The sequence below is a fragment of the Spirulina subsalsa FACHB-351 genome (assembly GCF_026130165.1).
In the GTDB taxonomy this organism is placed as follows: Bacteria; Cyanobacteriota; Cyanobacteriia; order Cyanobacteriales; family Spirulinaceae; genus Spirulina_A; species Spirulina_A subsalsa_A.
Genome location: NZ_JAIHOM010000018.1, coordinates 1 through 47,209, shown reverse-complemented (window position 1 = coordinate 47,209; position 47,209 = coordinate 1). Strand labels below are relative to the sequence as shown.

Here is a 47,209-nt window from a genome sequence, read left to right as displayed (position 1 = left end):
TCCACTACTATCAAAACTTAAACGAGCATTATTGAAAACCTGCACAAAATCCTGAGCATTAACGCTTAAAATTCCCCCTTGACCACTGCCAGAAGTCGTAGCAGAAACCTGTCCTCCTGTATCTAAAGTAAACTGCCGCGTATTAATCCCTAACTGACCTGCATCTCGCGTTCCACGACTATCAAAACGGACGGCACCATTATTAAAAACTTGGAAATTATTAGCATTTACCGTTAAACGTCCTCCATCCCCCGTATCAGTGGTAATGGCTGAAATAATCCCGCTATTTTTGACCTGTACATTAGAGACATTAATATTTAACTGACCCGCATTCCCTGCTTGCTGAGATTCAAAAATTAACCGACTGGCTAACCCATTATTACTCTGTCCAGAAACCGTTAAATTTTGACTATTGACATTCAATGAACCTGCATTACCTTGACTAATGGTTGAGGCTGAAATTTCGCCGCCATTTAAGATTTCAATTAAAGGAGATTGGATGGTAAAATTACCCGCATTCCCACCGCCAAAGGTATCGGCCGATAAGGAACTACGACTTAATCCATCGGGTGATGTTCCGATGACGCGCAGGAATTCTAATGCGTTAATCGTAACATTTCCTGCCTGTCCTAAACCTGATGTAGAAGCATAGATACTCGCCCCTTCTTCAATAGTTAAGCGACGAGTGAACACTGATAAGTTACCTGCATTTCCTGAATTAGTTGCTCCTAAAAATAAACCACTAAAACTCTCATTATTTCCGGTTAACTGGAGTCCATTAGCGGCATTAATGACCATATCTCCCCCCCTGCCCGTCCCTTGACTAAAGGCTGAAACTAATGAGCCATTTTTTGCGTTAAAATTTTGACTATTGATGACTAAATTTCCCGCGTTGCCTGTTCCGCCAAAAGTATTGACAAAGATAAAACCTCGGTCTAAATCGATAGTATTGGCAATGTTAAGTAAAATTGTCCCAGCATGACCTGAATTGTTGGTATTATTATACAAACCTGAACCATTAACTATTCTCAAATTTTGAGCGTCTATGTTTAAAATAGCACCCCGACCAGAACTACGAGTCCCAGCTAAGAGTTCTGATTGGTTATTTAGGATGACATCCTGACCCGCTTTAACGGTCAAATTTCCGGCATTACCTGCTCCAAAGGTGTTGCTATTCACTAGGGCATTATTGAGGGTAATATTCCCTAAAATTGCTTCAAGGGTGATGTTGCCTGAGTTAAGTCCTGTGGAGGAAGATTGCAGATTCTGATTGACGGTTAAATTATTATTGGCTCTAATGTTAATATCACCCCCTCGTCCAGCTTGGGAGGTGGTGCTTAACGTTCCCTGGACTGATAGATTACCCTGACTTTTTAAGTTAATACTACCTGCATTTTCTTGCAGTGAACTGGAATTAAAGGAGTTGCTAATATTCAGTTCTGCTCCTTCTAAGTTAATCAATCCTCCATTCCCATTGATGGAGTTTGTATTAATGGGTTGAGTTACTTGGAGCAAGTTTTTAGCGACGGCATGGACGATTCCAGCATTGCCAACTGTGGAAGCTGTATTAATGAGTCCATTGAGGTTAATGTTTTGGCGAGAGTTGATAAAAACATCTCCCCCATTGCCCACTGCGCTACTGGTGTTAATTGTCCCTCCATTTAACAGGGTGATGTCTCCTTGTAAGTTAGGGTTAGGTCGATAATCATTCGTGAGTAGCACTAAACTATCGGGAGTATTAATGGTAATTTCACCGATATTAATTTCTGCGTTGGTTGCTGTGGGAAAAGCAAAGCCATCAAGTGTTATCCAATTAGCTCCTGTAAGGCCCGGAATTCCGATAAATTGGGTATCCATTCCTGCCCGAATATCTAAGGTGGCGCGATTTGTTCCATCGACTTGAACCGTTGTCCCATCTGAGAGGGTAATGGTGCTTAAGTTGGGGGTGGTGATGGGATTAATGGTGTTGCCCGTGGCATCGGGTCCGGTGATGGTCACGCTGGCAATATTAACCCGACCTCCGGCTAAAATATGGAGGGATGTTCCGATATATTCGTTGATTAAAACATCGCCTAATGAGTAGACAATAGGATCATTGGGACTGTGTAAATCTCCGGGGGTTTGATCTAGGTTTTCGACGCGAAAACTGCCCCCACTCCAGTAGTGTGCATCTCCTAGGACGGGGTTGGCACTGCGTAAGATCATATCCTGACCTGAAAATAAACCACTGTCGGGATGGTTGAGGGCAAAAATATCTAAGTTTTCGTTTCCTTGAAGGGTTAATTTGCCGTCGGCAATGGCGATGAAAGGGTGGGTTAAAGTGTCTCTAATTTTAAGGGTATTGAGGGCTTTTAGAGTTAAATCTTGACCGGCATGGAGTTGTCCTTGAATATCGAGTTTTGGGGCGGCAAGGGTGAGGTTTTCGCCGACGGATAAAATGCCGCGACTGGTGATGATGCCTTGGGGGTTATCTCCATACTGTAATCCGGGTTGAAGATTGACGGTTAAAAGGGGTGCGGGTTGAGGATTAGTGGCACTGAATTCTAATCCATTGCCGAAGGATAAACGATGGGCGGTGGTGGCTAAAAATGAGCCGTTAATGTCGAGTTGAGCGTTGGGACCAAAGATAATACCGTTGGGATTGAGGAGGAAAAGGTTGGCGTTGCCGTCTACGCCAAGGGTGCCTAATATGTTGCTGGGATTGGTTCCGGTGACGCGGCTGAAAATGTTGGTGATTCCGGTGGGGTTGTGGAAATAAACGCGCTGGCTGTCGTTGATGTTGAATTCGAGGAAACTATGAAAGAGGTTGACTCCTCGGATGGCTCCTCCGTCAATTTGCTCGGCGAGTTGTCCGTTGATGGGAGTTGGGGGGGTGAGGGTGGTGTTTTCTTCTCCTAGGGTGGTGTCTGGGATGATTTGCGCCAGACTGGGGGGGGTGAGGGTGAGTAGACAGAGAGTTGTGCCTAAGCTGACTAGGGGTTTGAGAGGGGACATGATCTTTTCTGGGGGTGATGCTTTGCTTTAACTCTCTGACAAAATGCGGGATTTTGATGCAAAGGCGATCGCATTTTTACAAAAGTTAGCCCCTCAGCTATCACTTCACGGACAATTGAACCTCAACTTGTAAATTGGTAAAACGGCTCGCTTGCTCACTGGCAGAACCATCCAGACGAATTGTGACCTCCACTACCCGAGCGTCAATGTTACTACTAGGGTCAGTGTTGACTACGTTTTGAGCTTGGATTTTTGCCCCAATTTGGGTCACGCTTCCGGTGAGACTTTCTGGCAGGGCTGGGCTGGTAATGGTGGCCTTTTGCCCGACGCGGATGGCTTGAATGTCGCTTTGATACACTTCGGCAATGGCGACCATTTGGGCGGTTTGCCCCAGTTCAATAATTCCCTCGGGAGCGACTACTTCCCCGGCGTGGGTGTAAATATCTAACACAACTCCCCCCCGAGGCGATCGCACATAAATCTGATCTAAGTTGGCTTGGGCTTGCTGCACAAGGGCTTGAGCGCGTTGGATTTGGGCCTGGGCTAGTTGAACATCCACCGTGCGCACCTCCGCCAGTTGCTCTAGAGTTGCCCTAGCCCGTTGCAGTTCGGGGGCTTGGGTGGTTTGTAGGCGAGACAGTTCAGCCCGAGCGGTTTCGAGGCGACGCTGGGCGGTGTCTCGGGCGAGTTGTTTCCGTTCTTGGTCAAGGGCGGCAATGGCCCCATCGTCATACAAAGTCCGATAACGGCTTAATTCTGCCTCGGCGTTGTCTAACTCGGCCTGTCGTTCCGCCACAATGGACTGCTGGGCGGTGATTTGGGCTTGCCGTTCCGCCGTGATGCGCTCAATTTCGGCCTCTTGGGCGGTGAGGGTGCCTGCTTTCGCCCCGGCTTGAATTTGGGCGAGTTGGGCCTGGGCAATCTTAACCTCGCTTTGGGCTTGTTCTAAGGCCGCTTCTAAGCGCTCTCGACCATCTAAGACGGCAATAATTTGACCGGGGATGATGGAATCTCCTAGACCTACCCGCAACTCGGCTAGGCGACGTTCTTGGCTCGCTGTGGGGGCGTGAATTTGAATGGCCGAGCCTTCCGGTTCTAATCGTCCCAAGGCTGTCACCGTGGTTCGTTCGACGGTTGACACGGGGAGGGCGTTACTATCGGCGGTTTGCCAAGGTTGTCGCCAATATAGCACCCCACCCCCTAGGACCAGTAGGAGAACCACAAATAGCCCATATTGCCAGGGTAAGGCTTGAGGAGAGACTAGGGTGAGGAGGGGAAGGGTGGGGGATTTCATCGGGCAATCTCCAAGGAAGGGGGAAGCCAAAAAACTAAACGGTTTAGTTCTTACTTTTAAACTAAACGGTTTAGTATAGTATTGTCAAGTTTTTAGGAGCTTTTACCCATGACAGCTGCTTCCTCCTGCTCAAGTGATAAACGGGATGCGATTTTAGAGGGTGCGATCGCCGAATTTTTAAAACAAGGCTATGCGGCCGCTAGTATGGATCGGATAGCCAGCACAGCCGGAGTGTCCAAAGCCACAATCTACAGCCATTTTCAAAGTAAAGACCGCCTTTTTATTGCCATAGTCGATCGCTTAGTTTTGAGCAAATTCGCCGACCTTTTAGCCCCGGAACAAGTGACCCAACACTTGAACGATCCCCCAGAACAACTGCTGCGTCATCTAGCCAGCACCATGTTACAAGTTCCCCGCCAAGACCCGGAATATGTAGGGTTTATCCGCATAGTGATCGCCGAATCCGAACGCTTTCCCGACCTCGCTCAAACCTTCTTACGGGAATTACCCGCCATTGCCCTAGAATCCCTCAGCCACTACTTCACCCACTGTCCCCATCTCGCTCTCCCGGACCCCGAAGCCACCGCCCGGATTTTTCTAGGTGCGATCGCCCACTACATCATCACCCAGTACGTCCTCTATGGAGCCGACATCCTCCCCTTGACCGAAACCCGGCTAATTGATACGCTCATTGCCATGATCACCGCATCGGGGGCAAAACCATTATGACCACCACCCAATTCTACACTTGGCAATCCTACCCCTGCGCCTACGATTGCCACCATCCCCCCACCGCCCCCCCTCAAGGATCCCCCCTCCTGCTCATCCACCCCATCGGTGTCGGACTCTCTCGCCAGTTTTGGCAACGCTTCCTCAACACTTGGTATCAACAAGGCCACCGCCAAACAATATATAACCCCGACCTCCTCGGCTGCGGAGAAAGTGCCATGCCTCGCCTCGCCTACCACCCCGACGATTGGGCAGCACAACTAGAGTATTTTGTCAAGACCGTCATTCAAGAACCCGTGGTCATAGTCGCCCAAGGCGCCCTAGCCCCCGTCGCCCTTGCCTGTGTAGCCCGCTTTCCCGACCTGATCCGGGGGATGGTTTGGTCTGGCCCCCCCGCTTGGCGCTTAATCACCACCCCCACCCCATCCCGTCAGCAGAACATCGCTTGGAATCTCTTTGATACCCCCTTGGGAGCGGCCTTTTATCGTTATGCTCGCCGAGAGGCCTTTTTACGCTCCTTTTCTCAACGGCAACTCTTCGCTCAAGAGGCCGATATTGATCAAGAATGGTTAGAGCAACTCCATCAAGGGTCACGGGATCTCAACAGTCGTCACGCCGTGTTCTCCTTCCTGTCTGGGTTTTGGCGGCAGGACTACGGAAAAGCGATCGCCTCCATCCCCTGTCCCACCCTTGTCTTATTTGGGGAAGAAGCCTCCAGCGTCACCCGAGGCTATGTAGAAAATGCCGACCAACGCCTTGCCGCTTACTTAGACCACCTCCCCCAAGGCCAAGGCCGCAAAATCCCCGGTCGCAACGTTCTCCCCTACGAATCAACCGCCGTTTTTGTTGAGGTCGTAGGTGACTTCATTAAAAACATTAAAAACCTATAGATCAGCTTGAAACCGGGTTTCTTGCACCCACTTGTTTCCGACTACAGCCTCCCTGAAACCCGGTTTCTTTCCCCTTTCTAAAAATTCCCTAAACCTCCACCTTAAGCCCCCTTGTAGCCAAATCTAACAACTGCATAGGATGGAACACCGGAATATTATGCCCTCTTAACCCCAAATGTTTGAGAATTTGTAACGAACAACCGGGATTAGAAGACGCAATTAATTCCGCCCCCGTATTAACTAAATTCTCCACCTTTTGCTGTCCCAACTCATCCCCCACCTCCGGCTGCAAAATATTATAAACCCCTGCACTGCCACAACAGAGCGCCGCGTCTAAGGGTTCTCTTAATGTAACTTGGGGGATTTGTTGCAACAATTGACGGGGTTGTAGACTAATCTTTTGCCCATGTAAAAGATGGCAAGCATCTTGATAAACCAGCACTAATTCTCGGTCACTCAAGGGAGAAAGGGGAGCCGTTAGCCCCACTTCCGCTAAAAATTCATTGACATCTTTAACTTGTGCTGAAAAGGCTTTAGCCTTATCTCGATAGTTAGGGTCATCCTTTAAAATATGCCCGTATTCCTTCAACGTATGACCACAACCTGCCGCATTAATAATAATGGCATCAACCCCGGTTTCTGCAAAGCTATCAATCATTTGCCGGGCTAGCGCTTGAGCTTGTTCTTCTTGACCTTGATGAGCAGGTAAGGCTGCACAACAGCCCTGAGTTTGGGGAATCACCACCTCACAACCATTAGCCGTTAAAACCCGTACCGTCGCCTCATTTACGGGGGAGAAAAAGAGCCGTTGCACACAGCCTAAAATCATCCCCACACGATAGCGTTTTTCTCCTTGAGCGGGAATAATATCAGGTAGATTATTCCCCCAGATATTTTGTAAGGTAATGTGGGGGAGAATAGATTCCATTGCCGCCCATCGGGGGAGGATTTTTTGTAGGAGTCCTGTGCGACGGATGAGTTTTTGTAATCCGAGGGACTGATAAAGCCACAGGAAAAGGAGTAAAGGGCGTAAACGATTGGGATAGGGGAATAGATTAAAGATAATACTGCGAAAAATGCGATCGCCCCAACTCCGGGGAACATTGCGCTCCACTTGGGGACGAGTAGCACTAATCAGTTGATCATACTTCACCCCAGACGGACAAGTGCTAACACAAGCCAAACAGCCCAAACAACTGTCAAAATGTTGACTGGTTACAGGACTCAGAGCAGCTTCCCCCTCATTAATCGCATCCATCAGGTAGATACGCCCCCGGGGGGAGTCTGTTTCCGTACCCAGAACGCGATAACTGGGACAGGTAGAGAGGCAAAAGCCACAGTGAACGCAACTATCAATCAAGTCCGGTTTCGGAGCGTCTTTAGAGTCAAACCCTTGAACGGGTGGAGTTTCTAACGGAGTTTTTAAAAAAGTGTCTGAACTGGGCATTCTTAGGAGACAATAATGGCTTTGTTGGCCAATCATAGCAAATTGTCCGGGGGCTAACTTCTAGCGCAAGGGAGATCATTATTTCTTCAATCAGACAATTTGTAGGTTGGTTGTAGGTTGGGTGCAGCGGAGCGCGAAACCCAACAATTTGAACAATTTGTAGGTTGGGTGCAGCCACAGCGAAACCCAACAAAACAGCTATTCCTTCTAACCCACCTTACACCGAATTACTGTGAGCAGCAATTTTATCTAAAAATTCCTGAGTTAAACGATTAAACGCTTTAGAACCTGCCGTATTAGGCATAGCCACCACAGCAGGGGTGAACGTATCCACCGCTTTAGCCACATTGACATCTAAAGGAATCCGGTTTTTGAACACTTTATCACTAGAAAAATCCTGTTCAATGCGTTGAATAACTTGCCCATAATAACGGCCACTAAACAACCCCCCAGAGAGAATAAATACAATCCCCAATAGATTTAAATTCAAAGGGGGATTAAACTGTTCCTTTAATTTTCTAATCCGTCTTTCTAATAACTGAATCCCCACTAACGATAAAGGTTCAGGACGGGCAGGTAACAGATAAAACTGACTACTCACAATTCCACTGCGGGTCAGCAAATTATAACCCGGTGCGCAGTCTAATAAAATAAAATCATAACGTTCCTGCACAGATTCAATAATATTTTTAATTAAAACTTGCTCAAAATGAAACCAAATATCACTAAATTTTTTCCCCTCTTTTTCTGCTTGTTTTGCTAAAGTTTCTGCCACTGTATATTCATCATAAAGTTCAATATCTCCCGGCAATAAATCTAAGCCTGAAATTCCACAAACAGACTCTAAAATCATGTCTTCTGCGGAAAATTTGCGGGAAATATAGGGACGAATTACTTTGTCAATTAAATAGCTTAACGTTCGTCTCGCTTTACGAAGACGGGCGAACTCATGGGGAGGAATAACGCTTAAAGTAGCACTGATTTGAGAGTCTAAATCAAGAACTAATACCCGTTTTTGGTAGTCTCTCGCTAAACAAGTGGCTAAATTAATGGTTAAGGTTGTTTTGCCCACACCACCTTTCATGTTAATGGTCGTTAAGACTAAGCCCATGTAAAACGTCCTCGTAGGTTTTGATTCACTGCTTGCTCATTTTATCGCAAAATCAACAAATTTTGTGAGATAATTTTACAAAGATTTTTTAAAGAAATGATGAAATTTACACCCTTAGCTTTTAAGGGTTTTACTCAGCTTCTGTAAAAATTCTCGGGCAAAGCGTTTATAGGCAATTGCACCGGATGCTTTCGGGTTATTAATCACCACAGGCTGAAAATCATCTACGGCTTGAGCAACGGCAACATTAAGAGGAATTTCGACTTGAAATATTTTGTCTTCTCCGAATTCTTGCCCTAACCGTTTTTTCACTTTTTGTTCCATCGTAGTGACAGGGCCTCTAGCGGTGTAAATAATGCCCACCAGTTTAATTTTACTTCGGTTTTCCTGTTGCAGGTGTTTAATTCGACTGTGGAGTAACCCAATCCCGACCACGGAGAGGGGTTCTGCTTTAGCGGGAACAATATAAAAGTGACTGGCTAATAATGCACTGCGAGTGATTAAATTATCGGCTGGGGGGAAGTCAAGCAAAATAAAATCATATTGTTTGATAATGGGTTTCAGGATGGAACGAATGAGGTTAAATTCAACGTTACTCCATGTTTTCTCAAAGGTTTGTTGATGGAACTGGGACTTATTGTGAATCAGAGCGGAGAGGAGAAAATCATCACACAATTCTACATCTCCCGCGAGGATATCGAGTCCTTTCACTTGACAAATATCTGGATAAATGACCTGTTGGATGGTGATGGGGGGGTGTTCTTCCGTTTGAATAGTTTGATTAATCAGGGTGCGCAGGGTGCGTCTTTCTTTCTTCAAGGTGGCAAAGTAAAGAGGAGCCATCAGGCTGAGAGTGGCGTTGATTTGGGTGTCGAGGTCCACAATTAAGACCCGTTTCTTGAAGTCGCGAGCAATGCACGTCCCTAGATTGACGGTGACGGTGGTTTTGCCGACTCCTCCTTTCATATTCACTACGGAGACTATATAACCCATCCTCTGTTCCTATGCTTAACCTCTCCCATGATAGTCCGAAAGTTTACCCTTTGGAATCGCTGAGTGCTGCATTACAGACTTTGGGGTTGACAAGAAGGAGATTGTGTGGGTTGACGGCTTAATATTTCTCTTTTTGAAAAGATAAAAAGTTGAGGCTTCAGATCATTTCCATTGGTAAATATTTTAAATTGATTGGTGGTTACTATTGGTGATTGGTTTTATAATTGTTTTATGGGGAAATTTATACGCTGACTAAACAAGGAAAGTTGAAGATACATAGCTTAATATTATTTTAAGCTTCAATGGGATCGAATCCCTTGTTTTTCTCATACAATACCTAAAACTTTAATGATTTGTTTTCCTAACCTATGGGGTAGACCAATGAACTCAATTGGTCAAGTTAATTAAACTATCAAGTTGAGGGACAGTGCTTAGACTTTAGTTACCGTTTCGCTCGACCTTGTTTTGCTTTCTTGTTTTGCTTTGTTGAGTAAGATTGTGAGGGAATCTGAGGTGAAAATCTGAACGAAAAATGTTCTAGTTTTCAGTTGAAGAACTGTGTAATATATCCAACCTAAAATGATGAACTAAAAATTGATGTTTTTAGCGTTTTATGTTGGTTGAATTAGCTTGTTCAGATTGACCCAAAATTTGACCGAATCGTGGGCATCCACTCAGGAGATTGTCATGAAGAGCTTAAAGATTGGAACTCGTTTAAATTTGGGTTTTAGTATTATGCTGTTGGCGTTGTTGGGGACAAATGTGTATTTGGTGAGTACCATGAATCGTCTTGCCGCACTAACAAATCGTTTGTATAAACATCCTTTTACGGTTAGCACATCGGTCTTAGAGGTGGAGGTGGGGGTGGTTAAAATTCATCGCTCAATGCGGGATGTTATTTTATCCCGTAATGCGACTGAATTAAATAGTGCGGTGCAAGTAATTGATCAATATGAACGGGAAGTTTATGCGGCTTTTGATCTGCTAGCGGAACGTTTTTTAGGGGATGTTAATCAAGTGTATCGGGCAAGGGATGAGTTTGCGAAGTGGAAGCCGATTCGGGATCAAGCGATTCGTTTGATGGAACAAAATCAACAAGAGGCTGCCCTTAATTTAGTGAAAAACCAAGCGTTACAACAGGTTAATGAAGTGATGGGAGAAGTGGTTAGTATTCGGAGTTTTGCGGAGAATAAGGCTGTAGAATTTGTGACCAATGCGGAACAGGCTCGACAAAATGCGTTCGCGAGTACGTTAGTGGTGATGAGTGTGACGTTAATTGTGATGATTTATTTAGCGGTTGTTTTAACTCGTTCGATTACGATTCCGTTACGGGAGGCGATCGCACTCAACCAAAAAATCGCTGAAGGGGAGTTATCTGTAGAGATTCACCCGGATAGTAACGATGAAATTGGGCAGTTGTTAGGGTCGATGCAGGATATGGTAATGCAACTGAAACAGGTGGTCTTGCTGGTCCGAAAATCTTCCGATGGGGTGACATTGGGGAGTCAAAATTTGAGTAATTCTGCCTTAGAATTATCTCGGGGAGCCATTGAGCAAGCGACAGCAACAGAACAAGCGGCTAATTCCATTCAAGATATAACCCTAAAAATCAACCAAAATTCCCAAAATGCCAATCAAACCAATGCCATTGTGGGGAAAGTGGTACAGGATGCCCAAGGAACAGGCAAAACCGTAGAAGAAACGGCCATCGCGATGAAAGCCATTGTGCAGAAAATTAAGGTGATTGAAGATATTGCCTTGCAAACCAATATGTTAGCGTTGAATGCGGCCATTGAGGCGACGAGGGCGCAGGAAGCGGGGGGCGGATTTGGGATTGTGGCGGCGGAAGTGCGGAAATTGGCGGAATTAAGCCGGGTGGCGGCGGTGGAAATTAATCAGTTGGCGGCTTCTAGTGTGGCGATTTCTGAGAAGGCGGGGATGATGTTAATGCAGCTAATTCCTGATATTCAGGAAACGGCGGTATTCATCCAACAGATTAGTGCTGCGAGTTCAGAACAAGCGCAAAATACGACCCAAATTAATCAGGCGATTCGGCAGTTAGAACAAGCCACTCAACAAAATAGCGCGGTATCTACGGATTTATCGATGATGGCGCAGAATTTGGCAACTCAAGCGGTGGAGTTACAAAAAGCGATCGCCTTTTTCCGAGTTGATCTCCCGAGTTCCCCTATCCGGGATACTGTGATTCCCGATAGGATTCCGGCAAGGCTGACAATTTAAGCTTGTGGGCCTGGTGTCAAGCCCTAGGTGGATGTCTCCGTTGCTGAAACCAATCCTGTAACAGATGGCGACTGTCTTCAGCGAGAATGCCCCCTAGGACTTGTAACCGATGATTAGAGGCCGGACTGTCGGGCAAATTAAGCACTGTGCGCACGGTGCCAGTTTTAGGATCATCTACTCCATAAACTAATAACCCCAGTCGAGCGAGAATAATTGCCCCAGTACACATGATGCAGGGTTCTAGGGTGACATAGAGGGTACAGTCGGATAAACGCCAATCCTTCAAGGTGGCGCTGGCCTGACGAAGGGCTAAAATTTCCGCGTGGGCCGTAGGATCTTGATCTCGTTCTTTGCGATTCCCAGCTTGGGCCAGACAGTCTCCTTGAGCATTCACGACTACCGCCCCCACAGGAATCTCCCCGGCCGCTCCTGCCTCCTGCGCTAAGATAAGAGCGCGACGCATCCAATACAGATGGCGTTCATAAGTGGTTGGGTTTAGCATCTCCCGGATGGCGCTTTTTTTCATTAATCGTTCATGACTAGACAGTGGCAACAGAACATTATCGCTTGGGGGGGGGTTATTGCCCTCCTCACGTCTCCGGTGTTGATTCCACTCCCCATCGGGGCGGCGGGATTGGGGGAAATTCGCCAACGAGGGCGGTTAGTGGTGGGGGTGAATGAAAATGTCCGCCCTTTGGCGTTTCGCGATGAAAATGGGGAATTGCAAGGCTTAGAAATTGATCTCGCTCGTCAGTTAGCCCAAGAGTTATTAGGGAGTCGGGAGGCGGTAGTGTTTAAGGCGGTGAATAATCGCGATCGCCTACCTGTATTATTAGCGGGTGAGGTGGATCTCACCATTGCCCGACTCACGGCGACTCCCTCCCGTTCCCGCTTGGTTAATTTTAGCCGTCATTACTATCTCGATGGCACGACTTTTATCACCCGTAACCCCCAGATTCAGCGTTTGGGGGACTTAGTGGGGGCTAAAATCGCCGTATTAGAACAGTCGAGTACCATCGCCGTAGTGCGTCATGTTCTCCATCCGGTGGAATTGGTGGGAGTGTCATCTTATGTGGAAGCCTTGCACCTGCTAGAGTTGGGGGAAGTGGATGCCTTTGCAGGCGATCGCACCATCCTCATCGGTTGGGTACAAGAACATCCCCAGTACCATATTTTAGGAGTACGTCTATCCGGTGAACCCTTAGCCGTAGCCCTCCCCAAAGGCTTACAACACAGCGATCTCTATATTGCCGTCAACAATGCCCTCACACGCTGGCATCGTTCCGGTTGGCTACAAGAACGTTTAGATTATTGGGGATTGGGTGATAATTGATCTAGATTCAAGTCTTAATCTTTATCCTCCTATGACTACCACAACTCCAACCTCTAACCTCCCAGTTTATGACGGAAAATTTGGCCCGTTTACCATTAACCCCGAAGATCGACGAGACGTAAGACTGTATCGCGCTGGTTTAGCCATTGCCGGACTCAGCTTTTTTCTCGCCACCACCTTACTTTTATTCCTCGGGGCAAACCCCGATCTCTTGCCCTTTCTCAGCCTTTTCTATACCCTCTTTTCCTTGGGTTTAGGCCTAAGTTTGCTCAAAATCCACATCTACCTTGCCCCCCTTCACCGTCTCCTCAAACTCTTCTGGATTATTGGCACCGTTGCCTCCTTCATTTTCGCCTACGCCGATTCTGCCCCCTTTGCCCTGACCCTCTACTACACCCCAGCCAGTTTGTTGGGAGTTGGTTTCACCTTTGCCGCCCTCACAGGGATTTATTTCAAAGAAGCCTTTTGTTTTAACCGCTTAGAAACCAAAATCCTCACCCCCCTCGTTCCCCTCCTACTTTTAGGGCATTTAGTCGGGCTGTTACCCTTAAACATGGAACGCACCTTACTGGGCAGTTGGGCGGCCTTATTCGTGATTTTCGTAGTGCGGAAACTGGTGCAACCCATTCCCCCAGATATTGGGGATAAGTCAGTGTTTGAGCATTTAAAGCAAGGCCTCTAAAGCCGTGGCCGCCTCATTTAAGTGCGACATTTCCCCATGAGTTTGTTCAATACCTTTCGCCGTTTCTTGAGAACTGCGATTTAACAAACTCATGGCATCAAAAACCTGCTGAACTGCTCGTACTTGCTGTTGAATATTTAAAGCAATTTGTTGATTGCTTTCCACCACATGACTCACCGCCTTCTGAACCCCCACAAACACTTTCGCCGTTTCTTCCACCCGTTCAATTCCACTTTCCGCCGTGTTTGTTCCCTCTTCCGTTGCCGTCACCGTGGAATGAATAGCGCTCTGAATATCTCCCACTAAACGATGAATTTGTTCAGCCGACTGTTTGCTACTATCGGCTAACTTGCGGATTTCTGTGGCCACAACGGAAAAGCCTTTGCCATATTCTCCTGCTCTCACCGCCTCCACCGAAGCATTTAAAGCCAACATATTAGTTTGATAGGACAAATTGCTCACCAGTTGGGCAATAGTGCCGATTTGTTGATTTTGTTCACTCAGGCGTTGAATTTGCTGTGCGATCGCCTGCACTTTACCCTGTAAATGCTGCATATTAGCCAGAGTAGCGATTACAGCCTGATTTCCCTGTTCCGTTAAGGCTAAAGCCTCTTGGGCGGCATGAGTCGCCGCTTTAGCTTGGGCGGCTGACGTTTGGGCTGAGTTGGTTAACTCATCCATCGTCGTTGTTGTCTCATTCACCGAAGCCGCCTGAGTGCTAGCCGTAGACGCTTGTTGCTCCAATGTCGTGGCAATTTCCTCCGTAGAGGCGAGAATTTGCCGGGCTGCCCGGTAAATCGTGCGCGTTAATTGGGTAGCAATCCACCATAGCGCCATACCAGCCCCTCCCCCAATAATAATGGCCAAGAATACAAATCCTATGAATAAAGTTCCCAAAGCTTGTTGAACTACCCGTTGCTCTTCCAGCACCATGCGTTGATACATTTCATGGAGGCGATCATTAATACCTTGAAACTCTTGGTTAATCTCTTCCCCAGTATTTTTAATAAAGGCCTGATTCGCCAACTCAATATTTCCCTGCCGCCTTAAGGCAATCATTTCATCTCGCCTTTGCTCCTGTTGGGTGATTAAACTCATCACCTGTTCAGATTGTTGCCGTAAGGCCACCAATTCATCGAAATCACGACCGGAAAAATATTGTTGAGCATAATTAACGCTATATTGATTTTCGTTCAGTAAATTAACCGTTTCCTGAAAAAAATTGCGACCTTGAACTTTCCGATCCAAAAAATTGGGTTCAGGTTCTAAAAGATAGCCCCTTGTCCCATTGGACATCCTTAAGTGAGCCAGTTCGAGGTGATGAACCTTATCGATAACATCTGCAATGAAACTGACGCGGTTAAAGTTCAACATAATCGTTTGAGTGCTGGAAGTCACCCACAACGTCGTTAATAAAAAGGCAACAATGGGCAAAAAATAGCCCAGTAAAATTCTTTGGCGGAGTCGCAGTTTTCCAAACATAATCTCAGTGTTTTTTAAGAGTTGTAAAGTGGAAGACTCAGTTAAGAACTAATGATCCGAAAAGAATGACCCTACTCCTAGACAACCTATCTAGGTTGACGACCTTCAGTTTTCATCCGGCGTAGCCTACATTTTGTCGCTTAGGAAACCTCTTAACTTAGTCGAATTTAGCGTTAATCACCCTACAGTATTTCTCTATTCTCTCACAAAAATCTTGATCAGGAACGCCTAAAAAGAGAAGATTTTAAGTCTTTTGGAGTGGATAGGGTTTTAACATTCCAAACTCACCCAACCCAGAGATAAAACCTTAAGTTAAGCTAAAATGAGAAAAATTCCGCCCAGCAGAACCATGAAAAAGACCTTAGCTGCAACAACTGTCTTGCTCTTAATGCCCCTCAGTTTATCGGTGCGTGCAGAAAACCTCCAGCATCTCCATCAACTGCTTTCCCAGCGCGAATGTCCCCAATGTGACTTAACTCGGGCGGGTTTAGTGATGGCTGATTTAAGTGGGGCGAATTTGGTGGGGGCTGATTTACGGTTTGCTAATTTGAGTCGGGCGAATTTAGCCGGGGCTGATTTACGGTTTGCGAACTTAGGGGGGGCTTCCCTCAATGGGGCTAACTTGACGGGGGCTGATTTAACCGGGGCCAATGTGGCCGGGGCGGATTTGCGGAATGCCTATTTTATGCAAGCTAATCTAGAGGCGACGAATCTCAATCAAGCGGTGGTAGATGGGGCAATGGGCATACCGGGGCAGTTTTTCACGGCGGATCATTTTTATGCCCGAGGGGTGTTGGAAAGTAATCGACGGAATTTTATCCGGGCGATTGAGTATTATAATCAGGCCCTGGAACGAAATCCCCGCTATGGGGAGGTGTATTTAGCCCGGAGTGTTGCCCGCTATCGCTTGTTGGATGAAGTGGGGGCGATGCAAGATGCCAAAATTGCTCAAGGGTTATTTGAAGAGCAGGAGAATGAGCAAGGGAAGCAGGCGGCCCAGTATTTTTTAGCCCAGATGGAGGCGATGAATAATCCGGGAAGGGGGGGGAGTGGTGTGGGGATTGATTTATTGAATATGCTGGGGGGTTTGAGTTCTGTGTTGCTGCGGGCGTTGTCGTTATTTTAAGGTTTCGGGGGGCTTGACCGAGGATGGGCGGACGGAAACAGGGTATAGTGCAGAATGGTACTCTATTCAGTGTGGCGCAAGTTTCATGACCTCTCAGGATAAGGATCTTTCGGCTCAAGCTTCGGAAACGGCTCAATCTGGTGCTGAAACCCCCCAGAATTGGCGCAGGTGGGTCTGGGAAAATGTGCAAGTGGTGGCGATCGCACTTGTGCTAGTTTTGATCATTCGGACCTATATCGCAGAACCCCGGTTTATCCCCTCAGATTCGATGTTACCGACTTTGGAAACAGGCGATCGCGTAGTGGTGGAAAAAGTCTCCTATCGTTTCCATCCCCCCCAGCCCGGCGATATTATTGTGTTTAGCCCCCCGCCCCAACTGCAAGCCCAAGGCTACCAAGCGGATCAGGCCTTTATTAAGCGCGTCATCGGCATCCCCGGCCAAGAGATTGAAATCCACGATAACCGGGTTTATGTGAATCATATCCCCCTCACAGAACCCTATATTGCCGCTCCCCCCCAGTATCAACTCCCACCCTTCCAAGTACCAGCCCATGCCCTCTTTGTCATGGGAGATAATCGCAATAACAGCAATGATTCTCATATTTGGGGCTTCTTGCCCCAAAATCAAGTCATTGGTCGTGCGATTTTTCGCTTTTGGCCCTTCCCTCGCGTAGGTGGGATTTAGATCAAGTCAATTACGCCCCATTAACCAATAAGTGGTCATAATCCCTCGGCCTTTGACTTCAATCTCGCCCCGTTCCTCCAGCCAATAATTGTGTTTTAACACCTCATAGACCTCTGCGGTGACTTGAATGCGATCGCCCATGCCTTGAGATTCCATCCGCGAGGCCACATTCACCGTATCCCCCCAGAGATCATAAATAAACTTCTTAATCCCAATCACCCCAGCCACCACCGGCCCAGTATGAATCCCGATGCGTAGACGGAACGGTTTGCCATCCATACGATCAAAACGGCGGATAGCTCGCTGCATATCTAGCCCCATATCTGCGATCGCCTCAATATGATGCTGCATTTCCGTTTCCGGGAAGCCCCCAGCCACCATATAAGAATCCCCAATCGTCTTAATCTTCTCCAAATTGTACCAATCCGCCAACTGGTCAAAAGCCGAGAAAATCTGATTCAACAAATCCACCAACTCCGTCGGAGAAATCGAAGCCGACAGCGAGGTAAAATCCACAATATCCGCGAACAAAATCGACACATTATCAAACCGTTCCGCAATGGACTGTTCCTCCTGCTTCAACCGTTCCGCAATCGACCGAGGCAAAATATTCAACAGTAACCGTTCCGACTTTTCCCGTTCTAGGTGTAGGGCATCCTCCGCCGCCTTCTGTTGGGTAATATCCGCCACCGTCCCCTCATAGTACAGCGTCCCCCCCTCCTCATCTCGCACCACCCGCACATTTTCCGAAGTCCAGATTAAACCGCCATCCTTCCGTCGCACCTGCGCTTTAAAACCGGAAACCGATCCCAATTCCTCCAGTCGTTCAATCAACTCCTCCCGTTCCTCGGGACACACATAAAGCTGTTCTCCAATATTCTGCACCTCGACCGCCAACTCGGCAAAATCCTTAAACCCATACATTTTTACTAAAGCCGGATTGGCGCTAATATAGCCACCGTCTGGCGTAATTTGGAAAATCCCCTCGGCCGCATTCTCAAAAATACTGCGATACTTCTCCTCAGCCTCTTGCAGAGCATTTAACACCCGACGGCGTTCCGTCACATTGCGCGCCACCCAAATCACACTATGATTAGGCAAAGGAGAAACACTCGCCGCAAACCAAGTTTCCTCCATCTCCCCTTGACTATTGGGAATCAATAAACTGTAATCGGCGCTCACCGTTTGACCCGTGTTCAAAGCCTCCTGAATATGGGTTTTAAACATATCTGCCTGTTCAGGGGGGTGTACCTCATCCACCGAGCGCCCCAATAATTCCATCTGGGGACTATACAACAACTCAGAATTAGTAGTGACAATTTTGGCATAACAGCCCGACCCATCAAACACCGTAATCACATCCGTCATGGCCGCAAATAAAGCCCGTAATTCCGCCTCCGAGGTGCGTAGGGCTGACTCTACTCGTTCCCGTTCCCCAATTTCCATCAATAGCTGTAAATTGAGGTCTTGTAACTCTAGCGTCCGTTCATGAACTCGTTGTTCTAACTCCTCACTAAAGCGCCGTAAATCTTCCTCAGCTTGCTTGCGTTCCGTAATATCTTCAACGGTGCCCTCATAATACAAGAGCCTCCCTGTCTCATCATGGACAGCCCGAGCATTTTCGGAAATCCAGCGCACGGTACCATCCCGACGGCGAATCTGGGACTCATAGGCCACCACAGACCCGTCTTGATTTAAGATATTGCGGAAATGTTGGCGGCTGTTGGCATCGACATAAATTTCTTGGCTGAGGTCAGTGACTTGCTCAATTAAGGCCTCGGGGGAGTCATAGCCATAGATGCGCGCTAGGGCCGGATTGGCGCTGAGATAACGACCTTGGGGGGAAGATTGGAAAATCCCCTCGACGGCGTTTTCAAAGATGGTGCGATATTTGTTTTCGGCTTCTTTGAGGGCATCGAGGGCTTTTTGTCGTTCGGTGATATCAATGCCGACGGTAAAAGCTGCCCGGCCTTGATCGTATTTTTGAGCGGCAATTAGGAAATTGCGCCTTTCGCCTCGGACAAGGGTCCGCACTTCCCGGAAGGCATCGGATTGAGGACTGGCGAAAAATTCCCGCACAAAGGTATTAAATTCTGAGCTACTTTGCAAAAAGCCGATATCTTGACCCACAAAGTCCTCGGCCTTGAGGTTGAAGGTTTCGGCTAAATGACGATTTACGCCTAAATAACGCAGGTCGGAACTAATCCAGGAGACAATCCCCGGCACGGCTTCTAAAATGGCTTGCAGTTGGTCTTTAGAGCGGGCGAGGTCATCGAGGGCCCGTTGACGGTCGGTGATGTCAATCCCGACGGTGAAGGCGGCTTGACCTTGGTCGTATTTTTGGGCGGCGATTAAGTAGTTGCGGGTGTCTCCTTTAACGATGGCTTCGACTTCGCGGAAACTGTCGGTTTCGGGACTGGCAAAGAAGGCGGAGACGAAGTGGTTAAAGTCGGTGCTGGCTTGTAAAAAGCCGATATTTTTTCCGGCGAAGTCTTCGGGACGGAGGTTAAAGGTTTGGGCCAGTTGACGGTTTACGCCTAAATAACGCAGGTCGCAACTAATCCAGGAGACAATACCGGGGACGGCATCGAGGACGGCTTGTAATTGGTCTTTGGAGCGGGCGAGGTCTTCGATGGCCTGCTGACGTTCGGTGATGTCGATGCCGACGGTAAAGGCGGCTTGACCTTGGTTGTATTTTTGGGCGACGATTAGGTAGTTGCGGGGGCTGCCTTTGATCACGTTGGTGATTTCCCGAAAGTCGTCTTCGCGATCGCTCTCAAAAAATTCTTCGACAAATCGGACAAATTCGGAACTAGCATCTAAGAAACCGATATGTTGCCCGACGAAATACTCTGGGGGGCGGTTAAAGACCTTCGCTAAATGCCGATTTACGCCCAAATAACAAAGGTCAGCCCCAATCCAGGAGACAATCCCCGGCACGGCATCTAAGACGGCTTCTAGTTGATCTTTGGCGTTACGCAGGGCGCTTTCGGCAAGACGACGATCGACGATTTCCCCAATTAGTTCATCGTTGGCGGCCATCAGGGCGGTGGTGCGTTCGGCGAACTGTTGTTCTAGGTCAGCGAGGATGCGACTTTTTTCGAGTTCAATTTGTTTTTCTTGGGTAATGTTGCGAATGACCCAGAGGACGGATTGAGGGGTAATGGGGGCAAGGGTGGCGGTGAACCAGAAATTTTCCTTGTGATTGCGGTCTAGGTTTAAGCCCCATTGTTGGGCTTGGTTGGGGGCGAGGGCATATTCACAGGTGACACTTTGACCTGTGGTGAGGGCTTCTTGCACTTTATTTAACAGGTCTTGGGCCTGTTGGGGGGGGAAGACATCATAAAGGGTTTTGCCAATTAACTCGGCGGAGGGTTTATGAGCGGGATTGGTGGGGGCAATGCGCAGGTAACAGCCTTGAGCATCGGTGACTAAAATGGCATCGGTGAGGGCGGAAAAGATGGTGCGCAGTTCAATGGCGTAGTCTTGGAGGGCGGCCTCGATTTGCGCTCGTTTTTGCCGTTCTCCTTGGAGTTGTTCCCATAAACTGGGTGGGGCAATGGCTGAGGGGTCTTGGGTTTTGCCCCAAGTGGCTAGGGTGTCTAAATGGGGCAAGGGACGCACGGGGCCGAGGGTTTGATAAACCAGTTGGGTGGTTTGGGGGTTCAGGTACTGCTCTATATATATCGGTTGTGCGATCGCCTGATTGGTTTCCAGATAAACTAACCCCTGGGGTCCGGTCCACCCTAGCCCATACAAGGCGGCACTCACGCGGTTAGCTCCCACGGTTCCGGCGAGTTCTACCCCCTGTTTCCACAGGTAAACTTCACTATATCCCTTGAGCAAAGGCGCGCTGGGGGTGCGTTGACTGGCGGCACAGTGGGCGAGAAAGGCCTGATTGATGGGATGGTCAAAATGGCGACTATAGGGTGTGACGCGGTAGTGGGGGGGATAGTCTAGCTCGGGGTGGGACTCTTCTAACTCTGAGGGAAAGAGGGTCAAGAGGGGGCAGGTTTCCCCCAGTCCAGCCCGGTGATAGTCTCGATAAAAGGGGGCATATGGGGAGGTGGGGCTGTCCCCTACAGAACAAGGCTGGCCCATGAGCAGATTTAGAACCATATCGGGCTGGTGCTGCTCAATGTCCGCTAAAATGCCCGAAAAATCAGGCTGGGTGACAGGGACACAGCGGGATGCCATGATTTCTCCCCCCCGTTCCTGCCAAAGGTGAGCGGTTAAACGGCCTTGGTTTTGGGAGTCGGGATGGTTACTGGTGAGTAAATAGCAGCGTTGTCGCCCTGTTGCTTGTAACCAATCTAAAGCAGTTTCAAGGTGTTGATTGGCACAACTTCCGGTGTAAAACACTTGACGAGAACTGGCTACATTGTGGGGACACAGGGGGGAAAATAACAGGGTCTGGGTAGATTCCACTAAATGCACTAGGGCCTGTTCCCCTTGGGCTGTCCACCCCCCGAATAAGGCTCCCACTTCCCCCCCAGCCAGTAGGGTTTCTAGGCCGCGATACCAGGCCTCAACGTGGTTTCTTTCGTCCCAAGGGGGGAGGGGAAGACAGCGCAACTCAAGGGGTTGCCCAAATACGCCCCCTTGTTGATTAATTTCTGCGATCGCCATGAGCATTCCTTCTCTTCGAGACGCTTCGCGAACAACCGCCAAGGCTTCTGGGATGGATTGATGGGACTCAGAAACAAGGACAATTTGCACAGGCTTTAGGAAGAGGGGGAGAAAAAATAAGGATGAGAATCGGAGATGCCCCTAAACCTATCTTAATCGACAGAGGAGAATCCTTGAGTTAATTGTTAAGGCAAGAGGAAATAGGGAATAGGGAACAATTAATAATTAACAATTAATCATTATCAATTATCAATCATTAATCATTAATTATCAATTTCCTAACTACTCAAGGCTTTTAAAAACTGTTGAAGACTGCCCAAAACCCCGGTTTTCTTGGGTACAGCTACCGCCGGATTCTCTTGATCGGGGTTGTTGGCGATCGCACCCATGATAATGCGTTCTAAGCGCTCTCCGATGGGCTTGGTGGCTTCTTCGGCGATCTTTTCGTACCCCTCCTCCTTCTCTAACCAAACCTGCCAACGGGAGGGATAGGCGCGGAGAATAGTCCCCCCTTCAAAGGGACGAAGATAGTAGGCCGTTTCTAAGGTACTGAGGAAACGTTCCCGCAGTTGCCGGGCAGCGTAACCAATGCCAATAGTAGCCACGTTCTCCAGTTGAGGGATAATGAGAATCACCGGGCGATCGCGCTCTTGGGCCCAATTACACAATTTTTCCACCTGGGCCACCTCTACCGCCGAAGCCGCCACCACCAGAAACACCTCATCATCCTCGGAGAGTTTCATTTCAACCGGAGTCCGACTGCTGCCGAGATCCGTCACCTTAAACACCGTCTCTCCCCAATCCCGTCGCGCTAAAGCGGCTGCCCCCGTATCGGGAAACAGAATTTTTAACCCGGAACCGTAAGACTCGAACAGTTCGGCAAACTGAAGGGCGAGAGATTGAGCTTCTAAAGCAATTTCGGGAAGAACAATCTCCACCTGTACCCGTTGACACCCAGCCTCTAATGCTCTCTGGGTAGCGGCTTTGGCTTGACTAACGGTTTCTTCTAAAGATTGAGGAATAGATGACATAAAATCAAGTTTGGTAATACTGCTTTTTTTCCATCTTATCGGCAAGAGTACGCCCCTTGATGACCAGTTAAGCGCTTTGTCCTATGGCCAATTGATTGATGAATCCTTTTCTCGCCCTGAGAGGACAACCCCAAGCGGTTGAACTCCTCCAACAAGCCCTACTCAAAGATAAAATTGCCCCAGCTTATCTGTTTGTCGGCTCTCCGGGGATTGGGCGCAAAATCGCCGCCCGAGCTTTTGCTCAACTCCTCCTCGCCCACCATCAACCTCCTGACAAACAGGCCTTAATCTATAAAAAGGTCGAGGCCAAAAATCACCCCGATTTTCTCTGGGTCGAACCGACTTATCAACACCAAGGCCAACGACTCACGGCAACGGAAGCAGAGGCGGCGGGTCTGAAACGGAAAGCCCCTCCCCAGATTCGCATTGAACAGATTCGCGAAATTAGCCACTTTTTAGCCCGTCCGCCCCTCAATGCTATTCGTGCGGTGGTGGTGATTGAAGATGCCCACACCATGGCAGAAGGGGCCGCCAATGCCCTCCTCAAAACCCTTGAAGAACCGGGGAGGGCTACCTTAATTTTAATCGCTCCCAGTGGGGACTCCTTGCTCTCTACTTTGGTGTCGCGCTGCCAACGGATTCCCTTCTATCGTCTCGCTCACAAGGAGATGGGGGAGATTTTGCGCGCTAAGGGCTACGGGGAAATTGCCGACAATAGGGTTTTGTGTGCGATCGCCCAAGGCAGTCCGGGAGAAGCCCTCCTCGCCGCCGAACAACTGGCCGCCATCCCCCCAGAACTCCTACACAAGTTAGCCACCCCGCCCACCAGCCCCCAACAAGCCATTTTCTTAGCCAAAGAAATTGACCAAACCTTAGAAGCAGAAACTCAACTCTGGCTTTTAAATTATCTACAATACACCTACTGGCAAAAGTATCTTAAAAACCCCCGTCACTCCCCCCCCCTCGAAGCCCTCGAAAAAGCCCGTCAGGCCCTCTTAGGCTATGTTCAGCCCCGTCTCGTTTGGGAATGTACTCTCCTACAATTCTGTTCCCATCCCACAGCCCTCGCCTCTCGTTAGGGTCTGCTGAATAACTTGGGGAGCAGGGGAGTGGGGAATTGACAATTGACAATTGACAATTATTAATTATTAATTATCAATTCTCAGGGGAGCGGGGGAGCAGGGGAGCAGGGGGAGAAATTATCAATTATCAATTGACAATTATCAATTATTAATTATCAATTCCCTAGCCCCACGAGTAGAGTTATTCAGCAAGCCCTAATTAATCAATTAACCCCCCATCCCCCAGCACAAGGCGTGGGGAATGAGGGGTCAATCTAGAATAATGGGGTAAACCCCGGCTTAACCTAACAGCGCTTTAGCTCGGTTGACGATATTTTCCACCGTGTAACCAAACTTCTCTAACGCCACATTACCGGGAGAAGATACCCCAAAGGTATTCACCCCAATTGTGTTATCTTCGTTACCCACATAACGACCCCAACCCATGCTAATCCCGGCTTCCACCGCGAGACGGGTTGTGACACCTTGGGGTAAAACCGATTCCTTATAAGCCGCATCCTGTTCCTCGAACAGTTCCCAACTGGGCATAGAAACCACCCGAACCTTCTTCCCTTCGGCCCGTAACTTATCAGCCGCTTCCGCACAGAGGTACAGTTCTCCACCCGTGCCAATCAGGATAATATCGGGAGTGCCTTCACTATCCGAGAGAACATAAGCCCCTTTCAGGGTGTTTTCAATAGAAGTCCCGGCCAAGTTGGGCAGGTTTTGACGAGACAAGGCCAACAAACTAGCTTGTTTCTTCGCGCTACCAATGCCTTTCGCCCGTTCAACGGCCACTTTATAGGCCCCAGAGGTTTCATTGCCATCCGCAGGACGGAGGACGATTAAATCGGGAATAGCGCGCAGAGAGGCAATATGCTCAACAGGTTGGTGAGTCGGGCCATCTTCCCCGAGGGCGATGGAGTCGTGAGTCATCACCCAAATCACCCCCGCATGGGAGAGTGCAGACAGACGGATAGCATTGCGCATATAGTCTGTAAACACCAAGAAGGTCGCACCGTAGGGCAGTAAACCGGAGTTATGGAGGGCAATCCCGTTACAAATTGCTCCCATGCCGTGTTCCCGGACTCCAAAGCGCAGGTTTTTCCCGCCATAGTTGCCTTTTTGGAAATCCCCCGCCCCTTTAATCAGGGTTTTATTGGAGGGAGCTAAGTCCGCAGAACCGCCAAACAGTTCGGGTAACGTTCCAGCGATCGCGTTTAAGGTGGCACCGGATTGATTCCGAGTCGCATCTGCCTTGGTGTCGGGGGTGTAGGTGGGGAGGCACTGATCCCAATTTTCCGGCAGTTTCCCGCTCACCATCCGCTCAAACAGAGCCGCATCTTCGCCATACTTGGTTTTGTATTGGGCAAAGGTTTCGTTCCATTCGGCCTCATAGCTGGCACCCCGTTCTACGGCCTTGCGGAAGTGGCTTAAGGCATCTTCTGGCACCACAAAGGGTTCATAGTTCCAGCCTAAGTGTTCACGAGTGGCGGCTACTTCTGCATCTCCTAAAGCGGCCCCGTGAACGTCGTGGGTGTTCGCTTTGTTGGGGGAGCCATAACCGATGGTGGTGGTGACTTTAATTAAAGAGGGTTTGTCGGTGACAGATTTGGCCTCTTCAAGGGCTTTGGCAATGGCTTCTAGGTTGGTGTTGCCTTCGGGAACGCTCACAACGTGCCAGCCATAGGCTTCAAACCGTTTGCCTACATCTTCCGTAAAGGATAAGTCGGTAGAACCATCAATAGAGATGTGGTTATCATCGTAGAGGGCGATTAATTTACCTAGTCCTAAGTGACCTGCTAAAGAACAAGCTTCTCCAGAAATCCCTTCCATGTTACAACCATCCCCTAAAATCACATAGGTGTAATGGTCTACGAGGGTGCAATCCGGTTTATTGAACATGGCCGCGAGGTGCGCTTCTGCCATTGCTAGTCCAACTCCATTGGCAATCCCTTGTCCGAGGGGGCCGGTGGTTACTTCAACACCTGATGTGACAAAGTTTTCCGGGTGTCCGGGGGTTTTGGATTCCCACTGACGGAACTGCTTGATATCCTCCATCGAAACGCTGTCGTAGCCTGTTAAATGTAACAGAGCATACTGCAACATACAGCCATGACCAGCAGATAATACAAAGCGATCGCGGTTAAACCAGTTGGGGTTTTTGGGATTGTAGCGCATGAAACGATCCCACAACACAAAAGCCATCGGAGCCGCCCCCATGGGCAGTCCGGGGTGGCCTGAATTGGCTTTTTGCACCGCGTCAATGGCTAAAAAGCGGATGGAATTGATGCAAAGTTCTTCGAGTGATTGGCTAGCAACGACCATATTTTCTTAGGCTATTATTATGAGAACTACGGTTAAGGGCAAATGCGTTGGGGATTAAAGCACCAAGACTGGGATTGCCCCAAGGCTGACATCTATCATCCCATCCCGATGGATCTATGGGCAAGGGGCAAGACCTAGATTTTGTTATCGTAATTCCTATACTGGTATTGAGCCTTGCTAAACTCTACCCCCAGCCTCCTCCAAAATCCTGAACGTCTCGAACAACGACTGAAGGAAATCCCCCTAGAAGCGGGGGTGTATTTGATGCGAGATAGTAGCGCGCAGATTCTCTATATTGGCAAATCCAAAAAATTGCGATCGCGAGTTCGTTCCTATTTTCGCTCTTCCCAACCTTTAAGCGATCGCATTGCTATGATGGTGCGTCAAGTGGCTGAGATTGAATTCATCGTCACCGATACTGAAGCCGAAGCTCTAGCATTAGAAGCGAATTTAGTCAAGCAACATCAACCCTATTTTAATGTTCTATTAAAAGACGATAAAAAATACCCCTATATTTGTATTACTTGGTCAGAAGATTATCCCCGCATTTTTATCACCCGAAAACGACGACTCACCCAAGAAAAAGATCGCTACTATGGCCCCTATGTAGACACCAGAGTATTACGGAATACCCTCCACCTGATTAAGCGCATTTTTCCCCTGCGTCAGCGTCCTAAACCCCTATTTAAAGACCGTCCTTGCCTCAACTATGACATCGGGCGTTGTCCGGGAGTCTGTCAAAGCTTAATCACCCCCCAGGACTATCAGAAAATTGTCCAGAAAGTCGCCATGATTTTCCAAGGTCGAACTAGAGAATTAATGGACTTACTCAGCCAACAAATGCAGGAGGCCGCCGCACAATTAAACTTTGAACTAGCGGCCAAATTGCGGGATCAAATTCAGGGTTTAAATCAACTACAGGGGGAGCAAAAAGTATCCTTACCCGATGACACCATCTCCCGAGATGCCATTGCTTTAGCCGCCAATGAACAACATTGTTGTATCCAACTCTTCCAGATTCGCGCTGGGAAATTAGTGGGACGTTTAGGCTTTTTTGCCGAGGCTCAAAGTGGGACCCCGGGAGCGATTTTACAACGAGTGCTAGAAGAACACTATTGGCAAGTTGACCCCGTAGAAATTCCCCATGAAATCTTAGTGCAGTATGACTTACCTCACGGGGATTTATTAACCCAGTGGCTGACGGAAAAACGGGGGCGAAAAGTCCATCTGCTAACCCCCCAGCGCCAGACCAAAGCCGAATTAGTGGAACTGGTGGAACGCAATGCCCAGTACGAGTTAGACTGGACTCAGAAAAAATGCGATCGCAACCTACAAGCCTTACAAGACCTCGCCCAATTCCTAGATTTACCCGCCCTGCCCAAACGCATCGAAGGTTATGATATTTCCCACATTCAGGGATCTAATGCTGTAGCCTCTCAAGTCGTATTTATTGATGGCATCCCCGCCCAACAACATTACCGTCACTACAAGATTAAAAACCCAGAAATTACCATCGGTCATTCCGACGATTTCGCCAGTTTAGCCGAAGTCATCGGCCGCCGTTTTCGCCAGTATTTAGAAAATCCCCAACTCTCTCCCCAAGATGATCCTGACTTTCCCGATTTAGTGATGATTGACGGAGGGAAAGGACAACTGTCTGCGGTGGTGGCTGTTTTACAATCTCACCCAGAATCCTCCCTCTTAGCAGAGTTGCCTGTCGTGAGTTTAGCGAAACAACGAGAGGAAATCTTTTTACCCGGACAGTCTCAACCCTTAGCCACAGATCCAGACCAACCGGGGGTACAATTGTTACGCCGCCTGCGAGATGAAGCCCATCGTTTTGCCGTCACCTTCCACCGTCAACAGCGCTTACAACAAAGTAGGCGATCGCGCTTAGAAGAAATCCCCGGATTAGGGTTTGAGCGACAAAAGCAATTACTAGCTCATTTTCATTCCATTGACTATATCCGAGAAGCCACCCCAGAGCAATTACAACAAGTCCCCGGCATTGGTCCCAAATTAGCCCAAGAAATTTACAATTATTTCCACCCCTAAAAAACTCCCCGTAGGTTGGGTGTAGCGACAGCGAAACCCAACACCCAACCTTGACAAGTTAAGGCTTTTCTCCTCTTGTTAAAGTCAGGTAATAGGGAAAGCGACAGCGAATATTTCCACCCCTAGAAAACTCCCCGTAGGTTGGGTGTAGCGACAGCGAAACCCAACACCCAACCTTGACAAGTTAAGGCTTTTCTCCTCTTGTTAAAGTCAAGTAATAGGGAAAGCAACAGCGAAACCCAACACTTTCTGGTTAAGTGTTGGGTTCATTGCGTCTAACCTAGAACGCGGTTACACTTAGGCATTATTCGCCCGTTTGCGACGAGTGGTTAACACACCAAACGCGACAGCACCTAAACCAATCACCATTGTAGGTTCGGGAACAGATGTTTTTAAACCTACTACCTTAAAGTCAGGGCCATTGTAGAAAGCGGCATTTTTACCCGTACTTTCCAGCAATCCTAAATCATCTAAAGAGACATTATTATTGAAGAAACTGTTACCTTTCGCTACCACCCGAACCCCATGAATCAAAGACGAAAGCCCTAAATCCTCAAGAGATATCCCAATAGAACCCACGTTTTGAACACTATTGCCAATTTCCATTGTACCCATCCGGAATCCGGCATCAGCCCACTGACGAGCGTCCAGATTGAGGAGATTTCCTAATAAGTTCCCTTGTTTGTCAATGGCTTGAATAGACATCCCACTATTCCGGCCCCGTTCCCAGAGTAACAGGTTATTCACAGCCGTTTCAAAGAACAGATCCATCGAGACGGTTCCTCTATCTTCCCCATCAATAATGCTGCCCAGGTTCTGATTTCCTAACGCTGCCACAGCACCATCATTGGTGAGATCCTCTTGAGATAAACCAATAGTTGCCAAGCGCCCCATATCTGCACTGGCTGCACCAGTATTTCCCCCCGTGAAGGCATCATTGTAGAGGATGTTCACATTATTCACTAAGGAGAAATTGCTAAATGTCTGATCATCAAAGGTGACAGAATCCAGCATGATATCACCGCGCCAACGGTTATCTCCGCTTAAGCTCGGGTTGGTTGAATAATTAGTCTGGAAATAAAAACCTGCCGCTTGGGCTGCACTACTTAATCCGAGGCTGCTGGCTAAAATTCCTGCGAAGATAGATAAGCTGAGTTTAGTGTTCATTAGTCGTTTACCTTATTTTCTAGTTTTACTCAATACTCTTTAGAGACCCTGTTGTTCCCTTTATAACAATCTGCTCTAAGCCAAGACAAGGCCAAACAAGGTCTTTTTACGAAACCTTGGTTTTTTTGTGGTCTATTTAAAGCCTGTGTAAAGTAGATGCGTGATTTTTTAGAAGAAGTTTATTCAGAGAAGAATGTAGTTAGTAAACTATTTTTATAATTTCCACAACCGAGTTTTCACTGAATTTAGGGTTTTTCAATGAAAGGTCAACGGGGATATTCTTATCTTTTTTCGGTCAGGTGGTGCGTCAGTGACTTGAGATAGTGCGTCAGTTGTGACTATTTTAATTTAAGTTGATCTTGATTCGGTCTGACGCACCCTAGGGAGGTTTTAGAGTTTAAAATCGTTTCAAGGCACGCTGCATATCCCTTTGATCTTGGCGTTGTTTCGTTGTTTCCCGTTTGTCGTGGAGTTTCTTCCCGCGTCCTAAACCGAGAACGACTTTCACCCAACCTCGCTTAAAATACATTTTTAACGGCACTAAAGTTAAGCCTTTTTGTTCTAATTTGCCCACTAATTTGTTGATTTCCTTACGCTTCATTAATAACTTGCGCGTCCGACGAGGATCATGATTGAAGTAATCGCTACTCTCTTGGTAAGGGGAAATATGAACGTTAATTAACCAGGCTTCTCCGTTGCGGATCAGTCCATAGCCATCCTGCATATTAACCCGTCCGGCGCGGATGGATTTAACTTCTGTGCCGACTAATTGAATTCCGGCTTCGTAGGTTTCTACGATTTCATACAGATATCTCGCTTTACGATTATCTGTAATGATTTTCACGCCGCTTTTCTCTTCTCCCATGGTTTTTTCCTGAAGTGATGAGTGAACTACACGCCTTAAAGAATGGGGGTTTGAACCCAAAAGATTGGAGCAGAAAACCCGGTTTCTGAGTGACTTTCGGAGGTTTAAGCGCGATTGGACTCAGAAACCGGATGATGAGCGCATAACGGTTGAACTGGACTCGATCCTGCGTTGTTCGCCTATGTTGAGATCCTACAATATTTTGCTGAGTCTCAAGGGATTAGTTGGCGAGGGGGACGGGGGTTTTCCAGAGAGCCAAGGGACGAGTTTCGGGTTTAGACTGGGGGAGGGTGGTGGATTCTAAGACTTCGACTTCAATGTTGACGGCAATCAAGTATTCCCCAGAAGCAGATCCAACGGCCTGGGCGATCGCATTTTGTAAATCCGGTCGTTCCCCTGTCATGGGATTACGCAACACACACTGATCCCAAGGGTGTTCGGCGTTCGGGTCTAAATGGAGGATGTAGTGCTTGGTCATGGCTATTATGGGGGTGGAACGACTAAAAAACGTTGAACAAAAAATCAACTTAATTTCATTATAGTCCCCTTTTTGGGTTTTGACCAACTTTGTGATTAAGAGAGAAATGGCTGCTCTGCCAGCGCGATAGATCGACCGTTATTCAGGTCGAAGGGTAGGATTTTAGCTTCCGTCGCAAGGTTTGCTGCTGTTTGCGCAACTGGCGCTGTCGGGCGGTTCCCCCCCGTCCCTTGTCATTGCGACCTACACGACGGGGCGACTCCCAGCGTTTTAACAAAATGTTGCTTCCTCGCTTGCAGGGAGGGGATGAATAGCAACCAATAAACCAACTGAGCGATCGCGAATCCTCGGATGATCAGGTACAATGTGATCGGCGGTTTATGGCAAGACTGCCCGTTGCCGTGAGGACTTTCTACACAAACTATCCCGCAAGATAGTCAACGAAAACCAAGTTATTGCTGTAGAGAATCTGAAGGTAAAAGGGATGTTACGAAACCACAAGCTAGCCAAGCACAAAATATCAGAAATGAAGACTTGCGGATCTTGTCGTTGGGAACCAGCGATACTGCCTGGGGAGGGAGTGTAAGACAACCTGGCAAAACATCGGTTTTGTTAGATGCAGTTCCCGTTGAATCAGGAAGCCCCATCCTCGCCAACGGCAGGGTGGGGTAGTTCACCCTCATGGCTTTTTCTCCTGTGAACATCCACTTTGCCAAGTGTAACACATATCGTATTACACTTGTATTAAACTGTTCACTGTTAAAAAGGGACTAGGGGGATTCTGCTATCCCACCTAGCCCCTGTTGTACTGCTTCCGGTCAGACCAGAATAGCACCTGCTCTTTAGTAAATCACTAACCGATAACGTCCCCGATCGGTTGGGTGATAACCATTGACAAACACCCGATAGATGCCATTGTAGGGCAGGGTCATTTGAATTAAGGAGTTGGTATCATCTTCACTGATGTCATCATTTTGCGCCAGAACTTCGGTGCCATCTTCATTCAAAACCGCTAAGAAGGTGTCAAACTCATCACTTTCTAGACGAATGGTGACCGCTTGGCCTTCTTCTCCTCGAAAACGATGTTCATGATAAAGACTGCCATCCTCGTACATCGGGTCTCCATCCTGTAGCACTCCTTCTTGAATTAAAATTACCCCGGCCGAGGTGCTAGTAGGAGGAGTCGGCGTTGTGTCAGGGTCAGAGGGAGTTGTCGGGGGCGTTTCGGGAGGAGTTTGGGGGGGTGTGGCAACGGTTTGTTCTTGATAGGCCCCCGCCAAATTGATGGTACACATATTCGTTAGGGTTGGGTGTGAACCACAAGCTAACCCCATGAATTTAAAATCAATATTGAATAGATTATTGCGCTGGGTTCGTTGGGGTAGACCATCGTCTAAAATCAAGCGCATCACCATGATACGGGCGGACTCTTCCCCGTAGGTAATATTTTCTGCGGCCGGGCCGTTGACTAGACCATAGCGACTCAAGCGCTCAAAAAAGGCACTGCCATCACTGCCTGTATGGCCAGTTTGTCCGGTTTGCCCTTGGTCCTCAACGTGGTCTTGGGCGGCTTTAGACATTCCGGGGGACAATTGTAAGGGCAAGAGGGGACGGGCTTCTCTCAGGAAGCGAATGGCTTCATCGAGGGCATCGACTCCTTCTTGGGTTGTAATGGTCGGTTCTCCGGGAATTTCTAGGAGGTTGCCGTTAAAGTGGACGCGCTGGGATTCTAACCAGTCGGCATAGGCGGAAGGATTAGTGCGAAGACTGTTAATTTCGCGCCATACGCGGGTTTCAAAGGGGGACAATTCTGGGGCAGCCACTCCGGGGGGAGTTTGACTGACTCGGACGGGGGTTTGAGGTTCTAGGGAAGAACTGTTAGATGCCGCTAAGAGGGGGGTGGTCAGGGGTATGACCACGGTTAAACCACTTAGGAGGGCGATCGCATAAAGTTGGATCCGGTGCATAGACTGTTTAACTTAACTGAGTTCGGCAATCACATTTGAAGACTTTAGCAAGATTTAGTTTCTTGAGGTTGCATCATCCCACCGCTAACCCACGTTGTAGGGTAGGGGGGATTTCTGGACTTGGACTCTGGAGGGAGAAAACTCCTAAGCGGTGCGCCGCTTAATTGATGATTTTTCTGAGGCCAGAGTGCGGTTGGGATGAGTTTTATAGCCATATTGTAATCACATCCTGCCAAAGTGGGGGGCAGAACAGGAGAAAGATGGAATCTTCCGCTAAAAGATCAGCCTGAATGTTTCACCCCCTGATACATTGAGGAAGATGTCGAGATACAATCGGAAACTAGAGTGGCTGCTCTGGAGTGTTTTTCCGAATACCCTGATTTTTATTGGAGTCAAGATGGCAGAATACCAGAAAATTGAATACCGGATCGGCAAAGATGGCAAAATTGTTGAAACGGTTGTTGATGGGATTGCCGGCGCCCACTGTACAAAGGTGACGGAGGAGATTGAACAGGCAATGGGTGAAGTTGAAAGCCAAGAATTTCTCCCGGACTATTACCGAGAATCGAATATCCTCACTCAAACGGAAACCCAATCGCAATCGCTGGAACAGCAGGGATAGTAGAGGATAGCATCATGGTTGATGACCCCAATCTTTTTTGGTTCGGTGTCGTTCTTTGGTTCGGGGGGACTCTGGCGCTGTTGACGGTGGTGGGTTCACGGATGGCGCGAGAGGAGAATCTAGATTGTACCTATCCGGGAGATGAATTGTTGCGCGATCGCCTTTTGCAGGCGAGTCTTACCAGTTGGACGGCTCTACAACGCAAGTCGGGTCTTACTCCTCGGGAGTTACAACAATTGCGTCAAGGGTCGATTGAAAAACTAGAGTTGCAACAATTGCAACGTTTAGCAACGACGCTCAACTGGACCCTAGAAGAGTTGCTCCAACAGTTTGGTATTTCCTTCCCGTCCTTGGGGGCAGCTTTCCAAGAAATTGGCAAGTTACATCAAAAATGCCAAAGTTTGTATGATGAAACCGTGATGCTCAAACAGCAATTAGCGGCAGCCGAAGAGGGTTTAGCAACGGCTCAAGCTAAGGTAGCCCAATTGGAAGAACAGACCACCGCACAGGATCAGACCTTGGATGAGGCAAACTATCAGGTGCAACAACTGCAACAACAATGTCGTCGGATGCGGGCAGAATTACAAAAGGGGAGCGAGCAAACTCGCGGGGATATTAAGACTGAGGTTTTTGAGCAGTTACAAACCCTGTTGATGAATTTCCCCACGGCTTGCACTATGGCGGAGGCTAAACCCAATTTACCCGCTAAAAATTTAATTGCTTTGTTCACCCCTCTGAAAAATTTACTCAATGCTTGGGGGTATGAACCGATTGGTTCTGCTTGGGAACAGGTGATTTTTGACCCCCAAATTCATCAAGCCGATCGCAATGATATTCAAGCGGGGGATTTGGTGTATATTCGCTTTGTTGGCTACCGAGAGGGCGATCGCATTCTCTGCCCTGCGAAGGTCAGTCGCACCTTGCCCAAAACCTAACCCCCCATCTTGATCCCTTAACTCTGTGTGCATTAACTATTCCCGAGTCCCCATTCCCTATTACCTAGTTTAAGGCAATGACCACCGTTGCTATTGATTTCGGCACCAGCAACACCATCGTTAGTTTTTTAGAACCTGATACCCAAGCCCCGAAAACTCTGCGCTTCGGGGAAATGTCCCGTTTGTTTCGCAGCAAGAGTAAAGAGGGGAGTTGGGTAGATGTGCCTGTAATCCCCAGTTTGCTCTATGTGCAGGCCTCTGACAAGATTTTAATTGGCGAGCAAGTGCGATCGCAACGTTTCGGTTTCACTGAACCTGAACGCCTGTTTAAAAGCTTCAAACGGGAGTTAGCCGCCGATTTCCAAATGCCCCCCCGTCAACTCGACGGCTTCACCTACGATGCTCAGACTGTCTCAGAACGGTTTTTACAGCAAATCTGGCAAAATATTCAAAACCAAGATATAACCCCCTCAGAACTCATTTTTACGGTGCCTGTGGGCGCATTTGAACGGTATCTGGACTGGTTTAATGATTTTGCCGATCAATTAGGAGTAAAAGAACGACGCTTTATTGATGAATCTACCGCCGCCGCCCTCGGTTATGCCGTGCAACAACCCGGCGCGTTAGTATTGGTGATTGATTTTGGGGGCGGTACCCTCGATTTGAGTTTAGTCCGCACCGAGGGAGCAATGGGCAACCAACAAGCGGTTTCTGCTCAAGTGATCGCGAAATCCGATGCTTATGTGGGGGGGGAAGATATTGATATTTGGATTGTGGAAGACTATCTCAGACAACAGGGAACCGCTCGGGATAGTGTGGATGGAGTGAGTTGGCAGAATTTACTAGAGTTAGCAGAACGCTTAAAAATTCGCCTATCTCGGGAAGAAAATGCGGCGGAAAGTTGGCTCGATGAAGAAAATTTTATGTCCTACGATTTGAGTTTAGAGCGGTACCAGTTGGAGGAAATTCTCGAACGACACCAGTTTTTAGAGCAGTTGCGGGAAGCCCTCGATGAAGTGGTGATGACGGCCTTGGGGAAAGGAGTCCAAAAAAGTGATATTGAACAGGTGTTACTGGTGGGGGGGAGTTGTTTGATTCCGGCGGTGCAACAGTTGATTGTTTCCTATTTTGGGCGATCGCGAGTTCAACTGGGCAAACCTTTTGAAGCCGTCTGTCACGGGGCTTTAGCCCTCACCCAAATCGAGGCCATAGAAGATTATTTACGCCACAGTTACGCCCTCCGTCTGTGGGAGCCCACCACCCGCACTTACTCCTACTTCACCCTGTTTAATCGGGGTAGTCAATATCCTTGTAAACGGGACGATCCCTTAACCTTACAAGTAGCCCGGGAAGGACAGAGGGAAATTCGCCTCGATATTGGGGAAGTGGCAGAAGTGAGCCAAGCTGAAGTCACCTATGATGAATTGGGGCGAATGTCGAGTAGTAAACTCCATCGTCAATCTCAGTATCGCTCCCTTGACAGTCATCATGCGGAGGTTTGTGTCGCCCATTTGAATCCCTGTGGACAGGTGGGCATGGATCGGATTTCGGTAGAATTTGAAGTCAACGAGCAACGGGTATTATTAGCCACAGTCAAGGATTTGTTAACCGAACAGGTGTTAGTCGAAAAAGGTGCGATCGCCAAACTACAATAGGGCTTGGTGAATTACTCGGGGAGTCGGGAATGGGGGAGCAGGGGAGCAGGGGGGCAGGGGAGCAGGGGAGCAGGGGGGCAGGGGAGAAGTAATAGGGAATTGATAATTGACAATTGACAATTATCAATTATCAATTGTTTCCGATTCCCGATTCCCGACACCCGACACCCGACTCCCTGACCTTGACAAGAGGAGAAAAGACTTAACTTGTCAAGGTTAACTACCCCATAGCAATATCAGCTATAATCCCCCGAGTTTTAAGCAAGGGAGAGGTCAAACTTGATTATAAGGAAGTTTAGAGAGTATCCGCGCCATTGCACAAGTTCCGGTAACTCCGGCAAAGGTTAATCCGGCACCAACAAAACCACTGAGCAACAGAAACCAGGGGGAAACAAATGCGCCTAAAATTGTCCCAGTTAACATGAGAGATCCGGCGATAATTTGCACTTGCCGCATAATACTAATGGGGGCTTTTTTGTTAACAAAGGTGGGATAACCTTGTTGTTTCCAGTTGTTGAGTCCTCCTTCAAGATGGCTGACTTTTTCAAATCCGGCCATAAAGAGTTTTTGGGCAGCTTGACTGGAACGGTTGCCATGTTGACAGTAGAGAACTAATTGTTTTTGGGCATCTTGGGGGATGCGATCAGCCTCAAAACTGGATAAAGACACTCGTGTTGCTCCGTGAATCCGTTCCCCGGCAAATTCGGAAGGTTCACGCACGTCAATGAGATAGACTTTATCCTGTTCTAAAGCGGCGTATAAGGTAGCGGGATCGAGGTTTTTTAGACGATTTTGTACGTTAGTCATAGTTTATAAACTCCTAAAAGTGTCGAAAAGGAAGAACAAAAAGACGGAATGGGTTAGCGTTGGTTGAGTTCTTTCCACTCTTGCAATACAAAGAAGGGAACGCGCAATTCTACGGGTTGTTCAAGGGTGGGAACATTAAGACGGAGAAAGTTCACCCCGGGCAGTTGGGGGATAATTTCGGTTAAGTCATACTGTCCAACGTTGGGGGAGGGTGATTGTTCGGCAAAATCATCACTGGCACTCAATTCTAGGGACCCAGCAGCCAAGAGTAGGGGATGGGGATGGGTGACGGTGATGCCGGGGAATCCCACTAAGCGCAAGTGAGTTAGGCTGGGCTGATCTGGTTTAACTCGTTTAAACAGCACCACTTGCCATGTTTTGCCGTTTTGATCTTGCAAGGTTTGCCGGGATTGGTAGAGCATCTGGTCGGCACGTTCGGGCAGTTGGCGGATCTCGGCGATCGCAGGTTGCCCGACCATCATCAGACTTAACAACAGGATGCACCCCACCCAAAAAAGCCGTTTCAATTGACCTTTTATCGCGCTCAATAGAGAATTAAGAGCTAGAAACCCCTTACACATCGTTTTACTCCGTTAAAGCTTGTTGTAAGGCCTGTTGCACGTCCGGCACAAATACGGAATACATCCCGCGCAGGTCGCCAACTTGGAAATCAAAGGCTAAGTCTTGGGGGTACTTCTCCTTGACAAATTTGGGTCGGCTATCTTTAGCCCCGTGACAGGCTAAACAACTGGCCTCTACATTAATCCGTCGGAAATAGTGCAGTCCCTCCTGACCCTGTAGGGTGTCTTTTTGCCAAAAGGCCAATAACTCGGGGTCTTCACTAAAACGGTTTAAGGCTTGCACCGCTTGGGGGGAGTCGGGTTTATGCTCCTGATTGCGGTATTTACTGGCTATTTGCTTCACTTGCCAGCCGTTTTCCTGACTCAACTGCTTGGCCCGCATCCCCACAGGTTTACATACTTCCTGCATGGTTTGGGGGGTGGGTTCCTCGCTACGACCTTCGAGGGTGGAGGCGAGTCCGGAACGCATTTGATCTAAATATTCAATTTCTTGGACAACTTGGGCTAAGTTTTCGGGGGGAATATCGGCCCGTGCCATCTTGGGGAAACTGAATAAGAACACAAGGCATAAACTCACGCCTAAGATGAAGGCAGAAGGGAGAAAGCGCATAAAACGAACCTCATATAGAGTGTGGACAAAGGAAAGATTCAGACTAGGATAATGCGGGGACTTTGCCACATTTTTGATTAGCCGGAACCGCTTCCATAATCTTTTGGGGGTCGGGGAGGTTTAAACTATTCATCAGTTCAATGAATGAAGTGCGATCGCGTCCCGCTAAACGAGGATTAAATTTCTTCTCTTCCCCCACCGTTGAAACTGTTTGTCCTCGGTAGTCATGGCCGGGATAAATCAGGGTTTCATCGGGGTAGGTAAACAAGCACCCGGTGATGGAATCGTACAGTTGACCGGGATCTCCGCTTTGGAAGTCGGTGCGACCACATCCGCGAATAAACAAGGCATCCCCGGTTAATAAGTGGGTGCCATTGACGGCATAGGTCATGTGACAGTTCGTATGGCCTGGGGTAAAAAGGGCTTTCACCTCAATGGACCCCATTGTAATGACTTCCCCATCTTTAATATGACGGTTAGCACAAGCGGCAATGGCGTGTTCTGGAACAATCCCCTGACATCCTGTTAAATCCCGCAATTTCCCGGTTCCGGTAATGTGATCGGCGTGAATATGGGTTTCAAGGCAATAACGCAGGGTTAACCCCAACTCCTGAATCAATGATAAATCCCGATCCACTTGCTCCAACACGGGATCCACTAAGATCGCTTCTTTCGTCTCTAAATCTGCAATGAGATAAGTATAGGTACTGGTTTCTGGGTCAAAGAGTTGACGGAACAGCATTTGGCGGCCTCCTCTGGGTTAAAACAAGGTACACTTAAATGATATCTATGTTTTTCATATTTATCATACTACCATATGGTAATATGGTGTCAAGAGGAAAATCAAAATAGCTGCACATTATTGCAAAATGCTGACAACACAGGTTTCGCCAGAAGCACTCAACCGGATTGCGGAATACTTCAAGGTTTTGTCTGAAGTGAGTCGTTTGCACATCCTTTGTAGTTTAAAATCTGGCGCAAAGAACGTAACGGAGATTATTGAAGTCACAGGACTCGGACAAGCGAATGTGTCCAAACACCTAAAAATTCTGACTCAGGTAGGGATTGTCAAGCGCCAACCTCAAGGGGTAAGTGTTTATTACGAGATCACCGATGTGAGTGTTTTCAAGTTGTGTGAGATTGTATGCGATCGCCTTTCCGTGAATTTAGAACAACAATCCCAGCATCTTGAACATTTAGATGCCTTTAAACGGTTGTAGTCAATTCACCCTCACCCACTCATCACCCTTGGCATGAATCCCCAAGGGTGATGAGTTGTGGAAGGAATGGGTTGTCATGGTCGTAAACGATTAAGATATTCAAGGAATTCTTGCCAATCGTTGCCATACTCTATGACCGAATGTATTCTAGCCACGGGTGTATTAGAAACCGTCCCCACCGGAGCATGGATAATTCCTGACTCCCCGAGGTCAAACCTCTTCCTCTCGCTGGTGATTCCCACCTACAACGAACGCCCGAATATTCGTCTCTTAATCTCAGAATTAGTGCGAGTTTTGGATCAGGCACTTCCCCAAAACTATGAACTGATTGTGGTGGATGATGATAGTCCGGATCAAACCTGGGCGATCGCCTTAGAATTGACAGTCCATTATCCTCAACTGCGCGTCTTGCGTCGTTTGGGGGAACGAGGACTAGCCTCGGCTGTGCTGCGGGGCTGGCAAGTCGCCCGGGGGCAAGTGTTAGGCGTAATGGATGGGGACTTTCAACACCCCCCGGAAACCTTGCTGACTCTGCTTGCCGCCATGGAGCATCATCATGATTTAGCGATCGCCAGTCGTCACCTTCCTAACGGAGGCTGTCAAGATTGGAGTCTGATCCGACGGATCCTCTCTAGGGGGGCAAAATGGCTCAGTTTCTCCGTCTTACCTCAACTCAAACAGTCCGTTACCGATCCTCTGAGTGGTTACTTTCTCATCCGTCGTCACACCCTCTTAAACATTGCTTTTCAACCCGTTGGCTACAAAATCCTCCTCGAAATTCTCAGCCGCACCACCCCCCAGAACATCTGTGAAGTGGGGTATATTTTTCGCAAACGCCACGCGGGATGGAGCAAAGTCAACGCCCAGCATTTCTGGATTTATTTAAAACACCTGTTGCGCTTGACTCAGGTCGGTTAAGCTCGTTGAATAACGGATTATGGATCAGGGATAACTCATGAAAACACGCCAACTCGGAACATCAGACCTTCAAATTACCCCCATTCTCATGGGAACGTGGCAAGCTGGGAAACGGATGTGGGCGGGCATTGAAGATCAAGAAACGATCAAAGCCATTCGAGCCGCCTTTGAGGCCGGAATCACCACCATTGACACCGCAGAAATCTACGGAGAGGGGCATTCTGAGCGCATGGTAGCCCAAGCGCTGGGGGATGTGCGCGATCGCGCCGTCTATGCCTCCAAAGTCTTCTCCACCCATCTGGCCTATGATCAGGTCATCGCCGCCTGTGAAGGATCTCTCAAAAACCTACAAACCGACTATATCGATTTGTACCAAATCCACTGGCCCGCCGGAACATGGAACACTCCCCTTGTTCCCATCGCAGAAACCATGAACGCCCTCAATACCCTTAAAGAACAGGGTAAAATTCGCGCCATTGGAGTCTCTAACTTCTCCCTCCCCCAACTCCAAGAAGCCGCACAATACGGCACCATTGAGAGTTTACAGCCCCCCTATTCTCTCTTTTGGCGACAAATTGAAGGAGAACAAATGCCCTATTGTGTAGAAAATCAGATCACAATTCTCGCCTATTCTTCCTTAGCTCAAGGCTTTTTAACCGGGAAATTTGGACGAGATCATCAATTTGTGGAGGGAGATCATCGTTACCAGAACAAACTCTTTCAGCCCGAACACTATGGGCGAGTGCAGGACGCTTTAGACCAATTGCGACCCATTGCCGCTCGTTATGATTGTAGTCTAGCCCAGTTGGCGCTCGCTTGGTTAATCGCTCAACCTCAAACTTGTGCGATCGCCGGAGCGCGTTATGCCAGCCAAGTCCTCGATAATGCCCAAGCCGCAACGATTGAACTTTCCCCAGCCGATTTAGTCACCATTAGCGACATCGGCGAGACAGTCGCCGCCCCCTTCCGACAAGAGCGAGTCCTCTGGGCCTTTACTTAATTATTAATTCCCCCTCAACTCGTTTCCTCAGATGCCTCCATCACTAACTGCAAACTAGGTAAAAACTTCTGTAAATTGGAGAGAGATTTTTTCTGCCAAGGAATCTCCTCCGAACCAATTACAATCAATTGAGTATCCGACTTTCTCATCCCAATCACAAACTTAGACAACATACTAATTCCTGAACTATTGAGAAAATATAACTCTTTCAAATCTAAAGTAAACTGCTCTAGCTCTTCACTCGTTGCCTCTTCTAACAACTGCTTAATTGGCTCATAATCCTTTGAGCCACTTAAACTCAGTTCACCATAAAAAGCAACTGTATTGCCCTGTTCATCATATAAAATTCGGTAATCCTCACCGACAATATCTGACTTCATCTCCGTCCCTCCTCAGCAACCTAATTCCCACAACTATTCTATAGTAACTTGTGCCATTGTTGTTACAAAACAGATAGTAGGGTCTTCGGGAACTTCTTCAAAATACCACCCCAATCGTGCATCATAGTCATTAATAATAGTTAGCAACCCTACTCCAGATTGTTCATCATTTTCTAAGCTTTCTTCTACTTTCTTAATATAAAGCTCCTCCGTATCGACAGAAAGCAACTCCTGAATCCAATCCTCAAACGGTTTCATCTTATCTGTCTTAATAACATTCGTGGCGAAAATTACGGCTGTAATCAACTGATTTTCAATAAAATGAATCCCAAAGCGAATTGTATGAGTGCTACTTTCCGGTTCATCATGAAATTTTACGGCATTTTCTAACAGTTCATTAGCAATATAGCTCACAGCCGCTTTACCCTCTTTTAGTTGCCGTTCATGATCTTTATCCTCCTTTTTACTTCCGACAAAAGTTGAAAAATAGTTTGCCACAAAATAAGCAGAAAGGCGATTATTCCGCCAGCGTTCTTTGATACTTTTAGAACTCGGTCTAAAGTTTAACTCCAAAGAATCATGATCCGGAGGGAATGTATTGAGAAAGTGACCGAAAACTTTTGACATATTATTCTACTACTACTTAATCACAAAGAGGATAGCCTAATGATGGTTAGCTATTATCTCACCAGAGGAAATAATGTTACTTTTAACAGAAATCTGGATATCAGCCGCAGTTGCACCCGATACAATATAACATTGGTGACAGGTGATTAGAAAGGGTTAAAATGGCAAAAGAATTATTTTTTTTAAACAAAAAAGCAGAGAACGCCTTTGGTTGCATCTCTAACAGATTAGAGAGGAGCAACAGGAAATCCCAGTGAGTCAAATAGTATCCTAGGGGATTCCGTTCAAAGTGGTTCTCTTCGGTGCTTGTCTAGAGTCAGTATTTTTTTGTAATCTTCCTTGAACTATAATCTATTATTGTGAAGATTTTGTGAAAGTTGCTCAGAATTTCCAAAAAAACTACCGCAAAACTCCCTTGTCTTATCACCCAAAATGTGATATGCAAATCAGGACTTATACGGACTTGAGGGCTTGAGTTAAACGGCTGGTATCCCAGCCTTTTTGATGCAATAAGATCCAAGCTTGAATTAAATCAGGGCCTTGGACTTCACCTGTGAGGCCAGCCCGCAGGGACTTCATCACCAGACCTTTTTTGACCTTTTGTGCCTTTGTCACCTGATTAATCAAGGATTTTGCCGTCTCTGGGGTCAAGTTTTCCACCGACTCCAGCCCGGTTAAAACCCCTTGAAGAATCTCCCTCACCCCTTCAAGTTGTAACTGCTCTTGGGCGGCCTCATTGAAGGTGATGGAGTCGCCGAATAATAAGCGCGCTTCGGCTACGGCATCAGTTAAACGGGTTAAACTGTGGGCGACTAGGGCTGCTAATTCGACCAACCAATCCCGATCTGCCACGGGATCGAAATCATAACCTGCCCCTTGCCATTGGGGAATGAGTAAATCTACTAACTGCTCGGGGGGCATATTGTGCAGATACTGACTATTAATCCAGTCCAGTTTTTGCCAGTCAAACTTAGCCCCCGCCTTGCTGACCCGATCTAGCTCAAACTGTTGGGCTGCTTCGCTTAGGGAGAAAATTTCCGGGCTGCCTTCGGGGGGAGTCCAACCAAGGAGTGTCATGTAATTAGCGATCGCCTCCGGTAAAAAACCCAACGCCTGAAAATCTGAAATCGAAGTCACCCCATCCCGTTTGGATAGTTTCCGCCCCTCCTGATTCAAAATCAAAGGCGTATGGGCAAACTCCGGCACCGTCCCCCCTAACGCCTCATAGAGTAAAATCTGCTTGGCCGTGTTCGCGATATGATCTTCCCCTCGAATCACATGGGAAATCTGCATATCGATATCATCCACCACCACCGCCAAATTATAGAGCGGTTGACCAAACACCTCATCCCCCTCCGGAGTGCGAGCAACCACCATGTCGCCCCCCAAATCGCGCCCCTTCCAAACCACCTGGCCCCGTACATGATCTGACCAAATGATCTCCCGCTCATCCTCAATCTTAAAGCGGATCACAGGTTTACGTCCCTCGGCAACAAAAGCCGCCTCTTGTTCGGCCGTTAAGTTACGATGGCGGTTATCATAGCGCGGGGCCTCTTGGCGGGCTTTTTGCGCCTCCCGCATCGCCTCCAACTCCTCCGTTGTACAATAACAACGATAGGCCAACCCCCGATCTAATAACCTTTGCACCGCCTCCCGATAGCGTTCAATGCGTTGAGACTGATAAAAAGGCCCCTCATCCCAACTTAAACCTAACCATTTCAAACCCTCTAGGATATTTTCCGTAAATTCCGCCTTCGAGCGTTCTGTATCTGTATCTTCAATCCGGACAATAAACTTTCCGCCCTCACGACGGGCAAACAACCAGTTAAAAACGGCTGTACGGGCTGTTCCAATATGAAAATTCCCCGTTGGACTCGGAGCAATGCGTACTCTAACCGTCACAATCAAAATCCTCAAATTATGGAGAACCCTTAATTATAGCTTAGGTTGTAAACAGTTAGCCCTTAGATTCCCTTCTCTGGGGGACTTCACCCCCCAGCCCGCCATGGATCAAAAGTCAGACGGCAAACGGGAGAAGTGGGTATACTAACAGAGACAAAATCCGGTAAAACACACAGAGCATTCTCATGAACTTACCAACCTTATTAAATGTTGCGATTGGTTTAGTTTTTATCTATTTAACCCTCAGTTTATTTGTCTCGGCTTTAGAAGAGTTTCTAGCAGGCTTATTGAAAGCTAGGGCTAAAAATTTACGAGATGGCATTATTAATCTTTTAGAAGGCAAGGGGGCAGAAGGAGAGATGATGGGGAAATTATATCATCATCCCTTGATCCGTTCTTTGAGCCAAGGGCGGATTAAAAACAAGTTACAGCAAATGCTACCTTCTCCGTCTTATATTCCGTCAGATGTATTTTCTACGGCTTTGTTAGAAGTTTTAAAACGAGAATACAATATTGATTTTAATTACTCAGACAATATTCAATCTTTGATTGATAAATTAGACCAACATAAACAATCTGAACCTTCCCCTCGGAAACGGTATCTGATTAATAATATTGCGGCTTTAGCCAGACAAGCTGAATCGAGACTGACTACTACAGACTTAAAGGTGAGACACCTACATCAAGAAATATCTAATTGGTTTGATCAATCTATGGAACGAGCTTCTGGAGTCTATAAACGTCAGGCTAAATTATGGGCTTTTGTTTTAGGATTTGGGGTTTCTGTTATCTTCAATGCTGACACATTTTATATGATCCATCGTCTCAGTAGTGACCAAGAATTACGGATTGCTGTTAATGCTTTAAGCACCAAACTAATTGAAGAACAAAATTGTCGGGATGTCAGTTGTGTTGAGCAGCTTTCCTTAGAAGATAGCTTAATTTTGCCCATCGGCTGGTCGTCCTTTCCTCCCCCGAATGTTCAGAAGAATAACCAGCTATTTCATCAAAAAGTTTTGGCTTGGTTCAGAATGATGTTAGGCTGGGCGGTGACAGCATTGGCCTTAGCAATGGGCGCGCCCTTTTGGTTTGATGTCTTGAACAAGTTTATTAATGTTCGCAATGTTGGACGAAAACCCCCTAGAATTGATTTAGAGGAATGAGATGGGCTTGATTTTCGGGCTTAAGCCCTCTCAAATTTAGGGGACTTCTGCCAAAATTTCTGGTAAAATTGCATCAGCTTTTCCGTTTCGAGTTACTGTTTCGAGTTACTGTTTCGAGTTACTGTTTCGAGTCAAAGGTTAACCATAGTGCAAGCCATTTTGCGCCAAGTTTCGGGTCATAGTCCCTTTACTGCCTATCCTCTGACTCCTGCTCAAGAGGTCGTTTTAGGTCGAGATCCCACCTGTCAGATTATTTTAGACTCAGATTTTTATATTGGTGTGTCTCGCCGTCACTTTGCCCTACGCTATGTGAACAACCATTGGGAAGTTCATGATCTGGGGAGCGCTAATGGGACTTATCTCAATGGAAAACGCCTCAAATCGGCTGCTATTTTGCAACCGGGCGATCGCATTTCCCTCGCTAAAGACCTAGTTGAATTTGTCTTTGAACTGCCCCCCCCGCCCCCTCCAGAGATTCTCACCCTCTCCCAACTCTTTCCCATTTTCTCCACAGCCAAAGACCTCCCCCACAAGGCCTATCTCCTCCCCGCCATCCTCACTATTAGCTGTGTGGTGTTGATGTTCCTGACCATTGGTTATCCCATTGCCTTTAATCTACTCCTCTCCACCTACCTCGCAGGTATTGCTTTTTACTACATTTACCAACTCTGTGGCAAACCTAAACCCGGTTGGGTTCTCCTCTCTTCCTCCCTCATCACCATCCTCCTGATTATCAGTCCAGCACTCAAACTTTTCTCCTTCGTCTTCCGCGTCGTCCTTCCTGGCAGCATCCCCCCGGACCCCACCAGTATTCCCCCCTTAGATTTATTCGTGCGAATGTTCTTCGGAGCCGGCCTGATGGAAGAACTCCTGAAAGCGGTTCCCATCTTTTTGGCACTTTGGCTGGGTCAACGGCTTAAAGCCCCTTGGAATCACCGTGTCGGCATAATTGAACCTCTCGACGGGATTCTATTAGGGACATCCTCGGCCATCGGTTTCACTTTGATTGAAACCTTGGGTCAATATATCCCCGACCTTATGCAGAGTACCACCCTGCAAGCGGGAGAAGCGGCCGGACAACTCCTGAGCTTACAACTACTCATTCCCCGGATTTTAGGGCTGATTGCGGGTCATGTGGCCTATAGTGGTTATTTCGGTTATTCCATCGGTTTAAGTGTTCTGAAGCCCAGCAAACGCGCCTCAATTCTCCTCACAGGCTACCTCACGGCCTCAATTCTGCACACACTCTGGAATACGGCGGGATTTTTTAGTCCTTTTCTCTTAGCGGTGGTGGGGACGCTTTCCTATGCGTTCTTGGCGGCGGCCATCCTGAAGGCGCGGCAACTTTCCCCCACTCGTCAGTATAATTTTGCTACACGCCTGTCCGAAGATTAGAATGGGGAACAGGGAATAGGGAATAGGGAATAGGGAATTTCTCCCCTGCCCCCCTGCTCCCCTGCTCCCCTGCTCCCCTGCTCCCCTGCTCTCCGACTTATTCAGTAAGCCCTAGAATACACAAACGCTCACTACTGGGTTAAGAGTGAGCGATCGCATCGGGGCAGAAAACCCCACCTTTGAATTAAAAAAGTTATGCTCTAGTGAGCGCCAATTTCTTCGGCAGACCGTTCTAACATGGCTTCATGGCGAAGTCCCTCCTGTTGGCGTTCCTGCGCCATGTGGACTCGCGCTTGTTCTTCCGTTAACCCATCATTGACCGACTCTTCCGTAGCCCGTTCTAACATGGCCTCCTGTACATGGTGTTGGTGTTTGCGCTCCTGAACCATTAATTTGCGAGCTTCTTCTTGGGTACTCATAGGGGTCTGCCTTAAGAATTTATCAAAGTTTTATCTTTTTTTAATCTGGCATATTTTTTTTAAAATGGTAGTGAAAGTTACCAATTCCTTAATAAACTGTAAAATTTAATACAAAAAATTAGAACTCATGACCATCACTCTTATCAACTCTCACAGTTGGCACACTTGGGTAGATATGTTCTGTACCCTCTTGTTTGCCATGACTGTGATCTGGGCATTCTGGTTTGCCTCGCGTATGGATTAGTCATTATGTGCAGGGTTTGACGTTCTCCCCCGCCTGAAGGCAGGGGGATTCATCGTTCTACGAGTCTCCGTTAGCTGACAGGATTTCTCCAACCAACCAAGAGGGAATCTCTCCCGATGCGTGAATTCGGGCGCGCCCCACCC

41 protein-coding genes and 2 pseudogenes are annotated in these 47,209 nt (G+C 47.8%); 19 read left to right on the top strand and 24 right to left on the bottom strand.

Features of this window, described 5'->3' with window-relative positions:
* Together K4A83_RS05350 and K4A83_RS05345 are read right to left on the bottom strand one after the other, a co-directional pair.
* On the bottom strand, nucleotides 1–2,994 hold a 2,994-nt coding region (locus K4A83_RS05350; protein WP_265263407.1), incomplete at its 3' end, for a two-partner secretion domain-containing protein.
* A 100-nt stretch (nucleotides 2,995–3,094) separates the two neighbouring features.
* On the bottom strand, nucleotides 3,095–4,288 hold the full coding sequence (locus K4A83_RS05345) for an HlyD family efflux transporter periplasmic adaptor subunit (RefSeq protein ID WP_265263406.1): 1,194 nt from the start codon (nucleotides 4,286–4,288) through the stop codon (nucleotides 3,095–3,097).
* 108 nt (nucleotides 4,289–4,396) lie between these two features.
* On the opposite strand from K4A83_RS05345, the gene K4A83_RS05340 reads away from it, so the two are divergent.
* Entirely contained in the window at nucleotides 4,397–5,017 is a 621-nt protein-coding gene (locus K4A83_RS05340) for a TetR/AcrR family transcriptional regulator (protein ID WP_265263404.1), read from the top strand.
* Complete coding sequence (locus K4A83_RS05335; RefSeq protein ID WP_265263403.1) at nucleotides 5,014–5,907, top strand: alpha/beta fold hydrolase; 894 nt, start codon at nucleotides 5,014–5,016, stop codon at nucleotides 5,905–5,907. Before K4A83_RS05340 ends, K4A83_RS05335 begins: the two co-directional genes overlap by 4 nt.
* A gap of 88 nt (nucleotides 5,908–5,995) precedes the next feature.
* Here the strand turns inward: K4A83_RS05335 and K4A83_RS05330 are convergent, their stop codons facing one another.
* The 3 genes from K4A83_RS05330 to K4A83_RS05320 all read right to left on the bottom strand — a co-directional run bounded on the left by K4A83_RS05330 (nucleotide 5,996) and on the right by K4A83_RS05320 (nucleotide 9,458).
* A complete protein-coding gene (locus K4A83_RS05330; RefSeq protein WP_265263402.1) occupies nucleotides 5,996–7,354 on the bottom strand; it encodes a (Fe-S)-binding protein in 1,359 nt (452 codons plus the stop codon).
* Between the two features lie 217 nt (nucleotides 7,355–7,571).
* Nucleotides 7,572–8,465 carry a ParA family protein gene (locus tag K4A83_RS05325; protein WP_265263400.1) on the bottom strand — a complete coding sequence of 298 codons (894 nt, stop codon included), beginning with the start codon at nucleotides 8,463–8,465 and terminating at the stop codon, nucleotides 7,572–7,574.
* A gap of 114 nt (nucleotides 8,466–8,579) precedes the next feature.
* The gene (locus tag K4A83_RS05320; RefSeq protein ID WP_265263399.1) at nucleotides 8,580–9,458 is read right to left on the bottom strand and encodes a ParA family protein; all 879 of its coding nucleotides are present in this window, start codon (nucleotides 9,456–9,458) and stop codon (nucleotides 8,580–8,582) included.
* A 687-nt stretch (nucleotides 9,459–10,145) separates the two neighbouring features.
* On the opposite strand from K4A83_RS05320, the gene K4A83_RS05315 reads away from it, so the two are divergent.
* Entirely contained in the window at nucleotides 10,146–11,699 is a 1,554-nt protein-coding gene (locus K4A83_RS05315; RefSeq protein ID WP_265263398.1) for a methyl-accepting chemotaxis protein, read from the top strand.
* A 16-nt stretch (nucleotides 11,700–11,715) separates the two neighbouring features.
* Here the strand turns inward: K4A83_RS05315 and tadA are convergent, their stop codons facing one another.
* Nucleotides 11,716–12,225 (bottom strand): tRNA adenosine(34) deaminase TadA, encoded by a 510-nt coding sequence (gene tadA, locus K4A83_RS05310; RefSeq protein ID WP_265263397.1) that lies wholly within the window; start codon nucleotides 12,223–12,225, stop codon nucleotides 11,716–11,718.
* Between the two features lie 9 nt (nucleotides 12,226–12,234).
* Here tadA and K4A83_RS05305 point away from each other — a divergent pair, with 9 nt between their 5' ends.
* Together K4A83_RS05305 and K4A83_RS05300 are read left to right on the top strand one after the other, a co-directional pair.
* The gene (locus K4A83_RS05305; RefSeq protein WP_265263396.1) at nucleotides 12,235–13,032 is read left to right on the top strand and encodes a transporter substrate-binding domain-containing protein; all 798 of its coding nucleotides are present in this window, start codon (nucleotides 12,235–12,237) and stop codon (nucleotides 13,030–13,032) included.
* 31 nt (nucleotides 13,033–13,063) lie between these two features.
* Nucleotides 13,064–13,714 (top strand): DUF2301 domain-containing membrane protein, encoded by a 651-nt coding sequence (locus tag K4A83_RS05300; RefSeq protein ID WP_265263395.1) that lies wholly within the window; start codon nucleotides 13,064–13,066, stop codon nucleotides 13,712–13,714.
* Here K4A83_RS05300 and K4A83_RS05295 read toward each other — a convergent pair.
* The gene (locus K4A83_RS05295; protein WP_265263394.1) at nucleotides 13,697–15,196 is read right to left on the bottom strand and encodes a methyl-accepting chemotaxis protein; all 1,500 of its coding nucleotides are present in this window, start codon (nucleotides 15,194–15,196) and stop codon (nucleotides 13,697–13,699) included. The genes K4A83_RS05300 and K4A83_RS05295 overlap by 18 nt on opposite strands.
* Nucleotides 15,197–15,545: 349 nt before the next feature.
* On the opposite strand from K4A83_RS05295, the gene K4A83_RS05290 reads away from it, so the two are divergent.
* Together K4A83_RS05290 and lepB are read left to right on the top strand one after the other, a co-directional pair.
* Entirely contained in the window at nucleotides 15,546–16,322 is a 777-nt protein-coding gene (locus K4A83_RS05290; RefSeq protein WP_265263393.1) for a pentapeptide repeat-containing protein, read from the top strand.
* Nucleotides 16,323–16,407: 85 nt separating this feature from the next.
* Entirely contained in the window at nucleotides 16,408–17,007 is a 600-nt protein-coding gene (gene lepB, locus K4A83_RS05285; RefSeq protein ID WP_265263392.1) for a signal peptidase I, read from the top strand.
* A 6-nt stretch (nucleotides 17,008–17,013) separates the two neighbouring features.
* On the opposite strand, the gene K4A83_RS05280 is transcribed toward lepB, so the two are convergent.
* Nucleotides 17,014–21,726, bottom strand: coding sequence for an adenylate/guanylate cyclase domain-containing protein (locus tag K4A83_RS05280; RefSeq protein WP_265263391.1), 4,713 nt, complete (start codon nucleotides 21,724–21,726; stop codon nucleotides 17,014–17,016).
* A gap of 188 nt (nucleotides 21,727–21,914) precedes the next feature.
* Entirely contained in the window at nucleotides 21,915–22,667 is a 753-nt protein-coding gene (locus tag K4A83_RS05275) for a DUF1995 family protein (protein WP_265263390.1), read from the bottom strand.
* A 98-nt stretch (nucleotides 22,668–22,765) separates the two neighbouring features.
* Between K4A83_RS05275 and K4A83_RS05270 the strand changes: the two genes are divergently transcribed.
* Complete coding sequence (locus K4A83_RS05270) at nucleotides 22,766–23,746, top strand: DNA polymerase III subunit delta' (RefSeq protein ID WP_265263389.1); 981 nt, start codon at nucleotides 22,766–22,768, stop codon at nucleotides 23,744–23,746.
* A gap of 282 nt (nucleotides 23,747–24,028) precedes the next feature.
* Here K4A83_RS05270 and tkt read toward each other — a convergent pair whose 3' ends face one another.
* Entirely contained in the window at nucleotides 24,029–26,056 is a 2,028-nt protein-coding gene (gene tkt, locus K4A83_RS05265) for a transketolase (protein WP_265263388.1), read from the bottom strand.
* A 174-nt stretch (nucleotides 26,057–26,230) separates the two neighbouring features.
* On the opposite strand from tkt, the gene uvrC reads away from it, so the two are divergent.
* Complete coding sequence (uvrC, locus tag K4A83_RS05260) at nucleotides 26,231–28,111, top strand: excinuclease ABC subunit UvrC (RefSeq protein ID WP_265263387.1); 1,881 nt, start codon at nucleotides 26,231–26,233, stop codon at nucleotides 28,109–28,111.
* Nucleotides 28,112–28,408: 297 nt separating this feature from the next.
* Here the strand turns inward: uvrC and K4A83_RS05255 are convergent, their stop codons facing one another.
* The 4 genes from K4A83_RS05255 to K4A83_RS05240 all read right to left on the bottom strand — a co-directional run bounded on the left by K4A83_RS05255 (nucleotide 28,409) and on the right by K4A83_RS05240 (nucleotide 30,898).
* Nucleotides 28,409–29,278 (bottom strand): exosortase-dependent surface protein XDP2, encoded by an 870-nt coding sequence (locus tag K4A83_RS05255; RefSeq protein WP_265263386.1) that lies wholly within the window; start codon nucleotides 29,276–29,278, stop codon nucleotides 28,409–28,411.
* A 397-nt stretch (nucleotides 29,279–29,675) separates the two neighbouring features.
* Nucleotides 29,676–30,143: an SsrA-binding protein SmpB gene (gene smpB, locus K4A83_RS05250; protein WP_265263385.1), complete on the bottom strand. Its 468-nt coding sequence runs from the start codon at nucleotides 30,141–30,143 to the stop codon at nucleotides 29,676–29,678.
* Between the two features lie 220 nt (nucleotides 30,144–30,363).
* Entirely contained in the window at nucleotides 30,364–30,621 is a 258-nt protein-coding gene (locus K4A83_RS05245) for a hypothetical protein (RefSeq protein WP_265263384.1), read from the bottom strand.
* 142 nt (nucleotides 30,622–30,763) lie between these two features.
* On the bottom strand, nucleotides 30,764–30,898 hold the full coding sequence (locus K4A83_RS05240) for a hypothetical protein (RefSeq protein ID WP_265263383.1): 135 nt from the start codon (nucleotides 30,896–30,898) through the stop codon (nucleotides 30,764–30,766).
* Nucleotides 30,899–30,997: 99 nt separating this feature from the next.
* On the opposite strand from K4A83_RS05240, the pseudogene K4A83_RS05235 reads away from it, so the two are divergent.
* Nucleotides 30,998–31,293, top strand: a pseudogene (locus K4A83_RS05235) (transposase); the annotation flags it as partial.
* A 170-nt stretch (nucleotides 31,294–31,463) separates the two neighbouring features.
* On the opposite strand, the gene K4A83_RS05230 reads toward K4A83_RS05235, so the two are convergent.
* Entirely contained in the window at nucleotides 31,464–32,588 is a 1,125-nt protein-coding gene (locus K4A83_RS05230; protein WP_265263382.1) for a CAP domain-containing protein, read from the bottom strand.
* Between the two features lie 319 nt (nucleotides 32,589–32,907).
* Here K4A83_RS05230 and K4A83_RS05225 point away from each other — a divergent pair, with 319 nt between their 5' ends.
* The 3 genes from K4A83_RS05225 to K4A83_RS05215 all read left to right on the top strand — a co-directional run bounded on the left by K4A83_RS05225 (nucleotide 32,908) and on the right by K4A83_RS05215 (nucleotide 35,800).
* A complete protein-coding gene (locus K4A83_RS05225; RefSeq protein ID WP_265263381.1) occupies nucleotides 32,908–33,210 on the top strand; it encodes a DUF2997 domain-containing protein in 303 nt (100 codons plus the stop codon).
* 14 nt (nucleotides 33,211–33,224) lie between these two features.
* On the top strand, nucleotides 33,225–34,145 hold the full coding sequence (gene grpE, locus K4A83_RS05220) for a nucleotide exchange factor GrpE (RefSeq protein WP_265263380.1): 921 nt from the start codon (nucleotides 33,225–33,227) through the stop codon (nucleotides 34,143–34,145).
* Nucleotides 34,146–34,222: 77 nt separating this feature from the next.
* Complete coding sequence (locus tag K4A83_RS05215; RefSeq protein WP_265263379.1) at nucleotides 34,223–35,800, top strand: Hsp70 family protein; 1,578 nt, start codon at nucleotides 34,223–34,225, stop codon at nucleotides 35,798–35,800.
* Nucleotides 35,801–36,073: 273 nt separating this feature from the next.
* Here the strand turns inward: K4A83_RS05215 and K4A83_RS05210 are convergent, their stop codons facing one another.
* The 4 genes from K4A83_RS05210 to K4A83_RS05195 all read right to left on the bottom strand — a co-directional run bounded on the left by K4A83_RS05210 (nucleotide 36,074) and on the right by K4A83_RS05195 (nucleotide 38,540).
* Entirely contained in the window at nucleotides 36,074–36,607 is a 534-nt protein-coding gene (locus K4A83_RS05210; protein ID WP_265263378.1) for a rhodanese-like domain-containing protein, read from the bottom strand.
* 53 nt (nucleotides 36,608–36,660) lie between these two features.
* Nucleotides 36,661–37,089, bottom strand: coding sequence for a DUF3122 domain-containing protein (locus K4A83_RS05205; protein ID WP_265263377.1), 429 nt, complete (start codon nucleotides 37,087–37,089; stop codon nucleotides 36,661–36,663).
* A gap of 103 nt (nucleotides 37,090–37,192) precedes the next feature.
* Nucleotides 37,193–37,798 carry a Tll0287-like domain-containing protein gene (locus K4A83_RS05200; protein WP_265263376.1) on the bottom strand — a complete coding sequence of 202 codons (606 nt, stop codon included), beginning with the start codon at nucleotides 37,796–37,798 and terminating at the stop codon, nucleotides 37,193–37,195.
* A 43-nt stretch (nucleotides 37,799–37,841) separates the two neighbouring features.
* On the bottom strand, nucleotides 37,842–38,540 hold the full coding sequence (locus tag K4A83_RS05195) for an MBL fold metallo-hydrolase (protein ID WP_265263375.1): 699 nt from the start codon (nucleotides 38,538–38,540) through the stop codon (nucleotides 37,842–37,844).
* Nucleotides 38,541–38,667: 127 nt separating this feature from the next.
* Here K4A83_RS05195 and K4A83_RS05190 point away from each other — a divergent pair, with 127 nt between their 5' ends.
* From K4A83_RS05190 to K4A83_RS05180, 3 genes are all read left to right on the top strand, one after another.
* Nucleotides 38,668–39,018 (top strand): ArsR/SmtB family transcription factor, encoded by a 351-nt coding sequence (locus K4A83_RS05190; protein WP_017305180.1) that lies wholly within the window; start codon nucleotides 38,668–38,670, stop codon nucleotides 39,016–39,018.
* A gap of 132 nt (nucleotides 39,019–39,150) precedes the next feature.
* Nucleotides 39,151–39,936, top strand: a complete 786-nt coding sequence (locus K4A83_RS05185) for a polyprenol monophosphomannose synthase (protein WP_265263374.1) — start codon at nucleotides 39,151–39,153, stop codon at nucleotides 39,934–39,936.
* A gap of 37 nt (nucleotides 39,937–39,973) precedes the next feature.
* Complete coding sequence (locus K4A83_RS05180; protein ID WP_265263373.1) at nucleotides 39,974–40,936, top strand: aldo/keto reductase; 963 nt, start codon at nucleotides 39,974–39,976, stop codon at nucleotides 40,934–40,936.
* A 14-nt stretch (nucleotides 40,937–40,950) separates the two neighbouring features.
* Here the strand turns inward: K4A83_RS05180 and K4A83_RS05175 are convergent, their stop codons facing one another.
* From K4A83_RS05175 to gltX, 3 genes are all read right to left on the bottom strand, one after another.
* The gene (locus K4A83_RS05175) at nucleotides 40,951–41,316 is read right to left on the bottom strand and encodes a slr1659 superfamily regulator (protein ID WP_265263372.1); all 366 of its coding nucleotides are present in this window, start codon (nucleotides 41,314–41,316) and stop codon (nucleotides 40,951–40,953) included.
* Between the two features lie 33 nt (nucleotides 41,317–41,349).
* Nucleotides 41,350–41,943 carry a DUF6272 family protein gene (locus K4A83_RS05170; RefSeq protein WP_265263371.1) on the bottom strand — a complete coding sequence of 198 codons (594 nt, stop codon included), beginning with the start codon at nucleotides 41,941–41,943 and terminating at the stop codon, nucleotides 41,350–41,352.
* A 453-nt stretch (nucleotides 41,944–42,396) separates the two neighbouring features.
* A complete protein-coding gene (gene gltX / locus K4A83_RS05165) occupies nucleotides 42,397–43,845 on the bottom strand; it encodes a glutamate--tRNA ligase (protein WP_265263370.1) in 1,449 nt (482 codons plus the stop codon).
* A gap of 185 nt (nucleotides 43,846–44,030) precedes the next feature.
* On the opposite strand from gltX, the gene K4A83_RS05160 reads away from it, so the two are divergent.
* Nucleotides 44,031–45,008, top strand: a complete 978-nt coding sequence (locus K4A83_RS05160) for a hypothetical protein (RefSeq protein WP_265263369.1) — start codon at nucleotides 44,031–44,033, stop codon at nucleotides 45,006–45,008.
* A gap of 147 nt (nucleotides 45,009–45,155) precedes the next feature.
* Nucleotides 45,156–46,403: a PrsW family glutamic-type intramembrane protease gene (locus K4A83_RS05155; protein ID WP_265263368.1), complete on the top strand. Its 1,248-nt coding sequence runs from the start codon at nucleotides 45,156–45,158 to the stop codon at nucleotides 46,401–46,403.
* A 200-nt stretch (nucleotides 46,404–46,603) separates the two neighbouring features.
* Here the strand turns inward: K4A83_RS05155 and K4A83_RS05150 are convergent, their stop codons facing one another.
* Nucleotides 46,604–46,822: a hypothetical protein gene (locus K4A83_RS05150; protein ID WP_265263367.1), complete on the bottom strand. Its 219-nt coding sequence runs from the start codon at nucleotides 46,820–46,822 to the stop codon at nucleotides 46,604–46,606.
* Nucleotides 46,823–46,949: 127 nt separating this feature from the next.
* Between K4A83_RS05150 and K4A83_RS23040 the strand changes: the two genes are divergently transcribed.
* Nucleotides 46,950–47,066: a delta-aminolevulinic acid dehydratase gene (locus K4A83_RS23040; protein ID WP_407809844.1), complete on the top strand. Its 117-nt coding sequence runs from the start codon at nucleotides 46,950–46,952 to the stop codon at nucleotides 47,064–47,066.
* A gap of 57 nt (nucleotides 47,067–47,123) precedes the next feature.
* Here K4A83_RS23040 and K4A83_RS23035 read toward each other — a convergent pair.
* A pseudogene (locus K4A83_RS23035) lies at nucleotides 47,124–47,209 on the bottom strand (RNA-guided endonuclease TnpB family protein); the annotation flags it as partial.

Excerpts from the sequence above, each read along its gene's own strand:
- K4A83_RS05345 (WP_265263406.1), bottom strand. The coding sequence starts at position 4,288 with ATGAAATCCCCCACCCTTCCCCTCCTCACCCTAGTCTCTCCTCAAGCC.
- K4A83_RS05340 (WP_265263404.1), top strand. The coding sequence starts at position 4,397 with ATGACAGCTGCTTCCTCCTGCTCAAGTGATAAACGGGATGCGATTTTA.
- K4A83_RS05335 (WP_265263403.1), top strand. The coding sequence starts at position 5,014 with ATGACCACCACCCAATTCTACACTTGGCAATCCTACCCCTGCGCCTAC.
- K4A83_RS05330 (WP_265263402.1), bottom strand. The coding sequence starts at position 7,354 with ATGCCCAGTTCAGACACTTTTTTAAAAACTCCGTTAGAAACTCCACCC.
- K4A83_RS05325 (WP_265263400.1), bottom strand. The coding sequence starts at position 8,465 with ATGGGCTTAGTCTTAACGACCATTAACATGAAAGGTGGTGTGGGCAAA.
- K4A83_RS05320 (WP_265263399.1), bottom strand. The coding sequence starts at position 9,458 with ATGGGTTATATAGTCTCCGTAGTGAATATGAAAGGAGGAGTCGGCAAA.
- K4A83_RS05315 (WP_265263398.1), top strand. The coding sequence starts at position 10,146 with ATGAAGAGCTTAAAGATTGGAACTCGTTTAAATTTGGGTTTTAGTATT.
- tadA (WP_265263397.1), bottom strand. The coding sequence starts at position 12,225 with ATGAAAAAAAGCGCCATCCGGGAGATGCTAAACCCAACCACTTATGAA.
- K4A83_RS05305 (WP_265263396.1), top strand. The coding sequence starts at position 12,235 with ATGACTAGACAGTGGCAACAGAACATTATCGCTTGGGGGGGGGTTATT.
- K4A83_RS05300 (WP_265263395.1), top strand. The coding sequence starts at position 13,064 with ATGACTACCACAACTCCAACCTCTAACCTCCCAGTTTATGACGGAAAA.
- K4A83_RS05295 (WP_265263394.1), bottom strand. The coding sequence starts at position 15,196 with ATGTTTGGAAAACTGCGACTCCGCCAAAGAATTTTACTGGGCTATTTT.
- K4A83_RS05290 (WP_265263393.1), top strand. The coding sequence starts at position 15,546 with ATGAAAAAGACCTTAGCTGCAACAACTGTCTTGCTCTTAATGCCCCTC.
- lepB (WP_265263392.1), top strand. The coding sequence starts at position 16,408 with ATGACCTCTCAGGATAAGGATCTTTCGGCTCAAGCTTCGGAAACGGCT.
- K4A83_RS05275 (WP_265263390.1), bottom strand. The coding sequence starts at position 22,667 with ATGTCATCTATTCCTCAATCTTTAGAAGAAACCGTTAGTCAAGCCAAA.
- K4A83_RS05270 (WP_265263389.1), top strand. The coding sequence starts at position 22,766 with ATGAATCCTTTTCTCGCCCTGAGAGGACAACCCCAAGCGGTTGAACTC.
- tkt (WP_265263388.1), bottom strand. The coding sequence starts at position 26,056 with ATGGTCGTTGCTAGCCAATCACTCGAAGAACTTTGCATCAATTCCATC.
- K4A83_RS05255 (WP_265263386.1), bottom strand. The coding sequence starts at position 29,278 with ATGAACACTAAACTCAGCTTATCTATCTTCGCAGGAATTTTAGCCAGC.
- smpB (WP_265263385.1), bottom strand. The coding sequence starts at position 30,143 with ATGGGAGAAGAGAAAAGCGGCGTGAAAATCATTACAGATAATCGTAAA.
- K4A83_RS05245 (WP_265263384.1), bottom strand. The coding sequence starts at position 30,621 with ATGACCAAGCACTACATCCTCCATTTAGACCCGAACGCCGAACACCCT.
- K4A83_RS05230 (WP_265263382.1), bottom strand. The coding sequence starts at position 32,588 with ATGCACCGGATCCAACTTTATGCGATCGCCCTCCTAAGTGGTTTAACC.
- K4A83_RS05225 (WP_265263381.1), top strand. The coding sequence starts at position 32,908 with ATGTCGAGATACAATCGGAAACTAGAGTGGCTGCTCTGGAGTGTTTTT.
- grpE (WP_265263380.1), top strand. The coding sequence starts at position 33,225 with ATGGTTGATGACCCCAATCTTTTTTGGTTCGGTGTCGTTCTTTGGTTC.
- K4A83_RS05215 (WP_265263379.1), top strand. The coding sequence starts at position 34,223 with ATGACCACCGTTGCTATTGATTTCGGCACCAGCAACACCATCGTTAGT.
- K4A83_RS05210 (WP_265263378.1), bottom strand. The coding sequence starts at position 36,607 with ATGACTAACGTACAAAATCGTCTAAAAAACCTCGATCCCGCTACCTTA.
- K4A83_RS05205 (WP_265263377.1), bottom strand. The coding sequence starts at position 37,089 with ATGATGGTCGGGCAACCTGCGATCGCCGAGATCCGCCAACTGCCCGAA.
- K4A83_RS05200 (WP_265263376.1), bottom strand. The coding sequence starts at position 37,798 with ATGCGCTTTCTCCCTTCTGCCTTCATCTTAGGCGTGAGTTTATGCCTT.
- K4A83_RS05195 (WP_265263375.1), bottom strand. The coding sequence starts at position 38,540 with ATGCTGTTCCGTCAACTCTTTGACCCAGAAACCAGTACCTATACTTAT.
- K4A83_RS05190 (WP_017305180.1), top strand. The coding sequence starts at position 38,668 with ATGCTGACAACACAGGTTTCGCCAGAAGCACTCAACCGGATTGCGGAA.
- K4A83_RS05185 (WP_265263374.1), top strand. The coding sequence starts at position 39,151 with ATGACCGAATGTATTCTAGCCACGGGTGTATTAGAAACCGTCCCCACC.
- K4A83_RS05180 (WP_265263373.1), top strand. The coding sequence starts at position 39,974 with ATGAAAACACGCCAACTCGGAACATCAGACCTTCAAATTACCCCCATT.
- K4A83_RS05175 (WP_265263372.1), bottom strand. The coding sequence starts at position 41,316 with ATGAAGTCAGATATTGTCGGTGAGGATTACCGAATTTTATATGATGAA.
- K4A83_RS05170 (WP_265263371.1), bottom strand. The coding sequence starts at position 41,943 with ATGTCAAAAGTTTTCGGTCACTTTCTCAATACATTCCCTCCGGATCAT.
- K4A83_RS05160 (WP_265263369.1), top strand. The coding sequence starts at position 44,031 with ATGAACTTACCAACCTTATTAAATGTTGCGATTGGTTTAGTTTTTATC.
- K4A83_RS05150 (WP_265263367.1), bottom strand. The coding sequence starts at position 46,822 with ATGAGTACCCAAGAAGAAGCTCGCAAATTAATGGTTCAGGAGCGCAAA.
- K4A83_RS23040 (WP_407809844.1), top strand. The coding sequence starts at position 46,950 with ATGACCATCACTCTTATCAACTCTCACAGTTGGCACACTTGGGTAGAT.